Consider the following 57,042-nt stretch of genomic DNA (forward strand, 5'->3'; position numbering starts at 1 on the left):
CTTGGCTGCGATGCATTCCACTTCCACCCGTGCATTGCGGACCAGGTCGGTACCGCCCAGGACGCTTCTGGCCGGGTAGCGGTCAGCCTCGAAGTACTTCACATAGACGCTGTTGAAGCGCCCGAACTCACTGATGTCGGCGAGGAACACCGTGCATTTGGTCACGTCCTGCCAGCCATAGCCGTATGCTTGCAGAATGCGCTGGATGTTATCCATCGCCTGGCGCGACTGGCCTTCCACACCGCCTGCGGCAAGCTCCCCGCTGCCAGGCACGATGCCCAACTGACCCGAAAGGTAAAGCGTGTTGCCCGCCTGCGCAGCCTCGGAAATGGGAAAGCCGTTGCTGCCGGAGTTGAAGAACCGAACCTCGGCCATGGCGCTGGTCGCGCCACTGAGGGCCAACAAGCCGGCCAGCAGGGAAATTCTGATAGTCATGCTCGCTCCTTGATTTGCATACCCCCTGGCGGGGGACCTCGGAAAGAGGTGCCCGGCAGGCTAGGTCGCGGATCAGGCGCGGTAAACCGGCAAACTGTCACCGGGCGCTGCGCTCGGCAACACCCTGTGACCGGAAGCCTCAGTAAAAGCGATAACTGGTGCTGAACATCAGCATGCGCGGGTCGCCGGGGAAGCATTGGGCGCTGCTGGCGCAACTGGCGACGTAGTCCTTGTTGGTCAGGTTGCTGCCGTTGACCGCGAAGCGCCACGGGCCGGTCTTGTAGTCGACCATCATGTCGTAGAGCGTGTAGTCGGGTGAATCGAAGCTGTTGGCCTGGTCGCCGGCCTGCTCACCGATATAACGCACGCCGGCGCCGACACCCAGACCCGGCAATACGCTGGACAGGTCGTAGCGCAGCCAGGCGTTGGCCATGTGCTCGGGCACCTGTACCGGGCGGTTGCCCTGGAAACCGTCGTTGCTCTTGGTGATCTCGGCATCGATGTAGCTGTAGGTGGCGATGAGGTCGAGCTTTTCAGTAAGTCGGCCATGCAGTTCGACCTCGGCGCCGCGATGGCGCTGCTCGCCCACCTGCACGCTGAAGCCACTATTGTTCGGGTCGGTGGTGGTGACGTTCTGGCGCTTGAGGTCGTACAGCGCGAAGGTCACATCGAAGGCCTGGCCCGGCGACTGGTACTTCAGGCCGATCTCGGTCTGCTCGCCGGTTTCCGGCTCGAAGGTCTTGCCATTGGCATCGCTGCCGGTCACCGGCACGAACGACTCGCTGTAGCTGATGTACGGCGACCAGCCACTGTCGAAGGCGTAGAGCAGGCCGACCCGGCCGGTGGTGGCGTTCTCGTCGGTACTGGTGCGCGTACTGCCACGGTGCGACTTGAGTTCCGACTCGTCGTGGCGCAACCCCAGCAGCAGGTTCCAGCCGTCACCGAACTTGATCTGGTCCTGCAGATACAAGCCACCTTGCTGCAGGTGTTCGGTGCCGCTGGTGTTGGCCTGGAAGGTCTTGGCGCCCGGGCTGACGTTGTAGTTCGGGTTGTACAGGTCGATGGCCGCCAGGGTCGAGGTGTGGCGTGTGTCGTCGGTGTGGAAATCGAACCAGTCCAGCCCCACCAGCAGGTCGTGGCTGAATGGCCCGGTGTCGAGCAGCACGTTGAGCTGGTTGTCCATGGTGAACACTTCGCCCTGCACGTCGCGCCACTGCACCTGGCGGTTGTAGTTGCGCTTGTTGGCCGCCAGGGTGGTGGGACTGGAGAAGGCGCCATCGAGGTCATATTCGGTGTAGCGCAGCTTCTGGCGGAAGGTCACGTCGGGGGTGAAACGGTGCTCCAGCTCGTAGCCGAACATCTGCTGCTCGGTGGTGTAGTCATCGATGCCCGGCACGCCGACGAAGCGGTCCCGGTCGATCTTGCCGTTGGGGTTACCCAATACCGTGCCCTCGGCCGGCAGGCCACGAATCGGCACGTAATGGCTCTTCTGGTAGCTGGCCAGCAGGGTCAGACTGGTGTCGTCGTTGATGTCCCAGGTCAGCGACGGCGCAAAGTAGCTGCGGTCGCGGTCGACGTAGTCGACGATGTCATCGCTCGAGGAATACAGCCCCACAAGCCGGTAGCGCAGGCTGCCGTCTTCATTGAGCTTGTCCGAGACGTCTGCGGTGTACTTGCGCTGCCCGTAGTTGCCCAGGCCCATGCCGACCTCGGCGAACGCCTCGTCGGTGGGTCGCTTGCTGACCTGATTGATCAGCCCACCCGGAGCGATCTGCCCATAGAGAATCGACGCCGGCCCCTTGAGCACCTCGATACGCTCGAAGGCGAACGGGTCGCTCTGGATCCACATGTCCGAGTCGGTGCGCATGCCGTCGACGAACTTGTAGGCGCTTTGCACGAAGCCACGCACGATGAAGTCATCCAGCCCGCGACGGCCGCGCTGCCCGGCGTTGACCCCAGCGGTGTAGCGCAGGCTTTCGGCCAGCGACTGGGCATTCTGGTCGCGCAACTGCTCGCTACCGATCACCGAGACCGCCTGCGGCGTCTCGTTCAGCGCGGTGTTGGTCTTGGTCGCGGTCTGCGCACGGTCGGCCTTGTAGCCGGTAAATGGCGCGGTAGCGGACGTCTGCCCCAGGGTGGCCTGCACATTGGTTTCCGGAAGCTCCAGGACCTGGCCGGCCTGCGCGGGAGCATTATCGGCCAGTACTGCTGGGCTGAAGGCCAACAGACCAAGGGCCGTGCCACGCGCAGCCGTGGCGAAAGGGCGGGAGAAATGCCGCATGGTTGGATTCCTGAGTGCAAGGTGGATCGCGAAGGCCGGTATTAAATAGAAATACCTATCACTTGTGAATAATTTTTATATACATCATTCATCCGCTTGAGCCCCTTGCCACTGCCACCCCATCGGGGTGGCGACCCACTCTCCCTCCAGCTCCAGCGCGGCCTTGAAACGCGGGTCGTGCGACACCAAGACCAGCGTTCCGCGGAAGGCCCGCAAGAGCGCCTCCAGGGACTGCAATGACGGCAGGTCGAGGTGGTTGTCCGGTTCATCCAGCAACAGCAACTGGGCAGGACTGTCAGCGTAGAGCGCCAGCGCCAGAGCGGCCTTGACGCGCTCGCCGCCACTCAGTTGCCGGGCTGGCAGCTGAATACGCGACGAGTCCAGCCCCAACTGGGCCAGACGCATGCGCAACACGCCCAGCGTTTCACTGCTATTGACACCGCGCAACTGTTCCAGCACCGATGTATCGGGTGCCAGCAGGCTCAATGACTGGTCCAGCCAGGCGCAGGCCACCGACACTCGGCAGTGGCCTGCCAGCGGCGCCTGCCGCCCGGCCAGCGTGCGCAGCAGGCTGGACTTGCCGCACCCGTTAGGACCACTGAGCGCCAGACGCTGACCGCCGCGCAAGGCCAGGTCGACCCGGCGGGTCGCCGCTGGCACATGAGCCAGCTCGACCCCCACCAGTTCGGCCACCCAGCGCGGCGTCGGCATGGTCAGGGTTGGAACGTGCAAGTGAATGGCCTGCTGATCATCGATGCGTCGCACTGCCTCTCGCAGCTGCGCGGTCAGACGAGCGCTCTCCTCGTCATGCCGCTGGCGCAGGCGTCCGGCTGACTGCTCGCTGCGCTGCTTCTGACCGCCCAGCAGAATCTTCGCCTGATTGGCGTCACGCCCCTGGCGCTGCCCCTGCGCCTGGCGTCGCTGCTGACGCTCACGTTGTTCACGCATTGCGTGCTGACTTTGCCTGAGCGCCTCGCGCTGATGCTGAAAATTGGCTTGAGCACTGCGCTGTTCAGCGGCCTTGCACTGCACATAGTGGCTATAGGAACCGCCATAGCTTTGCAGACCCGTCGGCGACAGCTCGACGATGCGCGGCAGGCTGTCCAGCAGCGCTCGATCATGGCTGACCACCAGCAGCCCACGCGTCCAAGATTGCAGTTGTTCGATCAACGCCTGACGGCTGATCGCATCAAGGTGATTGCTCGGTTCGTCGAGAATCAGCCAGTCCGCTCCCGACAACCAGGCGCCGAGGAGCGCCACGCGCATGGCCTGGCCGCCGCTAAGCGATGGCGTGGCGGTTTCCGGCTGCAGATGACCGAGCCCAATGCCTTGCAAGGCCTGGGTGAGACGCTGGCGCATGTCCCACTGCTCGCCCACGACATCGAAATCCTCGACCGCCACACTGCCGGCCTCGATGCGCTGCAAGGCATCCAGCAGTAGCTTGACGCCGGCAAGCTCGGCCACGTTGGCGGCGCTGAGCTGCTGGGGCAGGTAATGAACGCGACCCACGCGCTGACAGCGCCCCTGGCTGGGTTCGATGAGGCCGGCCAGCATGCGTGCGAGCACGCTCTTGCCGACGCCATTGCGGCCGACCAGCCCCGTGGGCTGAAGGTCGAAGCGGGCGTCGAGGTCGGAAAACAGGGTTCTGCCGTCGGGCAGTACGAAAGAAGCGCCATCGAGCGTCAGGACAGGGTTCGTCATGGGTGACTCCACAGATGCCGGAAAACGCCCCGTAACAGGGGGACGATCAAACGGGCCGTCGCAAGACGGCGGCATCAATGGCGCATCGGACGAACACCTCAGGCAGCAGAGTCAGGCGGCCACCTTAGAAAAGCCTGCAACGACAGGTCAAGTGCCACCGGTCCTCAGGCAGTGCACCGCCAAGCGGTTCTGCGCCTCTTCCCGACATTCGATCCGCACCGGCAGAAACCGCTCGATGACCTGGATATTGCTGCGCAAGTGATCGCTCAGGTGCGTGGTGGTGAAGCTGCCGCCGCCGGCCAGGGCCATGGGCAGCAGCAGCTGGTCGGCCAAGTGCTCGGCCACTGCCGCGTCGCTGGCGAGCCAGCGTCGCACTTGGTCCACCGCCAGGTCGGCGACCTTCTCGGCACGCAGGCTGGCATGGCCCAAGGCGCTGAACAGCTCGGTCAGGTGCTCGCAGCGATACTCCAGCAGCAGGGCATTGCCGGGGCCGGTCTGCGCATCGAGCACCTGACGACGCAGCTCATCAGGGCGCAGCTCCAGATGCCGGGCGGCGCGCTGCAGCTCGCGTTCGGCGACATGTCCGGCGATGCCGGCGGTCAGTGCCCTGGCCCGCCGCGCCAGCAGCGCACCACGTTCAGGCAGGTGCAGGGGTTGCAGCGCGGACGGCTGGATGAACGCCTGCAGCTCGCCACCTCCGGCCGGTACGAAGCCGTGCCGCAGCAGTTGCAGTTCAACCTGCGCGCCCATGCGTTGCAGTTGCGGCAGGAAAGCCCGTTGCAGAAAGTCGGCGGGGGGCGCCAGCGGGTTATGGGTGCCGCCGCTGATGTGCAGCCGGCTCGGCTGCGGTGCGTACAGCAAGGCTGGCAGCAGGGTTTGCAAGACCAGGCTGCAACTGCCAGCGGTGCCGATGCTGAAGCGATAGTCGCCGCCGCGCAGGGCGCCGGGTGCGAAGCTCAGCGCCTGCGAATGCAGGACCGCACCGTCTACCTGTGCAGCGCTGATCTCGGCGGCCGCCAGCACTGCCGTCAGGTGCTGGCGCAACAGCCCCGGCCGGCTGCGCCGGGCGCGGATACCGTCGATACGCAGGGGGCGGCCGGTGATCATCGACAGGCTCAGGGCGCTACGCAGCACCTGACCACCGCCGATGCTGCCGTCCAGTTCGATCAATCCTCGTGTCATGGTGTCCTTCCAGGGTATCGGTGCCTGCCGCTCAGCGACGGATCAGGCGTAGTGCGCCACGGTTTCGCGCAGGTAGCGGTTCAGATGCGCACTGTCTTCATGGGTGCGCGGCAAGCTCGGCACCGCGCGCTCCAGTTCGGCCTGTATGAAGTCGTGCAATACGGGCCGACGCGGACCATAGGTGGCTTCGTCGGCGTTGCGCTTGAGGGTCAGCAGCTCGTCCACCTCGGCCAGCAGCGCCGGGTCGTCGACCGTCTCCAGCAAGCGCGCGAAGGTCATCGGTGGTCGCCCGCGCCCCTGGTCGACCCAGCGCACCGCCAGCAAGGGTCGCAGCACGTAGAAGTACTTCTTGAAGCGCACGCTGTCGCCCTGCAGGTAGCCACGGAAGTTGTTGCGGGCCATGTGCAGGTAATGCGCGCGCGCCGCCGGCGGGCTGTAGAAGCGCTCGGCCAAGGCGCGCAGCGGCTCGACGGCCTGGGTTTCCTGGCGGTACACCAGCGGCGAATCCAGCCACTCCAGCAGGGTCGGGTTGGACTTGCGCAGCAAGCCCAGGGTCTTGCGCAGCTCCCAGCCACTGACATCCAGTTCGTCGTCCAGCGGACGCTCTATGACATCACGGGGCGTGTCGACCTGAACGAACCAGTCGGGCTTTTCCACGTACACGAAGCGCACGTCGTAATCGCTGTCGGTCGAGGCGAAGCCCCAGGCACGGCTGCCCGATTCACAGGCGTACAGCACCTTGACGTTGCGCTCGTGCTCCAGCCGCTCAAGCTCCTGCAGAACCCGCTCGCGCATGCTGCTGCAGAGCGGATGAGTCTCTGTGCAGACCATTTCCTTTCTCCTTGTCTCTTTGATGGGCCAGCGCCAGGCGCCTGCCCTAACCTTTCACGCACACCACCTGACGCAGGGTATGCAGCACTTCCACCAGCTCGCGCTGGGCGTTCATCACCTGGTCGATGTCCTTGTAGGCCATCGGGATCTCGTCGATCACGTCGGCGTCCTTGCGGCACTCCACATGGGCGGTGGCGCGAATCTGGTCTTCCACGCTGAACAGCTTCTTGGCCTTGGTGCGGCTCATGGTCCGCCCCGCGCCGTGGCTGCATGAGCAGAACGCTTCCTCGTTACCCAGGCCGCGGACGATGAAACTCTTGGCGCCCATGGAACCGGGAATGATGCCCAGCTCGCCCTTCTTCGCCGACACTGCACCCTTGCGGGTGATCAGCACGTCCTGGCCGAAGTGGCGCTCCTTCTGCACGTAGTTGTGGTGGCAGTTCACCGCCTCCAGCGCGACCTCGAAGGGTTTGGCGATCACTTGCCGAGTGGCCTGGATCACCGCCTGCATCATCAGCGCACGGTTCTGCCGGGCGAAGTCCTGGGCCCAACCCACGGCCTCGACGTAGTCGTCGAAGTGCTGGCTGCCTTCCTCGAAGTAGGCCAGGTCACGGTCCGGCAGGTTGGCGATGTGCTGGCGCATATCGGCCTGGGCCAGTTCGATGAACAGGTTGCCGATGGCATTGCCGACCCCGCGCGAACCGCTGTGCAACATGAACCAGACCCGGTTGGCCTCGTCCAGGCACACCTCGACGAAGTGGTTACCGCTACCCAGGGTCCCCAGGTGCTGACGGTTGTTGGTGTTCTTCAACCGCGGGTACTTGTCGGTGATGGCGGCAAAGCGTGTCGCCAGGGCCGACCAGGCCTCATCGGCCTGCTGTGGCACATGTTCCCAGGCGCCCTTGTCGCGGCCACCACGCCCGGAGGTACGCCCGTGCGGCACGGCTTTCTCGATGGCGCAGCGCAGGCCGTGCAGGTTGTCCGGCAGGTCGGCGGCGGTCAGCGTGGTGCGCGCGGCGATCATCCCGCAGCCGATGTCCACGCCCACGGCAGCAGGGATGATCGCGCCCACGGTGGGGATCACGCTGCCGATGGTCGAGCCCTTGCCCAGATGCACGTCGGGCATCACCGCCAGGTGCTTGAAGATGAACGGCATCTTCGCCGTATTCATCAGTTGCGCGCGGGCCTCGTTTTCCACGGGCACGCCCTCGGTCCACATCTTGATGGGCTTGCCGTCGGCCACTTCCAGCAGTTGAACGGTGGTTCCTTGCATGACTGTCGTTTCCTCTAATGGCCGCAGGTCCATAGCGCTGCGGCGTCACATCATCGTCGTTATCGGGGTAGCGGATATAGAGCAGCTGCCGTGCCAACAACCGGAAATACAACTCAAAAAAATCATAAGCAATTGATTAATAAGAAATTAATAACGCTCAGAATCGAAGCAACCACATTCGATGACGACACTCGAGCGATTAAAAGATATCTTTGGCTATAAGTTTTTATCCTTAAGGATAGCCATGCATACCAAGCAGACGGTGGCGATCGGTTTCGTCGGCGCCACCCTGGACCGAATGGGCAAAGGCGCCAATCGCTGGAGCCAGTGGCGCCCCAGCATCGGGCTGTGCCAGCAGCCCGACCTGTTGATTCGTCGCCTGGAACTGATCCATGGCATCGATGCCCGGGACGTCAGCCTGGCGCAACGGATCGCGGCGGACATTCGCCAGATCTCGCCGGAAACCGAGGTGCGCCTGCACCCGATGGCGCTGAACAACCCCTGGGATTTCCAGGAGGTGTATGCCGCCCTGCACGACTTCGCGACCGCCTACCCCTTCGATACCGAACACGAGGATTACCTGGTCCACATCACCACCGGTACCCACGTCGCGCAGATCTGCTGGTTCCTGCTCACCGAGGCGCGCTACCTGCCGGCGCGCCTGATCCAGACCTCCCCGGCGCGGCGCCTGAGCCCAGAGCAGCGCCCCATGGGCACGCACTCGATCATCGACCTGGATCTGTCACGCTACGACCACATTGCCTCGCGCTTCGCCGGCCGGCGCCTGGAGGGCCTGGCGTTCCTCAAGTCGGGTATCGCCACACGCAACAGCGCATTCAACCGCTCCATCGAGCAGATCGAACGCGTCGCCCTGCGCTCCACCGCACCGATGCTGCTGATCGGCCCCACCGGCGCGGGCAAGTCGTTCCTGGCCCGGCGTATCTACGAGCTCAAGCGCAGCCGCCACCAGGTGCAGGGACGCTTCGTCGAAGTGAACTGCGCGACCCTGCGTGGCGACGGCGCCATGTCGGCACTGTTCGGGCACATCAGAGGGGCTTTCACCGGCGCCCAGAATGCGCGTGACGGGCTGTTGCGCGCCGCCGATGGCGGCATGCTGTTTCTCGACGAGATCGGTGAGCTGGGCGCCGACGAGCAGGCGATGCTGCTCAAGGCCATCGAAGAAAAGCGCTTCTTCCCCATGGGCTCGGACAAGGAGGTGGCCAGCGATTTCCTGATCATCGCCGGCACCCACCGCGACCTGCGGGAGCGGGTCGCCCAGGGGCTGTTCCGGGAAGACCTGTACGCACGCATCAACCTGTGGACCTTCAACCTGCCGGGGCTCAGCGGTCGGCGCGAAGACATCGAGCCGAACATCGACTTCGAGCTGGAACGCCACGCCCGCGAACAAGGCCCTCTGGTGCGCTTCAACCTCGAAGCGCGACGTCGCTACGTGACCTTCGCCACCTCCGTGCACGCCGCCTGGCTGGGTAACTTTCGCGAACTGTCGGCATCGATCACGCGCATGGCCACCCTGGCCGACAGCGGGCGTATCGACGAAGGCCTGGTTGAAGAAGAGATCCAGCGCCTGAGCTACGCCTGGAGTCTGGCCCCCGAACAGCCGGCGCCCGAGCAGGAGGACTGGCAGGCACTGCTACCCGCCGGGCAGGAGCTGGACCTGTTCGACCGCATGCAGCTCAAGGGGGTGGTCGAGGTGTGCCGACGCGCCGACAGCCTGTCCGACGCCGGCCGCCAGTTGTTCGGCGTATCGCGACGGAACAAGGCCAACCCCAACGACGCCGACCGGCTGCGCAAGTACCTGGCGCGCTTCGGGCTGAGCTGGAAGCAGTTGCGCGACTGAATGACACGGCGCTAGATTGACGATCCTTTCGTCCTTGCGGCGTCCGCCATGCTTCCGACCCTCGACATCCGCCATTACCTGGGCGAACACCCGCGTCATCAGCATGCGTTCACCCAGTTGGTGCTGCCGATCTGCGGGCGCATGGACATCGAGGTGGAAGGCCGCGGCGCGCAGTTGGACAGCCGTACCGCCGCCGTGGTCGCTGCCGGCGCCGCGCATGCGCAAAGCGCCGAGGCGCACAGCCGCTTCCTGATCCTGGACTGCCCGCCGGCATGGCTGCCGGAGCAGAACCTGGCCCCCTTGGCGCGCCAGCTCTTCGTGCCCATCGCGCCGGCGGCCCGCCACCTCATCGAGTTCGCCGACCTGACTGGCAGCCGGGGCCTCCCCCAGCATGCCGGGCAGCTGGCGCCGCTGTTGCTGGCGGCCTTGGGCCAACGACCTGCTGCAATGCCGTGCAGCTTCGAGCGCTTGCTGGCCCGGGTACAGGCCAACCCGCAAGCGCAATGGAGCAACAGCGACATGGCTCGCCTCGCCGGCCTCGGCCTCAGCCAGCTGCACCTGCGTTTTCGCGAGCGGTTCGCCACCTCGCCACAGGCCTGGCTGGCCAGCGTGCGGCTGCAGCGGGCTCGCCAATGGCTGACCGAAAGCGACCTGCCCATCGCTGAAATCGCCCTGCGCAGCGGCTACTCCGACCAGGCCGCCCTGACCCGGGCGATGAGCCGTGTCGAGGGTGTCACTCCGGCCGCGCTACGCCGCAGCCTGGGTAAAGAACTGCGCAGCTACGGACAATAAAAACCTGCGTCGTCCAGGCAGACTGCACGCCTCGACATCTGGAGCTTGATGACATGCAACTGGACCGGGTATTGCTCAAGGGCATCGGCTATGGCGCAGGCGCAGGGCTGTGCTGGGGGGTGATCTTTCTCGGCCCCAAGCTCGCGCCCGGCCTCAGTGGCACGCAGTTCGCCGTGCTGCGCTATCTGAGCTACGGCCTGATCTCCCTGGCCCTGCTGGCTCCGCGCTGGCGCCGGGCCTGCGCAGGACTGCGCCGCGAGGACTGGCTCGCCCTGTTCTGGCTGAGCCTGGTGGGCAACCTGCTGTACTACTCCTTCGTCGGCAGCGCCGTGCAGCACGCCGGTGTCGCCACCACCTCGCTGATCGTCGGCCTGATTCCGGTGCTGGTGACCCTCGCCGGGCGCAAGGATGCCGACGCAGTCCCGCTGCGCCACCTGGCACCGTCACTGATCTGCGCCATCGCCGGCGCCGCGCTGATCAGCCTGCACGCCTTGCGCAATAGCAATGCCGGCCAGGCCCCTGGCGAGATCTTCATCGGCCTGCTGTGCGCGGTCGGTGCGCTGCTGGCCTGGAGCTGGTTCGCAGTGGTCAATGCCCGGCGCCTGGCGAGCATGCGCCAGGTGTCAGCCCAGGACTGGGCGCTGCTGGCCGGCGTGATGACCGGTGGCCAAGCGCTGCTGCTGGCTGGCCCGGCACTGGGCCCGGCGCTGGCGCAACATACCCCGCTCGCCTGGCTGGGTTTTCTGACTGCGGCTTGCGGCGTAGCCCTGCTCGCCTCGCTATTGGGCGGCGCCTTGTGGAACCAGGCCAGCCGCATGCTGCCGCTGGCGCTCAGCGGCCAGGTATTGGTGGTCGAGACGCTGGCAGCACTGCTGCTGGGCTTTCTCTGGGACAGCCGCTGGCCGGACGCACTGGAGTGCCTGGCCATCGCCCTGCTGGTCAGCGGGGTGGTGGCCTGCCTGCGCAGCCACCAGCCCAGACGCCCCTCCCCGCAACGCCTCTGAGGCTGTCGCCAGGCGGGTTAGCCGCTTCACTGCGCCAGCAACAGGCGCTCGGCACGGATCGCCGGCAGGTCGCTGCGGCGCAGGTAGATATGCAGCGGCTCGCTGATGCCCAGACGGTCGTCGATGTTCTGCTCCACCAGCAATTGCAGCCGCTCGCGGTCCAGGCACATCTGCCGGCCCTCGACCGGGGTCCAGACGAATTCACGGGTCGGCACGATGCTCTGCTCGTCGACGTCCATGCCGAAGGCGTCTTCGCTGAAGCGCACGATGTACGCCGCGATCTTGCGGTGAAAGCCCACGAAGCCTTCAAGCCGTTCGGCCGCCTGGCAGATGTCCATGGAGGTGATGCTCATCGGGGTCCTCTCTGGCTGGATCGCGCACCGCCCTGCGGACGGCGCGCTCGCATGGATTAAAGGGCGGCGCGGAAGATGGCTTCGATCTGCGCCTGGTCGGCAGGCCGCGGGTTGGTAAGCCCGCAGGCGTCCTTCAGGGCATTGGCGGCCAGGGTGGGGATATCAGCTTCCTGCACGCCGAGGCTGGCCAGTCCGGCCGGGATGCCGACGTTGGCGGCCAGCTCGGCGATGGCCTGCACCGCTGCCTGGGCACCCGCCTCCGGTGACAGGCCACGGATATCGGCACCCATGGTGTGCGCCACGTCGGTAAGGCGTGCGGCACTGACCGGCGCATTGAAGCGCTGCACATGCGGCAACAGCACCGCGTTGCACACCCCATGGGGCAAATCGTAGAAGCCGCCCAGCTGATGGGCCATGGCATGCACGTAGCCCAGCGAGGCATTGTTGAATGCCATGCCGGCCAGGAACTGCGCGTAGGCCATGTTCTCCCGCGCCTGCAGGTCGTCGCCATGGGCCACCGCCTGCTGCAGATTGCCGGCGATCAGGGCGATGGCCTTGAGCGCACAGGCGTCGGTGATGGGCGTGGCGGCGGTGGACACATAGGCTTCGACGGCATGGGTCAGCGCATCCATGCCGGTGGCGGCGGTCAGCGCAGGCGGCATGCCAGCCATCATCTGCGGGTCGTTGACCGACAGGATGGGGGTGACATTTCGGTCGATGATGGCCATTTTCACGTGCCGCGCTTCGTCGGTGATGATGCAGAAGCGCGTCATCTCGCTGGCGGTGCCGGCGGTGGTGTTGATCGCCATCAGCGGCAGTTGCGGCCGGGTGGAACGGTCGACGCCTTCGTAGTCGCTGATGTGCCCGCCGTTGCTGGCACACAGCGCGATGCCCTTGGCGCAATCGTGAGGCGAGCCGCCGCCCAGCGAGATGACGAAGTCGCACTGTTGCGCCTTGAGCAGGGCCAGGCCCTGCTCGACGTTGGCGATGGTCGGGTTGGGCCGCGCGCCGTCGAAGATCACCGAGTCGATGCCCTGCTCCACCAGCAGGCCGGCGATGCAGCTCGCCACACCGGCCTTGGCCAGGCCGGCATCGGTGACGATCAGGGCCTTGCGCAGCCCGTATTTGCAGAGGCTTTCTATTGCCTGGTCGATACAGCCGCTACCGAGCATGTTCACCGCCGGGATGAAAAAGGTGCTGCTCATACGGGTTCTCCTGACTCGCCTGATTGGACAGGCCAACAGCTTCGGCCCTGGCCGCCGGGCGAGTATTGACCCAGCTCAACGATCGGCCGCACCACCGAACGCCGCCGACCAACTGTACGGTTCATTCCTTGCCCAGCTGTGAAAGACGCCTGCGGCGGATCTATGGCTAGATGCTGGCTTCCCTGAACCAGACGACGATTCGGCACCCGCAATGTCTTCCCGTGAAAATACCGGCATGGCTCTTGGCCTGCTGGGCGTGATCATCTTTAGCCTGACCCTGCCCATGACCCGCGTGGTGGTGCAGGAAATCCACCCCCTGCTCAACGGCCTGGGCCGCGCCCTGGTGGCGGCCGTTCCGGCGGCGCTGCTGCTGGCCTGGCGCCGTGAGGCGTGGCCGAGCCGGGAACAGTTCAAGGGCCTGCTGTTGGTGGTGCTGGGGGTGATCGTCGGCTTTCCGGTGCTGTCGGCCTGGGCCATGCAGAGCCTGCCGGCGTCCCACGGCGCCCTGGTGAACGGCATCCAGCCGCTGTTCGTCGCGCTGTATGCCGCCTGGCTGTCACATGAGCGTCCGTCGCGGGCCTTCTGGGGCTGTGCGGCACTGGGCAGTGCCCTGGTGCTGGGTTATGCACTGTTCAATGGCGCCGGGAGCATTCAGGTCGGCGACCTGTGGATGCTCGGCGCGGTGGCGGTGGGTGGCCTGGGCTATGCCGAAGGCGGGCGCCTGGCGCGGCAGATGGGCGGCTGGCAGGTGATCTGCTGGGCGCTGGTGCTGGCATTTCCCCTGTTGCTCGGCCCGGTGGCCTGGCTGGCCAGCCAGCACCAGGGACCGGTCTCGCCGGGCACTTGGTGGGCATTCGGCTACGTCGCGCTGTTTTCCCAGTTCCTGGGCTTCTTCGCCTGGTACTCCGGGCTGGCCATGGGCGGAATCTCGCGGGTCAGCCAGATCCAGCTGCTGCAGATCTTCATCACCATTGCCCTGTCGGCACTGCTGTTCGGCGAACAGGTCGAGCCGCTGACCTGGCTGTTCGCCGCCGCCGTGGTCGGCACCGTGATGCTGGGTCGCAAGACCCGCGTCACGCCACCGCCAGCCGCGGCCACGCACCTCAGTTGAGCAGGCCGTCGGCGCGCAGCAGGCTTTCCAGGCACTGCTCGCGGATGGCGTAAAAGCGCTTCAGCTCTTCGATACGCGCCAGCAGCGGCGCGGGGTCGAAGGCACCGGCGCGCTTCACCGCAAGAATCATCTTGTTCTTGTTGGTGTGTTCCAGGGAGATGAACTCGAACACCTTGGTCTCGTAACCACAGGCCTCGAGCAGCAGCGCGCGCAGGCTGTCGGTGACCATCTCGGCCTGCTGGCCCAGGTGCAGGCCGTATTGCAGCATCGGTTGCAGCAGCACCGGGCTCTGGATCTGCTGGCGGATCTGCTTGTGGCAGCATGGCGAGCACATGATGATCTGCGCCCCGGAGCGAATGCCGGTATGAATCGCGTAGTCGGTGGCGATGTCGCAGGCATGCAGGGCGATCATCACTTCCAGTTCGCTGGGCGCCACGCTGCGCACGTCACCGCAGCGAAACACCAGGCCTGGGTGCTCCAGACGCGCCGCTGCCGCGTTGCACAGGCTGACCATGTCTTCACGCAGCTCTACGCCGGTGACCTCGCCCTGGGCCTGCAGGGTGTTACGCAGGTAATCGTGGATGGCGAAGGTCAGGTAGCCCTTGCCCGAGCCGAAATCGGCGACCCGCACGGGCTTGTCCAGGCTGATCGGCGAGCTGGCCAGGGCGTGGGAGAACACCTCGATGAACTTGTTGATCTGCTTCCACTTGCGCGACATCGCCGGAATCAGCTCGTGCTGGCGGTTGGTCACGCCCAGGTCGACGAGAAACGGCCGGCTCAGGTCGAGGTAGCGCTTCTTTTCCCGGTCGTGCCCGGCCGGCCGCGCCTCGCGGGCCTGCTGTGGCGCACTGCTGGACAGGCTGGCCTTGCCCTTCTTGCTGAACTCCAGCTGCACCTCGTCGCTGAGCGACAGCAGGTGGGCATTGCGAAAGGCGCCCGGCAGCAGTTGACCAATCAGCGCCACGGCCTCGGCCAGCGGGTGGTTCTTGGTGATGTCGCGGGTCTTGTAGCGATAGACGAACGACAGGCAGGGCTGGCCCTTGAGGGTCACCGGCGTGATGAGGATGCGCTGCAGGTCGGGTTCAACCCCCACATGCCGGGCCAGAACCAGCTTGACCAGGGCGTTCTGCGCCAGGCACTCGTCCAGCAGGGTGAAGAAGCGGGCACGCTGATCCGCAGCTACAGGGGCTGCGGTATCGGGGGAAACTGACATGGGAAACGCCTCGGCCGTCACACGGGTGCAGGAAATCGAGGGCGCATTTTACGCGCAGGGAGGGCAAAACGGCTAACGCCAGGGCACCGCGCGTCCGGCGCCCAGGCAACACGCGCTCAGCTCAGCACCACCAGACGGTTGGACAACTCGCTGTGGCCACGCGTGGCCGGCAGGTGATAGGCCAGCAGTTCGTCGCAGGCACGCAGACAGCCGAGGAAGCCATTGAGGTTCTGGCCGTTGCGCATCTGCTGGGTGAAGACATCGACCATGGCTTTCCAGGTTTCGTCACTCAAACGGCTGGAAATGCCGTAGTCGACGAGAATCTCGACATAGCGCTCAGCCTCGCAGACAAACAGCAGGATGCCGGTGCCGCCGCTGGCCGTGTGCAGGTTCTGCTCGAAGAACTGCCGACGCGCCAGGTTGCCCGCCCGCCAGCGCCGTACCGAAGATGGTACCAGGCGCGCCGTGACCCGCGGAATGCGACACACCAAGGCGATGCCGACAAAGGTGACCAACTGGGCCAACAGCAACTGGTTGGCGCTCAGCCAGCCCGTGCAGTAGTTGAACAGCCCTGGCCCCAGCAGCGCCATGGCCCCGGCCCAGACCAGCGGTACATAGGCGTAGTCGTCGGCCCGTGCAGCCAGCACCGCCACCAGCTCGGCGTCGGTACGCTGTTCGATATGGGCAATCGCTTCGGCGACCTGCCGCTGTTCATCCTCGCTGAGTAAAGCCATGCATCCCTCGTCCAGATTCACTTCTACCAGTTGCCGCAGGCGCCGCCGCCACCGAATCCACGGCCATTGCCGCCCAGATTGCGGCTGCCCGACGGGTCGTGTCTGACCCCGGCACTGCTGCCCTTAAGGCGCATGCGACGGCCCAGGTTGGTCATCGCGCAGGTGGCCATGCCCAGCACCGCGAGGCCCAGCCCCAGCAGCAGCGGCCAGGGCACCCGGTTGACCGGCGTTGCATAGCCGCTGTCGTCCAGCAGCTCTGGCTCGTCCGGCACATGCCCGCCCAAGGCGATGACCATCGCCCGGGCGCCCTGCTCGATGCCGGCCGCGAAGTTGCCTTCGTGGAACTGCGGCGCAATGAGCATATTGATGATCACCGAGGCCTGTGCGTCACCGAGGCGGTCCTGCAGACCGCTGCCGACTTCGAGGCGAACCTTGCGGTTGTCACGCGAGACCACCAGCAGGGCGCCGTTGTTCTTGCCCTTCTGGCCTACACCCCAGGCCTTGGCCAGGCGCGCGGCGTAATCCTCGATGGAAGTGCCCTGCAGGTCGACCAGGGTCACCACCACCAGTTGCTCGCCGGTGGCCTGCTCATGCTCCTGGAACAGCCTCGACAGCCGCGCGGTGGTGGGAATGTCGAGCATCTGCGCCGCATCGACCACCTGGCCAGTCATAGGCGGAAACAAAAGAGCCGGTTCTTCGGCGCGCACACCCTGGCTGCCCAGGCACCACAACAGCACCAGCCCGATGAACCGCTTCACGGCTTCACCTGCCCGACGCCCCGGGCCGCAAGCCCCAGGCGCCGCAGCGGCGGCGTGAAAGACCGGCCCGGACCGTGATCGCAACCCCGTGCATGCATCCTCAAAACTCTCCTCTGGTACTGTATGGCCGCCTATGGAACCCCCGGCCTTAGCCAAAAGGCAAGATCCCCGGCATAATCCGGCGCCAACGCCGGAGTATCGGACGAAAACGCCCGAATGCGCCAGGCATGCGGCAGACGCGCAACGGGCGGCTACCCTGTGCTCTGTCCGAACAATAACGCCAAAGGTTCAAATTCCCTATCTGGCAGCCGGTATTGGACGTACATCGTCGGCAAACGCCTTGAGAAATCATTCATGAATAAGTTGTGCTTAGTAGGTCTGCTGGTCGGTCTGGCCAGTCAAACGACGCTGGCAGCCACCGCCACCAGCGCTCCGCAGCAAACCCCTCTGCAAACCAAGAATGCCTTCATCGACAAGCTGATGAAGCAGATGACCCTGGACGAAAAGATCGGCCAGTTGCGCCTCATCAGCATCAGCCGGGAAATGCCGCAACCGAAGATTCTCGAGGAAATCGCCGCCGGCCGTATCGGCAGCACCTTCAACTCCATCACCCGCGCCGAGAACCGCCCGCTGCAGGAAGCCGCGGTCGCCAAGAGCCGGCTGAAGATCCCGATGTTCTTCGCCTATGACGTGGTCCACGGCCATCGCACCATCTTCCCGATCAGCCTGGGCCTGGCGGCCAGCTGGGACATGGACGCCATCGCCCTGAGCGGGCGCATCTCGGCCAAGGAAGCGGCGGCCGACGGCATCGACATGACCTTCGCGCCGATGGTCGACATTTCCCGCGACCCGCGCTGGGGCCGCAGTTCGGAAGGTTTTGGCGAAGACACCTACCTGGTCTCGCGCATCTCCGAAGTCATGGTGCGTGCCTTCCAGGCGCAGAGCCCGGCCGAGAAGACCAGCCTGATGGCAGCGGTCAAGCACTTCGCCCTGTATGGCGCGGTGGAAGGCGGCCGCGACTACAACAGCGTGGACATGAGCCCGACGCGCATGTACCAGGACTACCTGCCGCCCTACCGCGCAGGTCTGGATGCCGGTGCCGGCGGCGTGATGGTCGCGCTGAACTCGATCAACGGCGTGCCCGCCTCGGCCAACACCTGGCTGATGCACGACCTGCTGCGCAAGGAGTGGGGCTTCAAGGGCGTGACCATCAGCGACCATGGCGCCATCGGCGAGCTGATCAAGCACGGCGTGGCCAAGGACGAGCGCGAAGCCGCCAAGCTGGCGATCAAGGCTGGCGTCGACCTGAGCATGAACGACGAAGCGTATGGCGAACACCTGCCGGAGCTGGTCAAGAGCGGCGAAGTGTCGATGAAGGAAATCGACAACGCCGTACGTGAAGTGCTGGGCGCCAAGTGGGACATGGGCCTGTTCGCCGACCCGTACCGGCGCATCGGGGTGGCCGCCGAAGATCCGGCCGACACCTACTCCGACGACCGCCTGCACCGCGCCGAAGCCCGTGACGTGGCGCGCAAGACCCTGGTACTGCTGAAGAACCAGAACGACACCCTGCCGCTGAAGAAGCAAGGCACCATCGCCGTGATCGGCGGCCTGGCACAGAGCAAGCTGGACATGCTCGGCAGCTGGTCGGCTGCCGGCCGACCGAACCAGTCGGTCACCCTCTACGAAGGCTTGACCAACGCCCTCGGCGACCAGGCCAAGCTGCTGTATGCCCGCGGCGCCAACGTCAGCGACAAGGAAAACGTGCTCACCTACCTCAACTTCATCGAGAAGGAAGTGGAGGTCGACCCACGCCCGGCCCAGGAAATGATCGACGAAGCGGTGAAGACCGCCGAGCAGGCCGACGTGGTGGTGGCCGTGGTCGGCGAGTCGCGTGGCATGTCTCATGAATCGGCGAGCCGCAGCAGCCTGGACATTCCCGGCCGCCAGCGCGACCTGATCAAGGCCCTCAAGGCCACCGGCAAGCCTCTGGTGCTGGTGCTGATGAACGGCCGTCCGCTGGCCCTGGGTGACGAACTGCAGGAAGCCGACGCGGTGCTGGAAACCTGGTTCCCGGGCACCGAAGGCGGTAATGCCGTCGCTGACGTGCTGTTCGGTGACTACAACCCGTCCGGCAAGCTGCCGATGACCTTCCCGCGCTCGATTGGCCAGCTGCCGCAGTACTACGCGCACATGAACACCGGCCGTCCCTATACCCCCGGCAAGCCTGGCAACTACACCTCGCAGTATTTCGAAGAGCCGGTGCAGGGTCCTCTGTTCCCCTTCGGCTATGGCCTGAGCTACACCCACTTCGATGTCTCGGACATCAAGCTGTCCAGTGACAAGCTCGAACGCAAGGGTAAGCTGAGCGCCAGCGTGACCGTGAAGAATACCGGCAAGGTCGCCGGTGCCACCGTGGTGCAGTTGTACCTGCATGACGTGGCCGCCTCGGTGAGCCAGCCGGTGAAGACCCTCAAGGGCTTCCAGAAGGTCGACCTGCAGCCCGGCCAGGAGCAGGTAGTGACCTTCACCCTGACCGAGAACGACCTGAAGTTCTATAACCAGGCGCTCAAGCACGTGGCCGAGGCCGGCGAGTTCCAAGTGATGATCGGCCTGGATTCGGCTGACGTCAAAGAAGCCCGCTTCAACCTGCTTTAACAGGCTCGGCGGCGCCCCGGCGGACTCGCAAGCGCCGCCGGGGCCCGCCAACGAATTCCCGGAGCCACGCGTCCATGACTTTCACGCAACGTACCTGGCGTCTGTTCGTGTATGTCCTGCTCATCGTGGCCGGTGCAGCGCTGTGCGCCGGCCTGGCCATGTACCAGGCCCAGCAGCATGTGCTCAAGGAAGAAGCCCGGCGCGCCAGCCTGCAGCTGTCGCTGTATGCCAACACCCTGCATACCCTGATCGAACGTTACCGCGCCCTGCCAGCGGTACTGGCCCTGGACAATGAGATTCGCGAGGCGCTGCGCGGCCCGCTGACAGCCGAGAACCAGGCGCAGCTCAACCTCAAGCTCGAACGCATCAATACGGCAGCCCACTCCTCGACCCTGGAGCTGCTGGACCACAACGGCCTGGCCATCGGCGCCAGCAACTGGCGCAGCCCGCAGAGCTACGTGGGCAACAACTATGGCTTCCGGCCTTACTTTTCGCAGGCCCGCGCCACAGGCGAGGGTCGTTTCTATGCAGTGGGCGTGACCACCGGTATTCCCGGCTACTTTCTGTCCAGTGCGGTGCTGGACGACGACGGCGAGTTTCTCGGTGCCATGGTGGTGAAACTGGAGTTTCCCAGCCTGGAACGCGAATGGGCCCAGCTCGGCACCGATCTGCTGATGGTCAGCGACAGCAAGGGCGTGGCGTTCCTGGCCAGCCATCCGGCCTGGCGCTACCGCGAACTGGTGCCCATTTCGATGGAAGATCGCGCCGAACTGCTCAGCACCCGGCAGTACGACAAGAAGCCGCTGTCGCCTCTGCGCAGCCGAATCCTGCAAAGCTTCGGCGCCAATAGCCATTTCACCCGCGTGGACGCCCCCGAAGGCAGCACCGACTACCTGTGGCAATCGCTGGAACTGGCCGACGAACACTGGACCCTGCACCTGCTGCGCAAGCCCGAATCGGTGAACGAAGACGTGCGCACCGCCGGCCTGGCAGCGGCCGGCATCTGGCTGACACTGGTGTTTCTCGGCCTGTTCCTGTCGCAACGCTGGCGCCTGGCACGCTTGCGTGAGCGCAGCCGCGACGAGCTGGAACGGCTGGTCCAGGAGCGCACCCGTGACCTGCGTACCGCCCAGGAAGGCCTGGTGCAGTCGACCAAGCTGGCGGCGCTGGGGCAGATGTCCGCCGCCCTGGCCCACGAAATCAACCAGCCGCTCACCGCCCAGCGCATGCAGCTGGCGACCTTGCGCCTGCTGCTCGACCAGGGGCGGATCGTCGATGCGGGCAAGATCCTTGCCCAGCTGGACCAGCAACTGACCCGCATGGCGGCCCTCACCGGACACCTCAAGACCTTCGCCCGCAAGAGCCCGGACGGCCTGCGCGAACGCCTCGACCTCGCCAACGTGGTGGACCAGGCCCTGCTGCTGCTCGACACCCGGCTGCGCGAAGAACAGGTCGAATGCGTGCTGCACCTGGCGCGCCCGGCATGGGTGCGCGGCGACGCGATTCGCCTGGAACAGGTACTCATCAACCTGCTGCACAACGCCCTGGACGCCATGCGTGGCCAACCGCACAAGCGCCTGGAAGTGCGCATCGAGGCGCAGGGCGAGCAGTGGCAGCTGAGTGTCGCCGACAACGGCAGCGGCATCGCCAACGAACACCTGGGCAGCCTGTTCGATCCCTTTTTCACCACCAAGCCGGTGGGTGAAGGCCTGGGCCTGGGGCTGGCGGTGTCCTATGCGATCATCCACAGCCTGGGCGGCCAACTGAGCGCGCGCAACGGCGAGCAAGGCGCCGTGTTCAGTTTCAGCCTCGACAATGACTTTCTGGAGCAAGCACCGTGACGCTCAATTCGGTGACCCTGGTCGATGACGAAGCGGCCATCCGCCAGGCCATCGAACCCTGGCTGAGCCTTTCCGGCTTCGAGGTCAGCCTGTACAGCCGTGGCGAAGACTGCCTGGCACAGTTGCCCGAGCATTACCCAGGGGTGATCCTCAGCGACGTGCGCATGCCCGGCATGAGCGGCCTGGAACTGCTCGACCGCTTGCAGACCCTCGACAGGGACCTGCCGGTGATCATCCTCACCGGCCATGGCGACGTGCCGATGGCCGTCGACGCCATGCGTCAGGGCGCCTACGACTTTCTGGAAAAGCCCTTCGCGCCCCAGGCGCTGCTCGACACCCTGCGCCGCGCCCTGGAAAAGCGCCAGCTGGTGCTGGAGAACCGCCGCCTGCATGAGCAGGCCGACAACCGGGCACAGCTGGAGGCCACGTTGCTGGGCGTGTCGCCCGGCCTGCAGACCCTGCGTCGCCAGGTTCTGGACCTGGCCGCCATGCCGGTCAACGTGCTGATCCGCGGCGAGACCGGCAGCGGCAAGGAGCTGGTCGCCCGCTGCCTGCACGACTTCGGCCCGCGTGCGGCCAAGCCGTTCGTGGCGCTCAATTGCGCGGCGATTCCAGAGCAACTGTTCGAGGCCGAACTGTTCGGCCATGAAAGCGGCGCCTTTACCGGTGCCCAGGGCAAGCGCGTCGGACGCCTGGAATACGCCCAGGGCGGTACGCTGTTTCTCGACGAAATCGAAAGCATGCCCCTGGCCCAGCAGGCCAAGCTGCTGCGCGTGCTGCAAGATCGCCAGTTGCAGCGCCTGGGTTCTAACCAGAGCATCGAAGTGGACGTGCGCATCATTGCCGCGACCAAGCCGGACCTGCTCGACGAAGCCCGGGCGGGGCGCTTCCGGGAAGACCTGGCCTACCGCCTCAACGTCGCGGAATTGCGCCTGCCTGCACTGCGCGAGCGCCGCGAAGACATTCCTCTGCTGTACAACCACTTCCTGCGCGGTGCCGCCGAGCGTCTCGGCCGCCCGGCGACAGAACCCAGCGGCGCCCTGCTGGGTCGCCTGCTAAGCCACGACTGGCCGGGCAACGTGCGCGAACTGGCCAACGCCGCCGAGCGTGAAGTGCTCGGCCTGAGCCCCTCCACTGAAGAGGCCGCCGGGCAGTCCCTCGCCGCACAGCAGGAGGCCTTCGAAGCCCAGTGCCTGCGCACCGCACTGAGCCGCCACAAGGGCGATATCAAGGCCGTGCTCGCCGAGCTGCAACTGCCACGCCGCACCCTCAACGAAAAGATGCAGCGCCACGGCCTGCAGCGCGAAATGTTTCTCTGAGCGAAGGCTGAAGCCGTCGGCCGGCAGCCACTCCCAGCGGGTCGGACGGCTGTCTTTCCGGGTCAGTGCGGGTTGATCGGAAAAGGCATCTGCAGAGACTCGTCCATCGGCAAGAATCCGCTCACGCAAAACCGACCATAAGCGGATTCTTGCCTATTTCAACGCCTTAACCGCTCTATTCCGGGCTTTCCGCGCCTGGCACAGGTCCTGCTATAGATCCAGCACGGCTGCACATGCGGCCCTCTAATAACAATGACTGGACAAGGATCAACATGGCCATTCCAAACTCCCTCCCCGAGTCGGCGGGTGCACCTGCCGCGCAGAAAACCACTGCTTCGCGTCTCAAATCGATCTTCAGCGGCTCGGTCGGCAACATGGTCGAGTGGTACGACTGGTACGTCTACGCCGCCTTCTCGCTGTACTTCGCCCAGGCGTTCTTCCCCAAGGGCGACACCACTGCACAACTGCTCAATACCGCTGCGATCTTCGCCGTGGGCTTTCTGATGCGCCCCATCGGCGGCTGGCTGATGGGCCTGTACGCCGACTACAAAGGCCGCAAGGCTGCACTGATGGCCTCGGTCATCCTGATGTGCTTCGGCTCGTTGGTCATCGCCCTCACCCCCAGCTATGAAACCATCGGTGTCGGCGCGCCGATCCTGCTGGTCATCGCACGCCTGATGCAGGGCCTGTCGGTCGGTGGTGAATACGGCACCTCGGCCACCTACCTCAGCGAAATGGCCACCAAGGAACGCCGCGGCTTCTTCTCCAGCTTCCAGTACGTGACCCTGATTTCCGGCCAGCTCATCGCCCTGGCGGTACTGATCGTGCTGCAGCAGTTCCTCACCAAGGAAGAGCTGTACGCCTGGGGCTGGCGTATCCCGTTCGTGATCGGCGCACTGTGTGCGGTGGTTGCGCTGTACCTGCGCCGTGGCATGGAAGAAACCGAGTCGTTCACCAAGGTGAAGAAGGAAAAATCCAAGGAAAGCCTGATGCGCACCCTGCTGCGTCATCCCAAGGAGCTGGCGACCGTGGTCGGCCTGACCATGGGCGGCACCCTGGCGTTCTACACCTACACCACCTACATGCAGAAGTACCTGGTCAACACCGTGGGCATGAGCATCACCGACTCGACGATGATCTCGGCGGCCACCCTGTTCCTGTTCATGCTGCTGCAACCGGTCATCGGCGGGCTGTCTGACAAGATCGGGCGTCGGCCCATCCTGATCGCCTTCGGAGTGCTGGGCACGCTGTTCACCGTGCCGATCCTCAGCACCCTGCATACCATCCAGACCTGGTGGGGTGCGTTCTTCCTGATCATGGCCGCGCTGGTCATCGTCAGCGGCTATACCTCCATCAACGCCGTGGTCAAGGCAGAGCTGTTCCCTACCGAGATTCGCGCCCTGGGCGTAGGTCTGCCCTACGCACTGACCGTCTCGCTGTTCGGCGGCACCGCTGAATACGTGGCCTTGTGGTTCAAGAGCGTGGGCATGGAGACCGGTTACTACTGGTACGTCACCGGCTGCATCGCTTGCTCGCTGCTGGTGTACGTGTTCATGAAGGACACCCGCAAGCACTCGCGCATCGAAACCGACTGATCTCGCGTCGCGTCGATACACAAGGGCAGTCCACGCCAGTGGCCTGCCCTTTTTCATGGCGAGAAAAAATATCCCTCACCCTCACCGACAGCAGGAAACTGGCCCACCGCCCTATTCAGCGCCCTGTTCCTGACGCATTTAAAATTTGTCAAGAGCTTTTATTACAAGACAATTCAAGAAACGCACCATTACCGTTCATTTTTCCGCACAACGCCCGAAATTCGCGCCATCGCGCCAACTATCATTTTCAGCAATGATCGCTAGCAATCCGATTAACTTCTTAATAAACCAGCGCGGCGTAGCATGAGCTCCATACCGGGAACACAACACACCCGACCCGACTTCCCGAATTGGAGAACTCATCATGAAAAAGAACACCCTGATCGCCGGCCTGACCTTCGCCATCATCGCTACCAGCGCTTTCGCCCTGCCCGTGACCGATGCCGCCAAACAGTCCATCAGCGCCGATTACATCACCGCCGATGGCGCTGACCGCGTAGGTGCCAACCGCCTGACCTCCGACGGTGCCGACCACGTCGGTGCCAACCGCCTGGCCGCTGATGGCGCTGACCGCGTCGGCGCCAACCGCCTGACCTCCGACGGCGCCGACCACGTCGGTGCCAACCGTCTAGCCGCTGATGGTGCTGACCACGTAGGCGCCAACCGCCTGACCTCCGACGGTGCCGACCACGTCGGTGCCAACCGTCTGGCCGCTGATGGTGCTGACCATGTAGGCGCCAACCGCCTGACCTCCGACGGTGCCGACCACGTCGGTGCCAACCGCCTGGCCGCTGACGGCGCAGACCATGTAGGTGCCAACCGCCTGACCTCCGACGGTGCCGATCACGTCGGTGCCAACCGTCTGGCCGCTGATGGTGCTGACCGCGTCGGTGCCAACCGTCTGATCTGATTGCTCTACCGTTCCATCTCCTCCTTGATGCTCCCCCTTCATGCCAGCCAGGGCCGCCTGACTGGCATTTTTTTTGGTCAGAAATCCAGTGTCAGCCCGGCATACAGCGCTCGCCCATCACCCGGCGCGTGCAACGATTGTTGAACGCCGGCGCTGCTGTCGTACCAGACGTACTCGTAATACCGGTTGGTGACATTCTTGACCTGCACATCCACGCTCAGAGTCGGCGTCAGGCGGTAGACGGCACTCAGGTTGAGCAACGTGTAGGCGCCGAACTGCCCGGTGCTGTTGGTACGCTCCAGGTAATAGTCGCTCTGCCCATTGACCCAGCCCGATAATTGCAGCTTCGGCATGGCCTGCCAGCTCGCGCCAACGGCGTATAGATGATGCGGCACATGGTCCATTTCCTGGCCCTTGCTGGCGGGCAGGTTCGGGCTGGGTTCGAGGATCTCCGAGAACTGCCGCGAGTACGACAGCCACAGGCTGGTGCTTTCGGTGGGGTACAGGTTGACCTGGACGTCCCAACCTTTGCGCAGCGTCTGCCCGACGTTCTCGGCATCCCCCACCGCATCGTTGAGCTTGCGCTGCACCTCGTCAGAAGCCTTTTGCTGCCAGTAGGCAATGCGTCCGTCGATCCAGGCCGCCGGGCGGAACTTGATACCGGTTTCCCAACCGTCGTTGATCGACGGCTTGAGGTCACCACTCTGCGTGGCCAGCCGATAGGCCGCCGAGCCGACACCGACCTGGTAGGTTCGTCCCCAGTTGGCATACAGGCTGGCCTGCTCCCAGGGAGACCACACCACGCTGAACTTGGGCTGGCGGATCAGCCCGTAGTCGTTGACCTCGGCGTGCTCTCCCGTCAGCTCGTTGCGGTAGCCGCCGTACAACCTGTCGACCCGGTAGGCGGGAATGATTTTCAGCGATTCCCAGGGCTCGATCACCGCCTGCACGTAAGCACCGTAGACGTTGAGATCGAAGCGCTGGTCGCGGGTCTGCGCCACCTGACTGCGCAACAGGGTGCGATAACGCTCGCTACGGTTTTCCTGGCGCTGCACTTCAGCACCGCCTTCAAGGGCGAAGGCATGCAACCCCTCGACCGGCGGGCGCCAAGTCAGGCTGTTCAGGGCGCCGTACTGGGTTTCGTCGGCGAAGCGCTCCTGCTGGGCACTGGTGCGCCAGTACTGCGTCCAGCGCCGGTCTTCGAAGGTGTTCACATAGGTTTTGCCGGCCCAGCTCAGGTCGTCGCCAAGGCGTACGTCGAGGTGCAGCCCGAGCTGGTTCATCTCCCGCTCACCGGTGTCGGTCGCGTTGCTGGCATAGGACTGTCGCGGACGGTCACGGGCGTCGCTGCGCGCGAGATAGCCTGCTTCGTCAGCGTCGGCACGGTAATGCCTGAGGCTCAGCCCGGCGCGCCAGGCATCGTCATCGGCGGTGTAGAACCACTTGCCAGCCATGCTCAACCGCTCGGCGCCGGCATGGTGTCGATAGCCATCGCTGGCCTGGTAGCTGAGCGCGTAGTTCTGGCTCCATTGACCCGACTGAAGACCTTTTACCAGTTGCAGTTCGCGGGTGGCGAAGCTGCCATAGCGCACGCGCAACTGGCCGTCGTTGCCGCCCTGGCGGGTATTGACCGTCGCATTGCCGGCAATGTTGTGCAGTCCATAGCGGGGGTCGTTGGTGCCGCGCACCACCTCGATGCTGTCGATCTCCAGCGGGAACACCATGTCGATGAACGGCATGTTGCCGTCATTGGTATTGCTGGGGATGCCGTCGATCAGCAGCTTGACGGCATTCACTTCACCTTCGCCATTGAACCCCCGCATGGACAACTTGCCGGAAGTGGTGCCCTGGTTGAATGGCGTCAGCATCACGCCCGGCACCCGATTGAACAACTCCCAACTGTATTGCACCGGCTGAGTCTGCAAGATGTCGGCGCCTACCACATCGACCGAACTGAGCACGTTGCCGGTGGACAACGGGCCGCTCTGCGCCGACTCGCTGCCCGATATGCTGACCGCGCCCAGAGTGATGACCGAATCACCTGGATGGCGGGTTTCGGCGAGCAGCTCGACGGTCGGTACGAAGGCGGCCAGGCCACTGAACAGGAACGGGGGGATTGCCAGGGGCCGAAGGCCCTTGTGCAGAAATGGGTTCATCTACTGCGCTTCCATGAAAAGCCATGAATCAGGCGCACGGCGACGCAGCCCGCAAAGGGCCGGTCAGACCAGTGCCGATGGAGAGAGGCCTGCAGCGTCGAACTCAGGCCAGGGTGTTCAGGGCGACAGGGGAAGCGCGAGGGTTGAGAGAAGTCCACCGCTCACGGGGTGGCGGTTGGGCGAGGCTGCGCAGAACCATGGGCGCAAGGGCCTTGCCCGGCATGCGGGTAAAATCCCAGGCGGCTGGCTGCAGGGCCAGCCCCAGGCCGCCCGACGAACACAGCGGGCAATCGAAACTGAGCAGGGCCGGCTGGGTCGGGTTCAACGGCTGGGCATCGAGGGTGTGCCCATGCTCGCTGTCCAGGGCGCAATAGCCGCCCTGCAGCCCGCTGAGTGCCAAACCACTCATCTGACCGTGATGAATGCCGCACACCAACAGGCTGAACAGGACGCTGGCGTAAAGCGTCCATGCAATCAGCGAGCGTTCACGACGATCAATTTTCATGGCAGCGGACTTTATCACCGGTCAGCAACCCTGGCGGGGCAAATGCTGCGGCCGATTGCCACAGCGACCGTAGGCCAAGCATGATGAGCGTCTCAGCCAACCAGGTTGCAAGGAAACGCCTCATGTCAGACCAGATTTACTCCTACGAGCCCGCCAAGGGTCACGGCCTGCCCCATGATCCCTTCAATGCCATCGTCGGCCCGCGCCCGATTGGCTGGATTTCATCGCAGGATGCCCAAGGCGTGCTGAACCTGGCGCCCTACAGCTTCTTCAATGCCTTCAACTACGTGCCGCCGATCATTGGCTTCAGCAGCGTGGGCCGCAAGGACAGCCTGAACAACATCGAGCAGACCGGCGAGTTCGTCTGGAACCTGGCCACCCGCTCCCTCGCAGAGCCCATGAACCTGAGCTGCGCGGCGGTGGCCGCCGAGGTCGACGAGTTCCAGCTGGCCGGCCTGACGCCGCTGCCTTCCCAGGTGGTCGCGGTGCCACGGGTCAAGGAGACGCCGGTGTCGTTCGAATGCAAGGTCACGCAGATCGTGCAGCTCAAGCGCGCCGACCAGGAACGGGTACCCAGTTGGCTGATTCTCGGTGAGGTGGTGATGGTGCATATCGCCGAGTGGCTGCTCAAAGACGGCATCTACGACACCGCCGCCGCCGAGCCGATCCTGCGCGGTGGCGGCCCGGCGGATTACTTCCAGCTGGGCCCGGAAGCGCTGTTTCGCATGAATCGGCCAAAGATCTGAAGCGTCTCAGCCTTCCTGTGGCCAGACCAGCTCGGCGGCGGCATCGACGTCGAGCAGGCGCTGCAATTCACTCTCGGCAGCGCGGTCGGCTTCATCGGCGGTGCTGAAGGTCTGCCCCGGCAACAGGCCATGAAAACGCGGCGCGCCGCCGCCATCGAGAGCCTTGACGGCGATCGCCGCCTGGTAGCTGCCTGGTGCCGGAATCACTGCCGTCACCGCTTCGAAATGCTGGAAAACCCTGCGTGCCATGGACGCTGCCACCTGTATTGAAATTCGGGACGGCGATTCTACCTGTCTTCGCGGCCAGCACGATCCTGACGATGACCTACACTGCAAGTAACGCTTTCACTACTCCACGGTCGATCCAAGGGGTGCAGCATGAGAGTCACAATAAAAAAATGCCTGGCCGCACTGGGCATCGTCGGTGTCGTCGCCTTGTATGCGGCAGGCGCCTACCGCATCGAACTGGCCCGTATGGCCCCACCCGCCTCCCTGTGTGCCTTTTCCCACTGCTCGCCGACGGACGCCACGTTCACCGCGCTGCGATGACATTCCGTTCACTTCAGCCTGCCGAGGACATCGTTCGAAGGCTATCGGTTAGCACACTATCGGAATAGACTGGCCAGCAAAAAACCGCCAGCCCTTCCGTGACCCGCCCCATGCCGACCAATCCTGCGATCAGCAGCATTCTTTTCGCCTTGATGATGGCGATTTTCCTCAGCGCCCTGGACCAGACCATCGTCGCTGTCTCGCTGCCGGCCATTTCCGCGCAGTTGCACGATGTCGACCTGCTGGCCTGGGTGATCTCCGGCTATATGGTGGCAATGACCGTGGCGGTGCCGGTGTACGGCAAGCTGGGCGACCTGTTCGGGCGTCGGCGCATGATGCTCATCGGCCTGGCACTGTTCACCTTCGCCTCGTTGCTGTGTTGCCTGGCGCAGAGCATGGAACAGCTGGTGATGGCCCGGGTGCTGCAAGGCATCGGTGCGGGCGGCATGGTCTCGGTCAGCCAGGCGATCATCGGCGACATCATCCCGCCCCGCGAGCGGGGTCGCTACCAGGGCTACTTCAGCAGCATGTACGCCCTGGCCAGCGTCGCCGGGCCGGTATTGGGCGGGCTGATGACCGAATACCTGTCATGGCGCTGGGTATTCTTGATCAACCTGCCGTTGGGCCTTGCTGCCTGGGTGCTGGCCTGGCGAACCCTGCACGGCCTGCCCGTGCCGCAGCGCAAGCCGATCATCGACTACCTGGGCACTCTGCTGATGATCGTGGGCCTCAGCGCCCTGCTGCTGGGCATCACCGAAGTCGGCCAGGGCCATGGCCTGGGCGACCGTCTGGTGCAGGTCCATCTGGCCATCGCCGTCGTCGCCCTGAGCCTGTTTCTCATTCAGGAGCGGCGTGCCGTGGAACCGGTACTGCCGTTGCACCTGTTCACCAGCCGCAGCGCCGTACTGTGCTGGATCACCGTGTTCTTCGCCAGCTTCCAGGCGATCTCGCTGACCATGCTGATGCCGCTGCGACACCAGACGCTCACCGGTGCCGGCGCCGACAGCGCGGCATTGCACCTGCTGCCGCTGGCCATGGGCATGCCGCTGGGTGCCTACTTTTCCGGCCGTCACACGGCGCGCAGCGGTCGCTACAAACCGCTGATTCTCGCTGGCGCGGTGCTGATGCCGGTGGCGATTCTCGGTATCGCCTTCACCCCGCCCGAGCAGGCCTGGCTGACCGGGCTGTTCATGCTGCTGACCGGTGTCGCCAGCGGCATGCAGTTCCCCACCTCGCTGGTCGGTAGCCAGAATGCCGTCCAGCCTCGCGATACCGGGGTGGCCACCAGCACCAGCAACCTGTTCCGTTCACTGGGTGGCGCGGTGGGCGTGGCCTTGATGTCGGCCCTGCTGCTGGCCATGCTGCAAGGCACCGGCCTGGGCACGCTGGCACCGGGCAGCCTGGGCGGCGAAGGCCAGACGGGCAACGCCCTGCTCGACAGTCTGCACGCCAGTAGCGGCCCTGCGCTGGAGGCCCTGCGTGGTGAATTGGCCAATACCTTCCGGCACCTGTTGAGTGTCAGCGCCGCCATAGGGCTGCTGAGCGTGGCGGCGGCGCTGGCCATGCCCAATACGCTGTTGCGTGGACGAGACTGAAACGGCCCGGCCTGCCAGGTAAAAGGTGATCGATTCATCCGCTGGACAGGCGCCTTGCGTCATGCTGTTCGGCAGGCGGCGAACGGTGTACGGTTACACGGCTGCGTCGTGCTGGCGCAAGGCTGGGCTATGGCGCAGCATGTCCATGCAGCTCTCGACCAGCGTTTCGGCCTGGTCGTAGAGCGAGAAGCTTTCGGGCACCAGCAGCCACTGGGCGAGAAGCCCGTCGATGTAGGCGTGAAGGCTCACCGCCGCACGCGAGACGTCGAGCGTGGCCGGCAACTGCCCTTTGCGCACCGCGTTGCTCAAGGCAAGACCGATCCTTTCGTTGCACCACACGGCGTTATCCCGACGCTGACGGCGAAAATCGCACATTTCATCGGTGAACTCGCATTTATGGAAAAGGATCTCGTTGATACGCCGGGTTTTCGGGTTCCTGGAAACCTCATGAAACAAATGCACCAGCAGCTTCTTCATGCACCCCAGCGGGTCGGCCTCGTCCTCATTGTGAGTGGCCTGGGACATTTCTTCGAGGGGTTCGTGAAGGCTGTCGAGCATGGCCTGGAACAGCTCGGCCTTGTTGGTGAAGTGCCAATAGATGGCGCCGCGCGTGACCCCAGCCAGGGTCGCGATGTCAGCCAGGGTGGTGCGTGCGACACCGCGAGCGTAGAACGCCTGTTCGGCAGCCTCCAGAATCTGGCTGCGTGTGGCTTGTGCTTCCTCTTTGGTACGACGAACCATGGCAGTAAAACCTCGACATTGATGCGCCAGCCTGTCTAGAGCAGGGTCTGGGAACGGTATCGGCCGTGCGGCTGAGCGAACGGCGACAACGTGATGGCACGCTGTTTACAAACAGCCGTGAATGTAAGTATATTCATTAGCATGCTATGTATCTAGCCGCAAAATTTTTTTACATCTCCACTTTCTTGAGCAATCAAGGTTCCTGACCTCCGAGGATCTTCATGCAATTCAAGCCAGCTGTTCCCGTTCTGGTCACTGCCGTCGCCCTGGCAACCCTGCTCAGCGGTTGTAGCAAGAAGGAAGAAGCGGCACCTGCCGCCCAGACTCCTCAGGTCGGCGTGGTCACCCTCAAAGCCCAGCCCTACACGCTCACCACCGAGCTGCCAGGCCGCACCACGGCCTTTCGGGTCGCCGAAGTGCGGCCGCAGGTCAACGGCATCATCCTCAAGCGGCTGTTCACCGAAGGCGCCGACGTCAAGGCCGGCCAGCAGCTGTATCAGATCGACCCGGCGATGTACGAAGCCACTGCCAACAGCGCACGCGCCAGCCTGCAGTCGGCCAAGTCGCTGGCTGACCGCTACAAGCTGCTGGTCAACGAGCAGGCCGTGAGCCGCCAGGAATACGACCAGGCCATCGCCTCCAGCCGTGAGGCCGAGGCCAGCCTGCAGACCGCCGAGATCAACCTGCGCTACACCAAGGTGCTGGCACCGATCTCCGGACGCATCGGGCGCTCGTCGGTCACCGAAGGCGCCCTGGTCAGCAATGGCCAGACCGAAGCGATGGCCACCATCCAGCAGCTCGACCCGATCTACGTCGACGTGGTGCAGTCTTCGGCCGAAATGCTCAAGCTGCGTTCCGACCTGGAAAGCGGCAAGCTGCAGAAGGTCGGTAACAACGCCGCCAAGGTGAAGCTGACCCTGGAAGACAACAGCGCCTACCCGCAGGAAGGCACCCTGGAGTTCTCGGAAGTCTCGGTCGACCAGGGCACCGGCTCGGTCACCCTGCGCGCCGTGTTCCCCAACCCTGAGCATCGTCTGCTGCCCGGCATGTTCGTCCATGCGCAGTTGCAGGCCGGCACCAACGCCCAGGCCATCCTGGCGCCGCAACAGGGCGTGACCCGCGACCAGAAAGGCACACCGACCGCCCTGGTGGTGAACCAGGACAACAAGGTGGAGATGCGCACGCTGGTGGCCAACCGCACCGTGGGCGACAAATGGCTGATCGAAAAAGGCCTGAACGAAGGCGACCGGGTCATCACCGAGGGTCTGCAGTACGTCAAGCCAGGCGCCACGGTCAAGGTCGCCGAAGCCAGTAACGTCAAGGGCGCCCAACCGGCACCTGCCGCGGCGAGCGACAAGGCCGCCGGCGGTAAAGGGGAATAACCGATGTCGAAATTCTTTATCGAGCGCCCCATCTTCGCCTGGGTGATCGCCCTGGTGATCATGCTGGTGGGCGGCTTGTCGATCCTCAAGCTGCCGATCAACCAATACCCGAGCATCGCCCCGCCGGCCATCGCCATTCAGGTTTCCTACCCCGGTGCTTCGGCGCAGACCGTGCAGGACACCGTGGTGCAGGTCATCGAGCAACAGCTCAACGGTATCGACAGACTGCGCTACGTCAGCTCGGAGAGTAACTCCGACGGCAGCATGACCATTACCGTGACCTTCGAACAGGGCACCAACCCCGACACCGCGCAGGTTCAGGTACAGAACAAGCTGAACCTGGCCACCCCGTTGCTACCGCAAGAGGTCCAGCAGCAGGGTATCCGCGTCACCAAGGCGGTGAAGAACTTCCTGCTGGTGATCGGCCTGGTGTCCGAAGATGGCAGCATGACCAAGGAAGACCTGGCCAACTACATCGTCTCCAACATCCAGGACCCGATTTCGCGGACCTCCGGTGTCGGTGACTTCCAGGTATTCGGTGCCCAGTACGCCATGCGTATCTGGCTCGATCCGGCCAAGCTCAACCAGTACCAGCTGACCCCAGGCGACGTGAAAACCGCAGTCAGTGCACAGAACGTACAGGTCGCTTCCGGCCAGCTTGGCGGCCTGCCCGCCGTGGCCGGCCAGCAGCTCAACGCCACCATCATTGGCAAGACCCGTCTGCGCACCGCCGAGCAGTTCGAGAACATTCTGCTCAAGGTCAATGCCGATGGCTCCCAGGTCCGCTTGAAAGACGTCGCCAAAGTCGGTCTCGGCGCGCAGGACTACAGCGTCGACTCGCAATTCAACGGCAAGCCGGCTTCGGGCATGGCGATCAAGCTGGCGCCCGGCGCCAACGCTCTGGACACCGCCAAGGCGATCCGCGCCACCATCGCCTCGCTGGAGCCCTTCTTCCCGCCTGGGATGAAAGCCGTGCTCCCGTATGACACCACACCGGTGGTCAGCGAATCGATTTCCGGGGTGGTGCATACCCTGGTCGAAGCGATCGTGCTGGTGTTCCTGGTGATGTACCTGTTCCTGCAGAACTTCCGCGCCACCGTGATCACCACACTCACCGTACCGGTGGTGTTGCTCGGCACCTTCGGCATCCTCGCGGCGTTCGGTTTCACCATCAACACCCTGACCATGTTCGGCATGGTGCTGGCCATCGGCTTGCTGGTGGACGACGCCATCGTCGTGGTGGAGAACGTCGAGCGGGTGATGATCGAGGACAAGTTGTCGCCCAAGGAGGCCACGATCCGCTCCATGGGGCAGATCCAGGGCGCCCTGGTGGGTATTGCCCTGGTGCTCTCGGCAGTATTGCTACCCATGGCGTTCTTCGGTGGCTCCACCGGGGTGATCTACAAGCAGTTCTCCATCACCATCGTTTCCGCCATGGCGCTGTCGGTGATCGTGGCGCTGATCTTCACGCCGGCGCTGTGCGCCACCATGCTCAAACCCATCGACCACTCCCACGACCTGGAAAAGCGCGGTTTCTTCGGCTGGTTCAACCGCACCTTCGATCGTGGCGTACGAGGCTACGAACGCGGCGTGGGCGGCATGCTCAAGCACAAGTGGCCAGCCTACCTGGCCTACGTGCTGATCTGCGCCGGCATGGTGTGGATGTTCAACCGTATCCCTGCGGCCTTCCTCCCCGAAGAAGACCAGGGCGTGATGTTCGTCCAGGTACAGACGCCGGCCGGCTCCACCGCCGAACGCACCCAGCAGGTGATGGACACCATGCGTGAGCACCTGCTGACCAAGGAAGCGGACTCGGTACAGTCGGTGTTCACCGTCAACGGCTTCAACTTCGCCGGTCGCGGACAGAACTCCGGTATCGCCTTCGTGCTGCTCAAGCCGTGGGGCGAGCGTCCCGGTGCCGAGAACAGCGTGTTCCAACTGGCCAAGCGTGCCCAGGGCTATTTCTTCAGCCTGCGCGACGCCATGGTGTTTGCCGTGGTGCCGCCGTCGGTACTGGAACTGGGTAACGCCACCGGTTTCGACGTCTACCTGCAGGATCAGGGCGGTGTCGGTCACGAGAAGCTGATGCAGGCGCGTAACCAGTTGCTGGGAGCCGCCTCGCAGAGCAAGATCCTCGCTGGCGTTCGTCCCAACGGCCTGAACGATGAACCGCAATACCAGCTGACCATCGATGACGAGCGCGCCAGCGCCCTGGGCATCACTCTGTCGGACATCAACAGCACCTTGTCGATCGCCTTCGGCAGCAACTACGTCAATGACTTCATCGACCGCGGTCGGGTCAAGAAGGTCTTCCTGCAGGGCAGTGCCGACGCGCGCATGAACCCTGAAGACCTGAAGAAGTGGTACGTGCGCAACAGCAGCGGGCAGATGGTGCCGTTCTCGGCCTTCAGCAGCGGCGAGTGGGTGTTCGGCTCGCCGAAACTGTCGCGCTACAACGGCGTGCCGGCCGAAGAAGTGCTGGGTACCCCGGCGCCTGGCTACAGTACCGGCCAGGCCATGGCGGAGATCGAGCGTCTGGCCAAGGACCTGCCACCGGGCATCGGTATCTCCTGGACCGGCCTGTCGTACGAAGAGCGGCTGTCCGGCTCCCAGGCCCCTGCCCTCTATGCCCTGTCGCTGCTGGTGGTGTTCCTCTGTCTGGCGGCCCTGTATGAAAGCTGGTCGATCCCGATCGCGGTCATGCTGGTCGTGCCACTGGGGGTCATCGGTGCCTTGATGGCGACCAGCCTGCGCGGTCTGTCCAACGACGTGTTCTTCCAGGTCGGCCTGTTGGTGACAGTGGGCCTGGCGGCGAAGAACGCCATCCTCATCGTCGAGTTCGCCAAGGAGCTGCACGAACAGGGCAAGGGGCTGGTGGAAGCCACCATCGAGGCCTGCCGCATGCGTCTGCGCCCGATCATCATGACCTCCATGGCCTTCATCCTCGGCGTGGTGCCGCTGGTGATCGCCTCGGGTGCCGGTTCGGGCAGCCAGCATTCCATCGGTACCGGCGTGATCGGCGGTATGATTACCGCGGTCGTCCTGGCGATCTTCTGGGTGCCACTGTTCTTCGTCTCGGTGTCGACACTGTTCAAGAGCAAACCGAAAAACATCAAACAGCAAGAGGCTGGCCAATGAGCAAGTCCCTGATTTCCCTGGCGGTTACTGCCTTCATCCTCGGCGGCTGCTCGCTGATTCCCGACTATCAGCGTCCGGCCGCTCCGGTGGCGGACCAGTACCCGCAGGGGCCGGCCTACGAACCGGCCCAGGCGGCCAACGTCGCCGCCGCCGAACAGGGCTGGCGGCAGTTCTTCCGTGATCCGGCGCTGCAGCAACTGATCCAGACCGCGCTGGAGAACAACCGTGACCTGCGCGTCGCGGCGCTGAACATCGACGCCTACCGTGCGCAGTACCGCATCCAGCGCGCCGACCTGTTCCCGGCGGTGGCCGCCGAGGGCAGCGGCAGCCGCCAGCGCACACCGGCCAACATGTCCACCACCGGCCGTTCGAGCATCGCCAGCAGCTACTCGGCGACCCTGGGCGTCAGTGCCTACGAGCTGGACCTGTTCGGCCGCGTGCGCAGCCTCAGCGAACAGGCATTGCAAACCTACTTCGCCAGCGAAGAAGCGCGGCGCAGCACACAGATCAGCCTGGTAGCCAGCGTGGCCAACGCCTACCTGACCTGGCAGGCCGACAAGGAACTGCTCAAGCTGACCCAGGAAACCCTCGGCACCTACGAGGAAAGCCTGCGCCTGACCAGCCGCAGCAACGAGGTCGGCGTGGCCTCGGCCCTCGACCTGAGCCAGGCCCGCACCTCGGTGGAAAGCGCCAAGGCGCGCCTGGCGCAGTATCAGCGCCTGGTAGCGCAGGACCAGAACAGCCTGGTACTGCTGCTCGGCACTGGCCTGCCGGCCAACCTGCCGGCGGCACAGCCGCTGGATGCCGACCTGCTGAGCAAGATGCCAGCCGGCATGCCGTCGGACCTGCTGCAGCGCCGCCCGGACATTCTCCAGGCCGAGCACAACCTGATGGCCGCCAACGCCAATATCGGTGCCGCACGGGCCGCGTTCTTCCCGAGCATCAGCCTGACCGCCAGTGCCGGCACCATGAGCCCGGACCTGTCGGGGCTGTTCGACGGCGGTTCGGGCACCTGGTTGTTCAAGCCGACCATCAACCTGCCGATCTTCAACGCCGGCAGCCTGCGCGCCAGCCTGGACTACGCGAAGATCCAGAAAGAGATCAACGTCGCCAACTACGAGAAGGCGATCCAGACCGCGTTCCAGGAAGTCGCCGATGGCCTGGCCGCACGCAAGACCTACCAGGAACAGTTGCAGGCGCAGCGTGACTTCGTCACCGCCAGCCAGGACTACTACCGTCTGGCCGAGCGTCGCTACCGAATCGGTATCGACAGCAACCTGACCTTCCTGGATTCGCAGCGCTCGCTGTTCAGTGCCCAGCAGACGCTGATCACCGACCGCCTGGCGCAGCTGACCAGCGAGGTCAACCTGTACAAGGCCCTGGGTGGCGGCTGGTACGAAAACACCGGCGACAACCAGCCGATCGCCAAGGAAAAGCCTTCCGTGCAGTTGTTCTGATCGCTTTGCCTGAAATGAAAAGACCCGCCTTCGTGGCGGGTCTTTTTTTGCTCCATCGACAGGCTACACCCTGTAGGCGGTGATCAATGATCGTGATGCAGGTAAGCCGGCTGCTTCGGCAGACGCAGGCTGAACAGGAAGGCAATCACCATCATCACCGTGACGTACCAGTAGAAGTTGCTCTCCGCACCCATGCTCTTGAAGTTCAGCGCCACGTATTCGGCCGAACCGCCGAACAGTGCGTTGGCGATGGCGTACGACAGGCCCACACCCAGTGCACGCACCTGCGGCGGAAACATCTCGGCTTTCACCAGGCCACTGATCGAGGTGTAGAAACTCACGATCGCCAGTGCCAGGGTAATCAGCGCGAACGCCATGAACGGGCTCTGCACGCTTTTCAGTGCGGTGAGGATCGGCAAGGTGCACAGCGCCCCAAGAGCCCCGAACAGCAGCATCGAGCTGCGCCGGCCGATACGGTCGGCGAGCATGCCGAACAGCGGCTGCATGCACATGTACACGAACAGCGCACCGGTCATGATGTAGCTGGCGGTCTTCGGCTCCATGCCGCCGGTGTTGACCAGGTACTTCTGCATGTAGGTGGTGAAGGTATAGAAGATCAGCGAGCCGCCGGCGGTGTAGCCCAGCACGGTGATGAACGCGGCCTTGTGATGCTTGAACAGGGCACTGACGCTGCCGGCGTCCTTGTCCTTGCGGGTTTCGGCAGTGGTGGTCTCGTTCAGGCTGCGGCGCAGCAACAGGGCGATGACCGCTGCCAGGGCGCCGATCACGAAGGGAATGCGCCAGCCGTAGGCACGCAGTTCTTCGGTGCTGAGAAACTGCTGCAGGATGACCACGGTCAGCACCGCCAGCAGCTGGCCGCCGATCAGCGTCACATACTGGAACGAGGCGTAGAAGCCACGCTGGCCGCGCAACGCCACCTCGCTCATGTAGGTGGCGGTGGTGCCGTATTCACCACCGACCGACAGCCCCTGCAGCAGGCGCGCCAGCAACAGCAGCGCCGGCGCCCAGGCACCAATGGCGGCATAGGTCGGCAGGCAGGCGATGACCAGCGAGCCGGCGCACATCATGGTCACCGAGATCAGCATCGAGTTCTTGCGCCCGTGCTTGTCTGCCACGCGACCGAACAACCAGCCGCCGATGGGGCGCATCAGAAAGCCTGCGGCGAATACCCCGGCAGTGTTGAGCAACTGCACGGTGGGGTCATCGGAAGGAAAGAAGGCTGGGGCAAAGTAGATGGCGCAGAACGCGTAGATGTAGAAGTCGAACCATTCGACCAGGTTGCCGGACGAAGCGCCGACGATGGCGAAGATTCGCTTGCGACGTTCTTCACCTGAGTAGTGCATGGTGGTGGCCATTGTTGTTATACCCTCCGGGTTGGTTGTGGCGTTTCATCCCTGCGAGGACGAGCGGCCCCAAGAAACAATTGGTCACATCCTAACGGCTATTAGTTCAGAATGGCCAACTGGTCTGGCCAAAAAAGCGCAGGCCTGGGCCTGCCAAGAGGAGGAATCGCTAGGGTCAACCCGCCAGCGACGTGTCCGGCCTGTTCGTGGAAGCCAGTCAGTCGCTGGAGGGTTGATGGGGGATCAGCGTTCGATCGCCAGGGCCAGGCCCTGGCCGACGCCGACGCACATGGTCGCCAGGCCTTTACGGCCACCGGTCTTTTCCAGCTGATGCAGCGCAGTAAGCACCAGGCGCGCACCGCTCATGCCCAGCGGGTGACCCAGGGCGATGGCACCACCATTCGGGTTCACCTGCGGCGCATCGTCGGCCAGGCCCAGTTCGCGCAACACCGCCAGCCCCTGGCTGGCAAAGGCTTCGTTGAGTTCGATGACATCGAAATCGGTCACTGCCAGGCCCAGGCGCTCGACCAGCTTGCGTACCGCTGGCACCGGGCCGATGCCCATCACGCGGGGTTCGACGCCGGCACTGGCCATGCCCAGGATCCGCGCACGCGGGGTCAGGCCATGTTTCTTCACGGCATCGGCCGAAGCCAGGATCAACGCTGCTGCACCATCGTTGACCCCGGAGGCATTGCCCGCCGTCACGGTCTTGTCCGGACCGTTGACCGGCTTGAGCTTGGCCAGCGCTTCCAGTGTCGTTTCGGCGCGAGGGTGTTCGTCCTGGTCGACAATGGTCTCGCCCTTCTTGTGCGCGATGCGCACCGGCACGATTTCCTCGGCAAAAAAGCCCGCAGCCTGGGCAGCGGCGGTGCGCTGCTGGCTGCGCAGGGCGAAAGCGTCCTGATCGGCTCGAGAAACCTTGTAGTCATCCGCCACGTTGTCAGCAGTTTCCGGCATCGAATCGACGCCGTACTGGGCTTTCATCAGCGGGTTGATGAAGCGCCAGCCAATGGTGGTGTCTTCCAGCTTCATGCCACGGGAAAACGCCGCGTCGGCCTTGCCCATCACGAACGGCGCACGCGACATGGATTCCACGCCGCCGGCGATGGCCAATTCCATCTCGCCCGCAGCGATGGCGCGAAACGCCGTGCCGATGGCGTCCATGCCCGAGGCGCACAGGCGGTTCAGCGTCACGCCCGGAATGCTCGGCGGCAGGCCGGCCAGCAGCGCAGCCATGCGCGCCACGTTGCGGTTGTCTTCACCAGCCTGGTTGGCGCAACCGAAGAACACTTCGTCGACCTCTTGCCAGTTCACCGAAGGGTTGCGCTCGATCAGCGCCTTGATCGGCACCGCTGCCAGGTCGTCGGCACGCACGCCGGACAGCCCGCCGCCGAAGCGGCCAATGGGCGTACGGATGGCATCGCAGATGAATACGTCACGCATCAGGCTTCTCCTGCCACTTGGCCATGGGCGGCGGCGGTGCGGGCTTCCAGGTCGCGCAGGGCGGTCAGCTCGGCCTCGCTCGGTTCGGCGGAAACCGCGACGTTCTCGGCAAAGCGCACCGGCCAGCCAGTGGCGGCCACCACCTGCTCACGGGTGACGCCGGGGTGCAGGGTGGTGACGATGAATTCGTTGCTGCCCTCCTCCGGCTCCATCACGCACAGGTCGGTGATGATGCCCACCGGCCCGGCCCCAGGCAGGCCCAGGCGCTTGCGCGAGTCGCCGCCTTCGCCGTGGCCCACCGAGGTGATGAAGTCCAGACGGTCGACGAACGAACGCGGCGACTGCTTGAGGATGATCAGCACCGACTTGGCGGAGCCGGCGATCTCCGGCGCACCACCGGCACCCGGCAGGCGCACCTTGGGCTTGTGGTAGTCACCTACCACGGTGGTGTTGATATTGCCGAAGCGGTCGACCTGCGCGGCCCCCAGGAAGCCCAGGTCGACCCGGCCGCCCTGCAGCCAGTAACGGAAGATCTCGCTGGTCGACACCACGGTGTCGGCGGTCTCGGCCAGCTCGCCGTCGCCGATCGACAGCGGCAGGACGCTGGGCTTGGCACCGATGGGGCCGGACTCGTAGATCAGGACCACGTCCGGGCTGGAGGTCAGGCGCGCCAGGTTGGCGGCCTTGGACGGCAGGCCGATGCCCACGAAGCAGACGGTGCCGTTGTGCAGACGACGCGCAGCGGCGATGGTCATCATTTCACTGGTGGAATAGGTCATTATTTTGCCTCCGCAGCGCTGGCCAGCTTGTTGCGGAATTCATTGAAATCCGCGGTGCCATGGATGTACTCGTCGACCCAGGCCTTGAACGTTTCGCGATCACGGGCGATCGGGTCCCAGTCCTGGTAGAAGCGGTTGTCACGCTCGTAGTAACCGTGGGCGTAGGACGGATGGGCACCGCCAGGCACCACGCATACGGCACTCAGCGCCCAGGTCGGCAGCACGCAGGAGTTCATCGGCGCCTGCAGGTCGTCGACGATTTCTTCGACGGTCACGATGCAACGCTTGGCCGCCAGCGCCGCTTCCTTCTGCGAACCGAGAATGCCCCAGATCAGCACGTTGCCCTTGCGGTCGGCCTTCTGGGCATGGATCACGGTCACGTCGGGGCGTACCGAAGGCACGGCTGCCAACACTTCGCCGGTGAATGGACAGGTGACGGTCTTGATCAGCGGGTTGACCTTCGGCAGGTCGGAACCGGCGTAGGCGCGCAGCACCGCGAAGGGCAGCCCGGAAGCACCGGCCACGTAGGCGTTGGCCAGGTCGGCATGGCTGTGTTCTTCAAGCTCCAGGTCGCGCGGCCATTGTTTCTCCACGGCATCGCGCAGGCGGTGCAGCGAGCCGACACCGGGGTTGCCGCCCCAGGAGAAGACCAGGCGCTTGACGCAGCCGGCGCCGATCAACTGGTCATAGATCAGGTCTGGCGTCATGCGCACCAGGGTCAGGTCACGCTTGCCCTGGCGGATGATTTCGTGCCCAGCGGCAGAAGGAATCAGGTGAGTGAAACCTTCCAGTGCAACGGTGTCGCCATCGTTGACCAGTCGTTTCACCGCATCCTTTAAAGACATGATTTCAGCCATGAGGTGCTCCCGTACCCAAACATCACGTTCAATGATCGGCACGTCGAAGCGCGCCGCGATGAGCGTGAGGTTATGCGGGGGACCGCCTGGCAAACAATCCGATAATCGCTTATCCGTTCGGTAATCGAACGCAATCAGAAAGGCCCGCCAGAGGGCGGGCCTGGACGTTTCAGGTGAAGATCTGCGCGCTCAGTTCGCGACTGGCATCCAGCATGATCGGCAGGAAGCGCTGCTCCAGCTCGCTGCGCGCCACCCGTGCGGCACTGGTGCTGACGTTGAGCGCCGCAAGGACCTGGCCGGAAGCGTCGTAGACCGGCACGGCAATCGAGCGCAGGCCTTGCTCCAGCTCCTGGTCGACGATGCACCAGCCTTGCTGGCGCACCTGCTGCAGGCATTCGTAGAGCGCCTCGGTCGTGCGAATGGTACGGCTGGTCTTGGGTTGCAGGTCGACATGGTCGAGGTATTCGCGCAGCGAGACGTCATCCAGTGCCGCCAGCAGAATGCGCCCCATGGACGTGCAATAGGCCGGCAGGCGGCCGCCTACCGACAGGTCGACGGAAATCAGCCGCTGAGTGGTGGCCGAACGGGCGATGTAGAGAATGTCGTCGCCTTCCAGGGTGGCCATGTTGCAGGCCTCGTGCAGTTGGTCGCTCATGCGGTCCAGGTAGGGCTGCGAAGAAACCGCCAGGGGGGTGGACGACAGGTAGGCATGCCCCAGGGTCAAGACCTTGGGCAGCAGCGAATAGGTACGACCGTCCGTCGTCGCGTAGCCGAGCTTGATGAGGGTGTGCAGGCAACGACGCACCGCTGCGCGAGGAATCTCGGTGCGGTGGCTGATCTGCGCGATGGTCAGATGCCGCTTGCGCTCCTGGAAGGCATGGATCACCGCCAGCCCGCGGGCCAGGGACGTCATGAAATCGGGATCGCCCGTCAGGGCCTGGATGCGCTTGGCTGGCGAGGCGACGATGGGCGGCGCCAGGGAAACAAAAGAATTACGCAGTTCTTCATTCATGGCCACGATCTCGGCAACACCCTTCAGACCTTTCTAATCAACGGTTGCGCAGCTGCGCGGAATGATTCTCGACAGCCCGACCCGTGCGATTATCGAACAAGTGGCCGATAATCGCAATTGACCCCTGACAAATATGCTTATACCTTTATGCCTGCCATGAAGTGGCTTCTTGGAAATCCTGGTCAGGTACCCACTGAGAAGTCCAAGGCAACGGCCTTGTCCACGAAGCAAGGCCGTTTTTATTTCGGCCTCCTCTGACCGACTCGTTGAATGCTCACCTGGCGCATCTTCTTCATGGGCCTGCGCATGCCGATGAAACGCTGCAACTAACGACGCAGCACAAGTTCGATCATGCGGCGTACAGTACTAAGAGAAAACGCCACCTGCGAAGTGTTGACGATCCCAGGGTTCTTGGAGATAGTAGCTTTCACCCGGTTGGAAGTATTCCGTGTCGTGATGTGCCGTTCATGCCCTTACAGGTGCTGAGCGCCTGCTTCGACGAGCACCGCAACGCCCTGTTGCGTTGAACAGGACACGAGACCAGCCCGGCGCGTGCAGTTCATGCGCCTCTTTTTACTTGTCGCTACGACAGATGTTCGTTTCCGGTGCCCGTAGCCGCCAACCGCCTCGTGCGGCCCGCCGTTCGCAGTTCCCGGCCAGTCCCCAGGGTGCATTTGTCTCCCTGTCATGGACAGCCGCATTCGCGAGCGCCCGCCCCCTGCGCAGCCTGGCGTCAACACCGGAGTTCATTCGACTTGATCAGGTAACACCGTGACTAAAGATGAACTGCGCGCCGAACTCGAGCGCCAGGAACAGCGCTTCAAGGAAGTGTACGGCGGCGAAATCACCACGTATGCCGCGCAGCCCGAACCGGAGCGCAAGCCCTGGCGCAAGCGGGCGACCGTTCAGGACCAGGCGTTCAAGCAGGAACTGCAACGCATGGAAAAAGAGCTGAAGGAAGAACACGACGACGTTGCCGGCCCCACGCCGAACGTATTCTGAACATTCCTGCCAGCTCGCGGCGTCGGGATTTACCCCTGTCCATGACGCAGATCTGATCGATACCGGCCAGCGGTCGGTACGTCGAAGTGTATTTTTTCTGTCATAATCGCGCCCCCTTCAGAACGGGCCAGAAAACTTACATGATCGATTTATTCAGCGGACTTGATGCCTGGGTATTGGTGAGCCTGCTACTCGCCCTCGCATTCGTCCTGTCGTTCGAGTTCATCAACGGCTTCCATGACACGGCCAACGCGGTGGCCACGGTGATCTACACCAAGGCCATGCCGCCGCACCTGGCGGTGTTCGCCTCTGGCATCTTCAACTTCCTGGGGGTACTGCTCGGCGGTGTAGGTGTGGCCTACGCGATCGTGCACCTGCTGCCGGTAGAACTGCTGATCAACGTCAACACCGGCCATGGCCTGGCCATGGTGTTCTCGCTGCTCACCGCCGCCATCGCCTGGAACCTGGGCACCTGGTACTTCGGTATTCCGGCTTCCAGCTCCCACACCCTGATCGGTTCGATCCTCGGGGTAGGCCTGGCCAACGCGTTGATCAATGGCATTCCGGTGGGCGAAGGCGTCAACTGGCAGAAAGCCATAGACATCGGCGCCTCGCTGGTGTTCTCGCCCCTGGCAGGTTTCATCGCGGCCGGTCTGCTGCTGGTCGCGCTGAAATGGTGGCGCCCGCAGTCGAAGATGCACAAGACCCCCGAACAGCGCCGCAAGGTGGACGACAAGAAGCACCCACCGTTCTGGAATCGTCTGGTCCTGGTGATCTCCGCCATGGCGGTAAGCTTCGTGCACGGCTCCAACGACGGCCAGAAAGGCATCGGCCTGATCATGCTGGTGCTGATCGGTATCGTGCCGGCGCAGTTCGTTCTCGACCTGAGCAGCACCACCTACCAGATCGAGCGTACCCGTGACGCGACCCTGCACCTGAGCCAGTTCTACCAGCGCAACCACGACACCCTGGGCGAGTTCCTGGCCCTGGGCAAGGCCGACAAGAGCGACCTGCCGTCTCATGCCGCCTGCGACCCGAAACAGACCGAGCCGACCATCGACGCACTGCTAGGCAAGCTGCAGGGCGTGACCGACTATCGCGCGCTCAGTTCTGAAGACCGTGTCGAAGTACGCCGCTACCTGCTGTGCCTGGACGACAGCGCACGCAAGGTCAGCAAACTGCCAGACCTCGCCGCCCGTGAAAAATCCGACCTGGCCAAGCTGCGCAAGGACCTGACCGCCACCACCGAATACGCGCCTTTCTGGGTCATCATTGCGGTGGCCCTGGCGCTGGGCATCGGCACCATGGTTGGCTGGAAGCGCGTGGTGCTGACCATCGGCGAGAAGATCGGCCGCCAGGGCATGACCTATGCCCAGGGCATGTCGGCGCAGATCACCACCGCCACCGCCATCGGCCTGGCCAACGTGTTCAGCCTGCCGGTCTCGACCACCCATATCCTGTCGTCCGGCGTGGCCGGCACCATGGTCGCCAACCGCAGCGGCCTGCAGGCCGGGACCATCCGCACCATCCTGCTGGCCTGGGTGCTGACCCTGCCCGCCACTGTCGCGCTCTCCGCCTGCCTGTTCTGGCTGGCCTCCATGGCGCTGTCCTGATGCGATCGCCCCCAGGCGCAGGCCTGGGGGCATTGCCGCTTCAACGACGCTTCCTGCCGCCCAGCAACGACCCCATCAGTCCACGCACCAACTCCCTCCCCAATTGATTGGCGGCCTGCCGCATGGCGTTCTTCATCGCCTGCCCGGCCAGCCCGCCCAGCAGATCAGCGGCCTTGTCACTGAATCGCCCCTGCCGCTCAACCTTCTCGGCCGGCGCCCGTTCGACCTCGGGCGCAGCGACGGCACGCGCAACCAGGCGTTCATAGGCCGATTCACGGTCGATGGCCTGATCGTAACGCCCTGCCAAGGGTGAGCCGGCGATACACATTCGGCGCTCGGCGTCGCTCAAAGGACCGATGCGCGACTGCGGCGGTGCGATCATGACGCGCTGCACCTGCGCCGGCGTGCCCTTGTCCTGCAAGGTGCCCACCAGCGCTTCGCCAATGCCCAGCTCAGTCAACACCGTACGGGTATCGAACGCCGGGTTGGGCCGAAAGCCTTCGGCTACCGCACGCAAGGCCTTCTGTTCTCGCGCGGTGAAGGCCCGCAGGCCATGCTGGATACGCAGCCCCAGCTGGGCCAGCACCGCATCGGGAAGGTCGCCGGGCGACTGGGTCACGAAGTACACCCCTACCCCCTTGGAACGGATCAGCCGCACCACCTGCTCCAGGCGCTCCTGCAAGGCTTTCGGCGTGCCACTGAACAACAGGTGCGCCTCGTCGAAGAACAGCGCCAACAGCGGCTGCTCGGCATCGCCGCGCTCGGGCAACTGTTCGAACAGCTCGGCCAGCAACCAGAGCAGAAAGGTGGCATAGACCTTGGGGGCTTCATGCACCAGGCGCCGCGCATCGAGCAAATGAATGCGCCCGCGGCCGTCAGCGTCGGCTTGCAACAGGTCCTGCAATTGCAGCGCGGGCTCACCGAACAGGGCTTCGGCGCCTTGTTGCTCAAGACCGGCAAGGCGTCGTAACAGGGCCTGTACGGAAGCGGCGGTCATCAACGCCGCATCCTCTCCGAGCAGCTCCGGATACTCGCGCAGGTGGCCGAGCAAAGCCTTGAGATCCTTCAGGTCCAGCAACAACAGCCCTTCACGATCAGCCACCTTGAAGGCGGCATACAACGTTGACTGCTGGCTGTCGCTCAGTTCCAGCAGGTTGCCCAGCAGCAGCGGCCCCACTTCGCTCAGGGTGGTGCGCAGCGGATGACCGGTGCGTGCGTCGATGTCCCAGAGCAGCACCGGATAGGCCCGTGGTCGATGACCCAGCCACGGCATGCTGGCAATGCGCTCGGCGACCTTGCCCTGTGGCTGGCCGGCCGCGCCCAGGCCGCAGAGGTCGCCCTTTATATCAGCGGCGAAGACCGCGACGCCCGCGTCGCTGAAGGCCTCGGCCAGATGCTGCAGGGTGACGGTCTTGCCGGTCCCGGTGGCGCCGGCGATGAGGCCATGGCGGTTGGCCAGTCCAATGGCCTGGCCGACCGGCTGGCCGCCCGGATCCGCGCCCAGGATGATCTGATTGACATGCTGCATGCGTTCAACCTCCCATACCCCACGGGGAATATCGGCAGCCGTTAAGCGGCGCATCACGATGGCAATGCCCTTAAGCATAGTGGGCAGGGCGGCGGGCACCACCCGACGGGCCGTCAGCGGGCAGCCAGAACAACTATTCTTGTCGAAGGTCAGCAAGAGAGGCCCACCCTCAGGAGCGCCGATTGTGCATATCGCCGACATGACCATGTTCTACGCCCCGGCCAGTGGCGGCGTGCGTACCTACCTGGATGCCAAGCATCGGCGTCTGCAGGGTCACCCCGGCGTGCGGCACAGCCTGCTGATTCCCGGCCCGCGCTCCAGCCACAACGATGGCGTGCATGAGGTGCCGGCACCGCCCCTGCCGTTCGGCAACGGCTATCGCTTTCCGCTGCGCGTCAGCCCCTGGCGCGAAACGCTCAAGCGCCTTGGCCCCGACCTCATCGAAGTCGGCGACCCTTACCTCACCGCCTGGGCAGCCCTGGATGCGCGTCGGCAACTGGATGTACCGGTGATCGGTTTCTATCACTCCGACCTGCCGCTGCTGATCGCCAACCGCATGGGGCAATGGATGGGGATCAGCGCGCAGGCCTACATAAGCCGCCTGTATGGCAACTTCGACCGCATCCTGGCGCCCAGCCAGGCGATGGCCGGCAAGCTAATCGCTATGGGTCTGGCGCAGGTCCACGTACAACCCCTGGGGGTCGACCTGCAAGCCTTTCATCCAGGAAACCGCGACCCGTCGCTGCGACAACGCCTTGGCCTGGCGGCGGACTGCCATCTGCTGATATTTGCCGGGCGCGGCTCACGGGAGAAGAACCTGGGCACCCTGCTGCACTGCATGAAACGGCTGGGGCCGCGTTACCACCTTCTGCTGGTCGGCTCGCATATGCCCCTCCAGGTGCCGGACAACGTCACGGTGATCAACCGCTTCTGCGCCGCGAGCGAAGTCGCCGGGCTGTTGGCCAGTGCCGATGCCCTGGTACATGCTGGCGACCAGGAAACCTTCGGCCTGGTGGTCCTTGAAGCCATGGCCAGCGGTATTCCGGTGGTGGCGGTGAATGCCGGAGCCTTTGCCGAGATCGTCACCAGCGGTTGCGGCCTGCTGTGCGAACCCCGCCAGCCCAGGGCGATGGCCGCCGCCGTGCGTGAACTGTTCAGCCACGACGCGCAGGCCATGGGGCGCTACGCCCGACAACGGGTAGAGAGCCACTACAACTGGGACCGCGTGGTCAGTGGCCTGCTCGAACACTACCGTGCGGTACTCGGCAGCCACCGGCCGGTACGTGCCAATGGCTGAACGGCCACCGGCGCGTGCACCGGCAGTCTTGCTGGTGCTGCATGACGTCGCGCCCTGTAGCTGGCAGGCCTACCTGCCGCTGCTGCAAGCGCTCGACGAGCGCGGCTCCATCCCGCTGACCTGGCTGGTGGTGCCGGATTTTCACAGGCAGTGCCCGCTCGACAGCGATCCGGCCCTGCTGCGCCTGCTCGACCGGCGCCTCGCCTTGGGCGACGAACTGGTGCTGCATGGCCGGTACCATTGTGATGATGGCCCGGCACCGCGCACGCCGGTGGATTACCTGCGCCGGCGAATCTACACCCACGAAGGTGAATTCCAGCCCCTCAGCCAGGCGCAGGCCCTGACGCATCTGGACGCCGGTATCGAGCTGTTCCGCCAGCACGCCTGGCCCTTGTTCGGTTTCGTGGCACCCGGCTGGCTGATGGGCGTCGGCACCCGGCAAGCCTTGCGGCAGCGGCCCTTGCAGTACACCAGCGACCGTCGGCACTTCTACCGCTTGCCGACGTTCACGCCCGAGCCGGCGCCAAGCCTGGTGTGGAGCGCTCGCAGCGCATGGCGGCGCGGTGCATCGCGGGTATGGTGTGAGTGGCAGCAGCGGCAGTGGCGCCAGGCCCCGGTGATTCGCCTGGGTCTGCATCCGGTGGACATGCAGCATGCCTCGGCCAGGCAATACTGGCTGAAGGTGCTCGACCAATTGCTGGCCGAGGGGCGACAAGCGTTGACCAAGCGCGACTGGCTGTTCGCTCAGGCCGACTCGTCTTGCTCGGTGCTGTCTTCGCTGCCGCTAGCCTGCAACTGACGCCAGAGTTCGGCGGCACCGCTGAATTCGGTACCGTCCTGCGCCGACAGGGCCTCGGGATCGTAGCGACTCAGGCAGCCCTCGCCGATCACCGGTGGAGGGCTGGCGGTGGCCTTGTCCAGTGGATCACTCATCATCTGCCCTGCCCTGGAGAAAGGAAGGCCGACCTCGCAACACCGAGCCGGCCTGGAACGGCGATCAGTCGAAGATTACCGTCTTGTTGTCATGGACCATCACCCGGTCTTCCAGGTGGGCACGCAGGCCGCGGGCCAGAACCAGTTTTTCCACGTCACGACCCAGGCGCACCAGCGTCTCGATGTTTTCCCGGTGGCTGATGCGCACCACGTCCTGTTCGATGATAGGCCCTGCATCGAGTTCTTCGGTGACATAGTGACAGGTGGCGCCGATCAGCTTCACGCCGCGCATGGCCGCCTGGTGGTAAGGCTTGGCGCCCACGAACGACGGCAGGAAGCTGTGGTGAATGTTGATGACCTTGTTGGCGTACTCTTGGCACAACTGCGGCGGCAGGATCTGCATGTAGCGCGCCAGCACCACCACATCGGCCTGATGCTCACCGACCAGACGCGACACTTCGGCGAAGGCCGGCGCCTTGTCAGCCGGGTCGACCGGTACGTGGAAGTACGGAATGCCATGCCATTCGACCATGCTGCGCAGGTCCTGGTGGTTGGAAATCACACAGGCGATCTCGCAATCCAGCTCTTCACTGTGCCAGCGGTGCAGCAGGTCGGCCAGGCAGTGCGATTCCCGGCTGGCCATCAGCACGACCCGTTTCTTCTGGGCCGAGTCGGTGATATGCCAGTCCATGGAGAATTCTTCGGCAATCGGAGCGAAAGCCTCGCGCAAACCTTGAAGATCCAGCGGCAGGCTGTCAGCCCGAATCTCATGACGCATGAAGAACCAGCCACTGAGATTGTCGGAATGGTGGCTCGATTCTGTAATCCAGCCATTGTAGGACGCCAGAAAGTTACTGACCTTGGCAACGATGCCAACCCGGTCCGGGCAGGCACTCACCAGGCGAAAGGTGCGCATGAACGAAACTCCAGACTACAAAAAAGGCCGCCATTCTAGCGGCTGCGCGGCAAATCTGCATGTTCGCCGTGGCCTCGACCGATGACTTGAACGGGCCGAAAAACGGCATGATCGATTTCATCTTGCCAGCACCCGACAGATGGCCGCTTATTTTTCATTAAAGACGGACGTTTATTACGGACTTTTCATGCACTGAAAAGGGGACATTTCTACTACCTGAAACCGCATAAAAAGGCTAGAAGCAAAAAACCACGCACCCTTTTAAGACGCCCACTCCCAGTTGAACTGCGGCCTGCCGGGGTGCTGAAGCAGTGAAAACAGGTCAGCATTGCAACAACATCTTTAGCGACAGCCGCACGCACGCTCTAGTTCCAGAACTGTGTAGGAAAGCTGCATCTTTCCTGAACAACTCATACGCGATGCTTATTTAATGTTTACTTGCTCAATGGCTCTGACTATTATTGCCTCACTGTCCCCTGAACCCTTTCACAACTCTTTCACAACATAGGTACTGCCCATGTCTCTGATCAACGAATACCGCGCCACTGAAGAAGCCATCAAAGAGCTGCAGGCTCGTCTGAAGAACCTGTCCCAAGATGACAAACTGCAGGCCGAGCTGGAATTCGAAGGCAAGCTGCGGACGCTGATGGGTGAGTACCAGAAGTCCCTGCGCGACATCATTTCCCTGCTGGACCCAGACGCCAAAGTTAACAAAGCGCCACGCAGCGCCGCCGTTAAAACCACGGGCACCAAGCGCGCCCGCAAGGTCAAGCAATACAAGAACCCGCACAACGGCGAAGTCATCGAAACCAAAGGTGGCAACCACAAGACCCTGAAAGAGTGGAAAGCCAAGTGGGGCAGCGACGAAGTTGAAAGCTGGGCCACGCTGCTGGGCTGATTACCCGATTTGATGCATCAAACGCCAGCTGTTGCTGGCGTTTTTCATTTCCGCAGGGCAACGTCTGACCGGCCAAGCGGCAGTCGCGTACGTAATCGCACGTCTGCGCCCGCCCTGGCATGTTTACTCGTGCGCCACGCTTGCCGCCCCGGAACAACTCATCACGGGTCTAGATACCCAGTCGGGTGCGCAGTCCCTGCACATAATCTTGCCACTCGCTCAATATCTTCAATTGCTCGGTTTTCGAGTTCAGCGACAATTCGACCAGCGCCTGGGTAAAACTTTGCAACGTGTTCGGCGCCCCGTATTCCGCGCGGGTCAGGCGCAAGCGACAGAAATTCAGCCAGCGTTGTTGTTCTTCCCCGCTCAAGGTCTCGGAAAAGTTACGTGCGCGGTAGCGAAACAAGAGTTCCGGCAGCCGTGCGTCATCAAAAGGCCATATGGGTTGTGCCAGTTGCGAAGGCTCGGCGCCACGCACTTGTTCGCACAAACGTCGATCCCGCTCCCCGATAAAACCGTCGTACAACTGCTGCTCGGGGTCCTGCGACGCCTCGAAATCTTCTTGTTCATATAGCGCCTGCAAGCGCGCCTGCCAAAGTTCGGGATTCTGCGTCAGGGCAGCGGCACGCTCGCGCATTATCGACATGTCCAGTTGCAGACGTTCACGGTCCTCTTCACGCAGAACATTGAGCGGCGCAATGACCGGGCAACGATTTATATGCAGCAGTTTCAACGGCACCGGCGACTCGCCGTCGGCCAATTCTTCACGACGCTTGTAAAGCCGCTGGCGCAACGACTCTGCGTCGAGTTCCAGCAAGGGCGAATGATCCAGGTGCAGGTCGCAGACGATCAGCGCATTACGGTTGCGCGGATGCCAGGCCAGCGGCAGGACCACCCCCAGATAATGCCGGGCGGCAGAGAAGCGCCCGGAGATATGCACCAGCGGCTGCAAGAGGCGGATCTGCTCCTGAACCTTCTGCTTGCTGCGCAGGGCGAACAGATAATCGTAGAGCTTCGGTTGCCGTTCGCGGATCAGTTTCGCCAGGGCGATGGTGGCGCGTACGTCGGACAGCGCATCGTGAGCCTGCCCGTGCTCGATGCCATTGGCCTGGGTCAGGCGTTCGAGCTTGAGGGTGACTCGCCCGTCCTCCTCCGGCCAGACCACCCCTTCGGGGCGCAAGGCATAGGCGGCACGCACCACGTCGATGAGATCCCAGCGGCTGTTACCACCCTGCCACTCGCGGGCATAGGGGTCGAAGAAGTTGCGATACAGGCTGTAGCGGGTCATCTCGTCGTCGAACCGCAAGGTGTTGTAACCCGCGCCGCAGGTACCTGGTGCGGCCAGCTCGGCATGCACGCGGGCCATGAAGTCGGCCTCGCACAGGCCCTTCTCGGCCAGGCGCTGGGGCGTGATGCCGGTCACCAGGCACGCCGCCGGATGCGGCAGGATGTCATCGGCAGGCTGACAGTACAGATTGACCGGCGCCGCGATTTCATTGAGGTCGCCGTCGGTACGGATGCCGGCCATCTGCAAGGGGCGATCACTGCGTGGATTGATGCCGGTGGTTTCGTAGTCGTACCAGAAGATGCTGGGCTTCACGAGGGGGATCCTGAACTGAATACCGACGCAGTTTAGAGCCAGCGCCGCGCAAATGGCCAATCTGCACCCGTCCTGCTGGCCACAGCGACTTATCCTGCACATACAGTCCAGGCGTCCGATTGTCCAAAGCAAAGGTTCGGGTTACCGTCGCCGCTCATGCCCGCCCGCAAACGCCTCCCCTGCCGGAACTGGCGTAGGCCTGGCGTTGTCAGGCAAGATGCCGCCATTGCGGTCGCAAACGACGGTCCTTCCCACCCACCGCCCCAGGCCCAAGACCCCAATGCTTCCAGCTTCGCCAAGGCAGGCACCACCACTGGACACCCGGCTCGGCATCGAGACCCCGGAAGGCATAGAGCTGCTCCTGCGCCCGGCCGGGCTGGTGCCGCGTGCACTGGCCTTCGCCATCGACCTGGGCCTGCGCGGGGTGCTGCTCGCGGCGGGCTACCTGCTGCTCAGCGGCCTCGGACACCTCGGCACGGGCCTGGCAGCCATCGGCTTCTTCCTGGTCAACTGGTGGTACGCCGTGCTGTTCGAGGTACTCAACCAGGGCCGCACGCCCGGCAAGCAACTGCTCGGCCTGCGCGTCGTACAGGACGACGGCACCCCGATCGGCTGGGCCGGTTCGCTGATCCGCAACCTGCTGCGCCTGGTCGACATGCTGCCGTTCGGCTACGCCGCCGGTGCCATCGCCTGCCTCAATCATCCGCAGTTCAAGCGCCTGGGCGACCTGGCGGCCGGCACCCTGGTGGTCTATCGCGAACAGCCCGCCCAGCGCCCCGAACTGCCGGCAGCCAGCGCCGAGCCTGCGCCGTTCGCGCTACACATGGCCGAACAGCTGGCCATCCTGGAACTGGCCGAGCGCCAGGCCGAACTCTCAGCACAACGCGCCCGGGAACTGGCCGCCCTGCTCGCCGAGCCCTTGCGTGTCGCCCCCGAACAGGCGCTGGCCCGGGTCAATGGCATCGCTCACCATCTACGGGGCGACGCGCCATGAAACAGAACCTGTTCGAAGCCCGTCACCAGGCGCAATGGCAGGGTTTCGCCGAACATTTGCAAGCGCTGGAGAAAGGCACGCGCGACGCGGCGGCCGGTGAAGGCTTCGGCCACGAGTACCGGCGTATCTGCCAGCACCTGGCGTTGGCGCGGGAACGCGGCTACAGCCGGCATCTGGTGGAATCGCTCCAGCAACTGGCCATGCGTGGCCACCAGCAGTTCTATCGACACCACAACCAGTCGGCGAGCGGGCTGCTGGGCTTCGTGGTGGCCGGTTTTCCACGCCGGGTAAGGAGCGAATGGCGGTTCGTGGCACTGGCCGGGCTGCTGTTCATCGCTGGCCTGCTGGGCATGGGCCTGTTGGTGTACTGCGTTCCCGAGCTGGTCTACAGCGTCATGAGCGTCGAGCAGGTGACCGACATGCAGGCCATGTACAAGCCCGACGTCAGCCGCCTCGGGCGGTTGGCCGAGCGGGCGTCCAGCGAAGACTGGATGATGTTCGGCTACTACATCATGAACAACATCGGCATCGCCTTCCAGACCTTCGCCAGCGGCCTGTTGCTGGGCCTGGGCAGCCTGTTCTTCCTGCTCTACAACGGCCTGTTGATCGGCGCCGTCGCCGCCCACCTGACCGACATCGGCTCGGGCCAGACCTTCTGGCCCTTCGTCATCGGCCATGGTGCCTTCGAGCTGACCGCCATCGTCCTGGCCGGGGCTGCCGGGCTGAAACTGGGCTGGGCACTGCTGGCGCCCGGCCGCCTGTCACGCGGCGCGGCATTGCGTGTGGCCGCCGGGCACAGCGTGCAACTGATGGGCGGTGTCATTCTCATGTTGCTGGTCGCGGCCTTCATCGAGGCCTACTGGTCTTCGATGACCTGGCCGGCACCGTGGATCAAATACCTGGCCGGTGGCCTGTCCTGGACCCTGGTAGCCGCCTGGCTGCTGCTCTCTGGCAGAGACCGTCATGCAACTCAATGACGCCGGTATCGAGATCCGCCCGCGCCCGGCCTGGGAAGCCCTCGACCTCGGCGTACTGCTGGCGCGCGAACACCGCCGCCTGCTGATGCTCTCCTGGGCTCTTGTCACCCTGCCGCTGCTGGCCCTGATGACCGCATTGCTATGGGATTACCCCGGTGCGGTGATGCTGCTGTTCTGGTGGCTGAAACCGCTGTACGAGCGCCTGCCGCTGCTGATCCTGTCACGCGCCCTGTTCGGTGCCACCCCGACGCTGAAGCAGGCCCTGCGCGCCTGGCCCGGAACGCTCAGGCAGCAATGGCTACCCAGCCTGTTCTGGCGTCGCCTGAGCCTGATACGCAGCTTCACCCTGCCGGTGCAGCAGCTCGAAGGTCTGGCTGGCGAGGCCCGGGCCCGGCGCCTGAGCGTTTTGTGCCAGGCCGACCTGAACGCCGCACGCTGCCTGACGCTGGTCGGCGCGCACCTGGAAACGGTCCTGTACACCGGGGCGCTCCTGCTGGTCTGGTCCTTCATTCCAAGGCAACTGGACCTGGACTGGAAATGGCTGCTGTGGATGGGTAGCGACGAGCAATGGCTGTGGGCCGATCATCTGATGAACCTGCTCTACGCCCTAGTACTGATCGTCTGGGAGCCCATCTACGTTGCCTGCGGCTTCACGCTGTACCTCAACCGCCGTACCTGCCTCGAAGCCTGGGACATCGAACTGGTGTTCCGCCGTCTGCGCCAGCGGCTGGCCAGTACCGCCAGTCTGCTGCTGCTCGGCGGCGCACTGCTGCTGGCGCAGTGGCCGGGCAATGCCTGGGCCACCACCGAACTGCCCGTACAAAGCCCGCGCCTGACCCATCAACCGCTGAACAGCGAACAGTCACGCCAGGCCATCGGCGAATTGCTGGACAAACCACCGTTCAAGAACCCGGAAACCATCACTGGCTGGCGCTTTCCGGAAACCGGGCAGCCCCCGCCCAGCGAGCCATCCGCTCGATCATTCGGCTGGTGGCGACAGCTGGCGGAGGCCGCCGGCCTCTTCGCCCGCCTGCTGGAAATCCTGCTGTGGGTGCTGGCCATTGGCCTGATGGTGCTCCTGGCCTGGCGCTACCGGCACTGGCTGCGCCTGTTCGCTCGCCCTGTCGAACGACAAGCTCCCGCAGCGACAGCGCCACCCCAGCAGCTGTTCGGCCTGCAGATCAGTGCCGCCAGCCTGCCGGCGGATATCCTCGGCAGCGTCCAGACGCTGTGGCCCCATGCCCCCCGCGAAGCCCTGAGCCTGCTCTACCGGGCCATGCTCAGCCGCCTGATCAGCGACTATCGCCTGCCGCTGCGCGAAGCCGACACCGAAGGCCTGGTGCTCGAACGCATCGCCGCGCACAACGATCCCGCCCTCGATGAATTCAGCCGCAACCTCACCCGGCACTGGCAGAACCTCGCCTACGGCCATCGCCTGCCCAGCGATGAAACGCTGCAGCACCTGTGCGCAGGCTGGCGCCGTCTGTTCGAACCCGGAGCGCCGGCATGAACGCGCGCCGGGGCCTGGCGGCGCTGCTGGTCGCGCTGGTGCTGCTGGGCACGGCGCTGCTCGCCTGGCAGCTGGAGCCCTACGAAGAGACCGTCGACCGAGGTCCATCGCCTGAAGCCCGCGCCAACCCCTACCTGGCGGCGCAACGCTTCCTTGAACAGCGGCACATCAACGTGCGCGCGGCAGACTCCTGGACCGAGCTGCCCGTAGCGGCCGATACGCGCCAGACCCTGCTGCTGTTCGACGAGCGCTCAGGCATGACACCTCAGCAGGCCGATGCCTTGCTGGCCTGGGCCGAGCACGGTGGCCACCTGGTGTTCGTCGCCGAGCAACTGTGGAACGAACACCTGGGACGCAGCGGCGACCTGCTGCTGGATCGCCTGCACATTCACCAGTACCGCACGGCCGACCTGCCGCCGGCGAACACCCAAGCGCCGAATAGCCCGTTGCCAGTGCCGATGGCCAGGCCGAGCCCGAAGCGCGAGCGTGGCCCACAGCTGACGCGCTTGTACCTGGAGAACGAAGACTCGCCGGCCTACATGAGCTTCGATCCGGCCTACCACCTCGAAGACCCCGAGGATCACGCCCAGTACTGGGCCAACAGCGCCAACGCCACGCACATGCTGCAACTGCAGCACGGCCAGGGCCTGGTCACCATCGTCACCGACGCCGAACTGTGGAAGAACAACGCCATCGACCGCTACGACAACGCCTGGCTGCTCTGGTATCTGACCCAGGACAGCACGGTGACCCTGGTCGCCCGCGCCCGCCACGACAACCTGCTGACCCTCCTGGTCAGGTACTTCCCGCTGGCTCTGACCACTCTGGCGGTGCTGCTGGTGCTGGCGCTGTGGCGTGCAGCCATGCGTGAGGGCCCATTGCAGACGCTGCCTGCAAGCGGGCGCCGGCAACTGACCGAGCATTTGCGCGCGGCCGCCGATTTCCTGCTGCGCCAGAATGGCCAGCAGGTGCTGCTCAGGCACTTGCAGCGCGACG

At 64.2% G+C, this 57,042-nt stretch carries 48 protein-coding genes (2 of these 48 cut by a window edge); 24 read left to right on the forward strand and 24 right to left on the reverse strand.

Translation table 11 applies throughout. The annotated features are described in order from the left end of the window. The 6 genes from QZ497_RS10075 to QZ497_RS10100 all read right to left on the reverse strand — a co-directional run. A protein-coding gene (locus QZ497_RS10075) for a RidA family protein (protein WP_295473813.1) crosses the window boundary here: on the reverse strand, positions 1–435 show its 5' portion. Its footprint begins 6 nt before the window's first position; the window shows 435 of its 441 coding nt (coding positions 1–435); it begins with the start codon at positions 433–435; its stop codon lies beyond the left edge, outside the window. A gap of 139 nt (positions 436–574) precedes the next feature. After that, positions 575–2,716: a TonB-dependent siderophore receptor gene (locus QZ497_RS10080; protein WP_295473816.1), complete on the reverse strand. Its 2,142-nt coding sequence runs from the start codon at positions 2,714–2,716 to the stop codon at positions 575–577. Positions 2,717–2,800: 84 nt separating this feature from the next. Beyond that, positions 2,801–4,417, reverse strand: coding sequence for an ABC-F family ATP-binding cassette domain-containing protein (locus tag QZ497_RS10085; RefSeq protein WP_295473819.1), 1,617 nt, complete (start codon positions 4,415–4,417; stop codon positions 2,801–2,803). 147 nt (positions 4,418–4,564) lie between these two features. Next, positions 4,565–5,599, reverse strand: a complete 1,035-nt coding sequence (gene rtcA, locus QZ497_RS10090) for an RNA 3'-terminal phosphate cyclase (protein ID WP_295473821.1) — start codon at positions 5,597–5,599, stop codon at positions 4,565–4,567. 42 nt (positions 5,600–5,641) lie between these two features. After that, positions 5,642–6,430, reverse strand: coding sequence for a nucleotidyltransferase domain-containing protein (locus QZ497_RS10095; RefSeq protein ID WP_295473824.1), 789 nt, complete (start codon positions 6,428–6,430; stop codon positions 5,642–5,644). Positions 6,431–6,476: 46 nt separating this feature from the next. Next, the gene (locus QZ497_RS10100; RefSeq protein ID WP_295473827.1) at positions 6,477–7,703 is read right to left on the reverse strand and encodes an RtcB family protein; all 1,227 of its coding nucleotides are present in this window, start codon (positions 7,701–7,703) and stop codon (positions 6,477–6,479) included. Positions 7,704–7,947: 244 nt separating this feature from the next. On the opposite strand from QZ497_RS10100, the gene rtcR reads away from it, so the two are divergent. Genes rtcR through QZ497_RS10115 form a run of 3 tightly spaced genes read left to right on the forward strand, consistent with a single transcriptional unit; the run spans position 7,948 to position 11,357 of the window. Beyond that, positions 7,948–9,561, forward strand: a complete 1,614-nt coding sequence (gene rtcR, locus QZ497_RS10105; RefSeq protein ID WP_295473830.1) for an RNA repair transcriptional activator RtcR — start codon at positions 7,948–7,950, stop codon at positions 9,559–9,561. 48 nt (positions 9,562–9,609) lie between these two features. Continuing rightward, entirely contained in the window at positions 9,610–10,353 is a 744-nt protein-coding gene (locus tag QZ497_RS10110) for an AraC family transcriptional regulator (protein WP_295473833.1), read from the forward strand. Between the two features lie 53 nt (positions 10,354–10,406). After that, positions 10,407–11,357 (forward strand): DMT family transporter, encoded by a 951-nt coding sequence (locus QZ497_RS10115; protein ID WP_295473836.1) that lies wholly within the window; start codon positions 10,407–10,409, stop codon positions 11,355–11,357. Between the two features lie 26 nt (positions 11,358–11,383). Here QZ497_RS10115 and QZ497_RS10120 read toward each other — a convergent pair whose 3' ends face one another. Beyond that, positions 11,384–11,710: a DUF2025 family protein gene (locus QZ497_RS10120; RefSeq protein ID WP_295473838.1), complete on the reverse strand. Its 327-nt coding sequence runs from the start codon at positions 11,708–11,710 to the stop codon at positions 11,384–11,386. A 56-nt stretch (positions 11,711–11,766) separates the two neighbouring features. After that, entirely contained in the window at positions 11,767–12,915 is a 1,149-nt protein-coding gene (gene yiaY / locus QZ497_RS10125) for an L-threonine dehydrogenase (RefSeq protein WP_295473841.1), read from the reverse strand. Positions 12,916–13,126: 211 nt separating this feature from the next. Between yiaY and QZ497_RS10130 the strand changes: the two genes are divergently transcribed. After that, entirely contained in the window at positions 13,127–14,026 is a 900-nt protein-coding gene (locus QZ497_RS10130) for a DMT family transporter (protein ID WP_295473844.1), read from the forward strand. On the opposite strand, the gene QZ497_RS10135 is transcribed toward QZ497_RS10130, so the two are convergent. From QZ497_RS10135 to QZ497_RS10145, 3 genes are all read right to left on the reverse strand, one after another. Beyond that, positions 14,019–15,239, reverse strand: coding sequence for an SAM-dependent methyltransferase (locus QZ497_RS10135; RefSeq protein ID WP_295473847.1), 1,221 nt, complete (start codon positions 15,237–15,239; stop codon positions 14,019–14,021). The two genes, QZ497_RS10130 and QZ497_RS10135, sit on opposite strands and share 8 nt — an antisense overlap. Positions 15,240–15,355: 116 nt before the next feature. Beyond that, positions 15,356–15,973, reverse strand: a complete 618-nt coding sequence (locus QZ497_RS10140) for a TPM domain-containing protein (protein ID WP_295473849.1) — start codon at positions 15,971–15,973, stop codon at positions 15,356–15,358. Positions 15,974–15,996: 23 nt separating this feature from the next. Beyond that, positions 15,997–16,644 carry a YgcG family protein gene (locus QZ497_RS10145; protein WP_295474305.1) on the reverse strand — a complete coding sequence of 216 codons (648 nt, stop codon included), beginning with the start codon at positions 16,642–16,644 and terminating at the stop codon, positions 15,997–15,999. Between the two features lie 441 nt (positions 16,645–17,085). Between QZ497_RS10145 and bglX the strand changes: the two genes are divergently transcribed. From bglX to QZ497_RS10170, 5 genes are all read left to right on the forward strand, one after another. Beyond that, positions 17,086–19,389 (forward strand): beta-glucosidase BglX, encoded by a 2,304-nt coding sequence (bglX, locus tag QZ497_RS10150; protein ID WP_295473852.1) that lies wholly within the window; start codon positions 17,086–17,088, stop codon positions 19,387–19,389. A gap of 74 nt (positions 19,390–19,463) precedes the next feature. Then, positions 19,464–21,230, forward strand: coding sequence for an ATP-binding protein (locus QZ497_RS10155; protein ID WP_295473854.1), 1,767 nt, complete (start codon positions 19,464–19,466; stop codon positions 21,228–21,230). Next, a complete protein-coding gene (locus tag QZ497_RS10160) occupies positions 21,227–22,549 on the forward strand; it encodes a sigma-54 dependent transcriptional regulator (RefSeq protein ID WP_295473856.1) in 1,323 nt (440 codons plus the stop codon). Before QZ497_RS10155 ends, QZ497_RS10160 begins: the two co-directional genes overlap by 4 nt. A gap of 272 nt (positions 22,550–22,821) precedes the next feature. Further along, on the forward strand, positions 22,822–24,144 hold the full coding sequence (locus QZ497_RS10165) for an MFS transporter (RefSeq protein WP_295473859.1): 1,323 nt from the start codon (positions 22,822–22,824) through the stop codon (positions 24,142–24,144). 364 nt (positions 24,145–24,508) lie between these two features. Next, on the forward strand, positions 24,509–25,054 hold the full coding sequence (locus tag QZ497_RS10170; RefSeq protein ID WP_295473862.1) for a phage infection protein: 546 nt from the start codon (positions 24,509–24,511) through the stop codon (positions 25,052–25,054). A gap of 77 nt (positions 25,055–25,131) precedes the next feature. Here QZ497_RS10170 and QZ497_RS10175 read toward each other — a convergent pair whose 3' ends face one another. Next, the gene (locus QZ497_RS10175; protein WP_295473864.1) at positions 25,132–27,210 is read right to left on the reverse strand and encodes a TonB-dependent receptor; all 2,079 of its coding nucleotides are present in this window, start codon (positions 27,208–27,210) and stop codon (positions 25,132–25,134) included. Positions 27,211–27,313: 103 nt separating this feature from the next. Next, positions 27,314–27,715: a DUF2946 domain-containing protein gene (locus QZ497_RS10180; RefSeq protein WP_295473868.1), complete on the reverse strand. Its 402-nt coding sequence runs from the start codon at positions 27,713–27,715 to the stop codon at positions 27,314–27,316. Between the two features lie 122 nt (positions 27,716–27,837). Between QZ497_RS10180 and QZ497_RS10185 the strand changes: the two genes are divergently transcribed. Beyond that, a complete protein-coding gene (locus QZ497_RS10185; protein WP_295473871.1) occupies positions 27,838–28,461 on the forward strand; it encodes a flavin reductase family protein in 624 nt (207 codons plus the stop codon). Positions 28,462–28,467: 6 nt separating this feature from the next. Here QZ497_RS10185 and QZ497_RS10190 read toward each other — a convergent pair whose 3' ends face one another. Then, positions 28,468–28,710 carry a hypothetical protein gene (locus QZ497_RS10190; protein ID WP_295473874.1) on the reverse strand — a complete coding sequence of 81 codons (243 nt, stop codon included), beginning with the start codon at positions 28,708–28,710 and terminating at the stop codon, positions 28,468–28,470. Positions 28,711–28,839: 129 nt separating this feature from the next. On the opposite strand from QZ497_RS10190, the gene QZ497_RS10195 reads away from it, so the two are divergent. Both QZ497_RS10195 and QZ497_RS10200 read left to right on the forward strand, forming a co-directional pair. Beyond that, positions 28,840–29,010: a hypothetical protein gene (locus QZ497_RS10195; RefSeq protein WP_295473877.1), complete on the forward strand. Its 171-nt coding sequence runs from the start codon at positions 28,840–28,842 to the stop codon at positions 29,008–29,010. A gap of 110 nt (positions 29,011–29,120) precedes the next feature. Beyond that, positions 29,121–30,605: an MDR family MFS transporter gene (locus tag QZ497_RS10200; protein WP_295473880.1), complete on the forward strand. Its 1,485-nt coding sequence runs from the start codon at positions 29,121–29,123 to the stop codon at positions 30,603–30,605. A gap of 93 nt (positions 30,606–30,698) precedes the next feature. On the opposite strand, the gene QZ497_RS10205 is transcribed toward QZ497_RS10200, so the two are convergent. Further along, positions 30,699–31,346, reverse strand: a complete 648-nt coding sequence (locus QZ497_RS10205; protein ID WP_295473883.1) for a TetR family transcriptional regulator — start codon at positions 31,344–31,346, stop codon at positions 30,699–30,701. Between the two features lie 221 nt (positions 31,347–31,567). On the opposite strand from QZ497_RS10205, the gene QZ497_RS10210 reads away from it, so the two are divergent. Genes QZ497_RS10210 through QZ497_RS10220 form a run of 3 tightly spaced genes read left to right on the forward strand, consistent with a single transcriptional unit; the run spans position 31,568 to position 37,323 of the window. Beyond that, positions 31,568–32,728, forward strand: coding sequence for an efflux RND transporter periplasmic adaptor subunit (locus QZ497_RS10210; protein WP_295473885.1), 1,161 nt, complete (start codon positions 31,568–31,570; stop codon positions 32,726–32,728). A 3-nt stretch (positions 32,729–32,731) separates the two neighbouring features. Further along, complete coding sequence (locus QZ497_RS10215) at positions 32,732–35,866, forward strand: efflux RND transporter permease subunit (RefSeq protein ID WP_295473888.1); 3,135 nt, start codon at positions 32,732–32,734, stop codon at positions 35,864–35,866. After that, entirely contained in the window at positions 35,863–37,323 is a 1,461-nt protein-coding gene (locus QZ497_RS10220; protein ID WP_295473891.1) for an AdeC/AdeK/OprM family multidrug efflux complex outer membrane factor, read from the forward strand. Before QZ497_RS10215 ends, QZ497_RS10220 begins: the two co-directional genes overlap by 4 nt. Before the next feature lie 83 nt (positions 37,324–37,406). On the opposite strand, the gene QZ497_RS10225 is transcribed toward QZ497_RS10220, so the two are convergent. From QZ497_RS10225 to pcaR, 5 genes are all read right to left on the reverse strand, one after another. Further along, positions 37,407–38,699 (reverse strand): MFS family transporter, encoded by a 1,293-nt coding sequence (locus QZ497_RS10225; protein WP_295473893.1) that lies wholly within the window; start codon positions 38,697–38,699, stop codon positions 37,407–37,409. Between the two features lie 231 nt (positions 38,700–38,930). Further along, positions 38,931–40,133: a 3-oxoadipyl-CoA thiolase gene (gene pcaF / locus QZ497_RS10230; RefSeq protein WP_295474307.1), complete on the reverse strand. Its 1,203-nt coding sequence runs from the start codon at positions 40,131–40,133 to the stop codon at positions 38,931–38,933. Further along, positions 40,130–40,912: a CoA-transferase subunit beta gene (locus tag QZ497_RS10235; protein ID WP_295474309.1), complete on the reverse strand. Its 783-nt coding sequence runs from the start codon at positions 40,910–40,912 to the stop codon at positions 40,130–40,132. Before QZ497_RS10235 ends, pcaF begins: the two co-directional genes overlap by 4 nt. Continuing rightward, positions 40,909–41,766, reverse strand: coding sequence for a CoA transferase subunit A (locus tag QZ497_RS10240; RefSeq protein ID WP_295473896.1), 858 nt, complete (start codon positions 41,764–41,766; stop codon positions 40,909–40,911). The genes QZ497_RS10235 and QZ497_RS10240 overlap by 4 nt, the downstream gene beginning before the upstream one ends. A gap of 169 nt (positions 41,767–41,935) precedes the next feature. After that, positions 41,936–42,778, reverse strand: a complete 843-nt coding sequence (gene pcaR, locus QZ497_RS10245) for a pca regulon transcriptional regulator PcaR (RefSeq protein WP_295473899.1) — start codon at positions 42,776–42,778, stop codon at positions 41,936–41,938. 771 nt (positions 42,779–43,549) lie between these two features. Between pcaR and QZ497_RS10250 the strand changes: the two genes are divergently transcribed. After that, entirely contained in the window at positions 43,550–43,780 is a 231-nt protein-coding gene (locus QZ497_RS10250; protein ID WP_295473901.1) for a hypothetical protein, read from the forward strand. A gap of 140 nt (positions 43,781–43,920) precedes the next feature. Beyond that, a complete protein-coding gene (locus tag QZ497_RS10255) occupies positions 43,921–45,393 on the forward strand; it encodes an inorganic phosphate transporter (RefSeq protein ID WP_295473903.1) in 1,473 nt (490 codons plus the stop codon). 40 nt (positions 45,394–45,433) lie between these two features. Here the strand turns inward: QZ497_RS10255 and QZ497_RS10260 are convergent, their stop codons facing one another. Beyond that, positions 45,434–46,921: a helicase HerA-like domain-containing protein gene (locus QZ497_RS10260; RefSeq protein WP_295473905.1), complete on the reverse strand. Its 1,488-nt coding sequence runs from the start codon at positions 46,919–46,921 to the stop codon at positions 45,434–45,436. A 199-nt stretch (positions 46,922–47,120) separates the two neighbouring features. Between QZ497_RS10260 and QZ497_RS10265 the strand changes: the two genes are divergently transcribed. Continuing rightward, the gene (locus tag QZ497_RS10265) at positions 47,121–48,218 is read left to right on the forward strand and encodes a glycosyltransferase family 1 protein (RefSeq protein ID WP_295474312.1); all 1,098 of its coding nucleotides are present in this window, start codon (positions 47,121–47,123) and stop codon (positions 48,216–48,218) included. After that, positions 48,211–49,017 (forward strand): polysaccharide deacetylase family protein, encoded by an 807-nt coding sequence (locus QZ497_RS10270; protein WP_295473908.1) that lies wholly within the window; start codon positions 48,211–48,213, stop codon positions 49,015–49,017. Before QZ497_RS10265 ends, QZ497_RS10270 begins: the two co-directional genes overlap by 8 nt. On the opposite strand, the gene QZ497_RS10275 is transcribed toward QZ497_RS10270, so the two are convergent. Further along, positions 48,963–49,151: a hypothetical protein gene (locus tag QZ497_RS10275; protein ID WP_295473911.1), complete on the reverse strand. Its 189-nt coding sequence runs from the start codon at positions 49,149–49,151 to the stop codon at positions 48,963–48,965. The two genes, QZ497_RS10270 and QZ497_RS10275, sit on opposite strands and share 55 nt — an antisense overlap. A gap of 64 nt (positions 49,152–49,215) precedes the next feature. After that, complete coding sequence (gene purU / locus QZ497_RS10280; protein WP_295473914.1) at positions 49,216–50,067, reverse strand: formyltetrahydrofolate deformylase; 852 nt, start codon at positions 50,065–50,067, stop codon at positions 49,216–49,218. Positions 50,068–50,584: 517 nt separating this feature from the next. Here purU and mvaT point away from each other — a divergent pair. After that, positions 50,585–50,965 carry a histone-like nucleoid-structuring protein MvaT gene (mvaT, locus tag QZ497_RS10285; protein WP_295473916.1) on the forward strand — a complete coding sequence of 127 codons (381 nt, stop codon included), beginning with the start codon at positions 50,585–50,587 and terminating at the stop codon, positions 50,963–50,965. 169 nt (positions 50,966–51,134) lie between these two features. Here the strand turns inward: mvaT and sbcB are convergent, their stop codons facing one another. Beyond that, positions 51,135–52,565, reverse strand: a complete 1,431-nt coding sequence (sbcB, locus tag QZ497_RS10290) for an exodeoxyribonuclease I (RefSeq protein ID WP_295473920.1) — start codon at positions 52,563–52,565, stop codon at positions 51,135–51,137. A gap of 280 nt (positions 52,566–52,845) precedes the next feature. Between sbcB and QZ497_RS10295 the strand changes: the two genes are divergently transcribed. The 4 genes in view from QZ497_RS10295 to QZ497_RS10310 are tightly spaced (each overlapping or abutting the next) and all read left to right on the forward strand, a layout consistent with a single transcriptional unit that may run on beyond the window. Beyond that, on the forward strand, positions 52,846–53,559 hold the full coding sequence (locus QZ497_RS10295; protein WP_295473923.1) for an RDD family protein: 714 nt from the start codon (positions 52,846–52,848) through the stop codon (positions 53,557–53,559). Beyond that, a complete protein-coding gene (locus tag QZ497_RS10300; RefSeq protein WP_295473926.1) occupies positions 53,556–54,536 on the forward strand; it encodes a stage II sporulation protein M in 981 nt (326 codons plus the stop codon). Before QZ497_RS10295 ends, QZ497_RS10300 begins: the two co-directional genes overlap by 4 nt. Further along, positions 54,523–56,046, forward strand: a complete 1,524-nt coding sequence (locus QZ497_RS10305) for a DUF4129 domain-containing protein (protein ID WP_295473928.1) — start codon at positions 54,523–54,525, stop codon at positions 56,044–56,046. Before QZ497_RS10300 ends, QZ497_RS10305 begins: the two co-directional genes overlap by 14 nt. Continuing rightward, positions 56,043–57,042 carry the 5' portion of a DUF4350 domain-containing protein gene (locus QZ497_RS10310; RefSeq protein ID WP_295473931.1) on the forward strand. Its footprint extends 200 nt past the window's final position, so 1,000 of the gene's 1,200 nt are visible here — the first part of the coding sequence; the start codon lies at positions 56,043–56,045; its stop codon lies beyond the right edge, outside the window. The genes QZ497_RS10305 and QZ497_RS10310 overlap by 4 nt, the downstream gene beginning before the upstream one ends.

It is taken from the genome of uncultured Pseudomonas sp., from assembly GCF_913777995.1.
Taxonomy (GTDB): domain Bacteria; phylum Pseudomonadota; class Gammaproteobacteria; order Pseudomonadales; family Pseudomonadaceae; genus Aquipseudomonas.

Bases quoted from the DNA above. Each gene is read 5' to 3' on its own strand.
- QZ497_RS10085 (WP_295473819.1), bottom strand. From the start codon at position 4,417: ATGACGAACCCTGTCCTGACGCTCGATGGCGCTTCTTTCGTACTGCCC.
- pcaR (WP_295473899.1), bottom strand. From the start codon at position 42,778: ATGAATGAAGAACTGCGTAATTCTTTTGTTTCCCTGGCGCCGCCCATC.
- purU (WP_295473914.1), bottom strand. From the start codon at position 50,067: ATGCGCACCTTTCGCCTGGTGAGTGCCTGCCCGGACCGGGTTGGCATC.
- QZ497_RS10155 (WP_295473854.1), top strand. From the start codon at position 19,464: ATGACTTTCACGCAACGTACCTGGCGTCTGTTCGTGTATGTCCTGCTC.
- QZ497_RS10275 (WP_295473911.1), bottom strand. From the start codon at position 49,151: ATGAGTGATCCACTGGACAAGGCCACCGCCAGCCCTCCACCGGTGATC.
- QZ497_RS10200 (WP_295473880.1), top strand. From the start codon at position 29,121: ATGCCGACCAATCCTGCGATCAGCAGCATTCTTTTCGCCTTGATGATG.
- QZ497_RS10305 (WP_295473928.1), top strand. From the start codon at position 54,523: ATGCAACTCAATGACGCCGGTATCGAGATCCGCCCGCGCCCGGCCTGG.
- QZ497_RS10095 (WP_295473824.1), bottom strand. From the start codon at position 6,430: ATGGTCTGCACAGAGACTCATCCGCTCTGCAGCAGCATGCGCGAGCGG.
- QZ497_RS10110 (WP_295473833.1), top strand. From the start codon at position 9,610: ATGCTTCCGACCCTCGACATCCGCCATTACCTGGGCGAACACCCGCGT.
- QZ497_RS10080 (WP_295473816.1), bottom strand. From the start codon at position 2,716: ATGCGGCATTTCTCCCGCCCTTTCGCCACGGCTGCGCGTGGCACGGCC.
- QZ497_RS10130 (WP_295473844.1), top strand. From the start codon at position 13,127: ATGTCTTCCCGTGAAAATACCGGCATGGCTCTTGGCCTGCTGGGCGTG.
- rtcR (WP_295473830.1), top strand. From the start codon at position 7,948: ATGCATACCAAGCAGACGGTGGCGATCGGTTTCGTCGGCGCCACCCTG.
- QZ497_RS10195 (WP_295473877.1), top strand. From the start codon at position 28,840: ATGAGAGTCACAATAAAAAAATGCCTGGCCGCACTGGGCATCGTCGGT.
- QZ497_RS10295 (WP_295473923.1), top strand. From the start codon at position 52,846: ATGCTTCCAGCTTCGCCAAGGCAGGCACCACCACTGGACACCCGGCTC.
- QZ497_RS10165 (WP_295473859.1), top strand. From the start codon at position 22,822: ATGGCCATTCCAAACTCCCTCCCCGAGTCGGCGGGTGCACCTGCCGCG.
- QZ497_RS10300 (WP_295473926.1), top strand. From the start codon at position 53,556: ATGAAACAGAACCTGTTCGAAGCCCGTCACCAGGCGCAATGGCAGGGT.
- QZ497_RS10265 (WP_295474312.1), top strand. From the start codon at position 47,121: ATGACCATGTTCTACGCCCCGGCCAGTGGCGGCGTGCGTACCTACCTG.
- QZ497_RS10115 (WP_295473836.1), top strand. From the start codon at position 10,407: ATGCAACTGGACCGGGTATTGCTCAAGGGCATCGGCTATGGCGCAGGC.
- QZ497_RS10180 (WP_295473868.1), bottom strand. From the start codon at position 27,715: ATGAAAATTGATCGTCGTGAACGCTCGCTGATTGCATGGACGCTTTAC.
- QZ497_RS10135 (WP_295473847.1), bottom strand. From the start codon at position 15,239: ATGTCAGTTTCCCCCGATACCGCAGCCCCTGTAGCTGCGGATCAGCGT.
- rtcA (WP_295473821.1), bottom strand. From the start codon at position 5,599: ATGACACGAGGATTGATCGAACTGGACGGCAGCATCGGCGGTGGTCAG.
- QZ497_RS10185 (WP_295473871.1), top strand. From the start codon at position 27,838: ATGTCAGACCAGATTTACTCCTACGAGCCCGCCAAGGGTCACGGCCTG.
- bglX (WP_295473852.1), top strand. From the start codon at position 17,086: ATGAATAAGTTGTGCTTAGTAGGTCTGCTGGTCGGTCTGGCCAGTCAA.
- QZ497_RS10100 (WP_295473827.1), bottom strand. From the start codon at position 7,703: ATGCAAGGAACCACCGTTCAACTGCTGGAAGTGGCCGACGGCAAGCCC.
- QZ497_RS10215 (WP_295473888.1), top strand. From the start codon at position 32,732: ATGTCGAAATTCTTTATCGAGCGCCCCATCTTCGCCTGGGTGATCGCC.
- QZ497_RS10270 (WP_295473908.1), top strand. From the start codon at position 48,211: ATGGCTGAACGGCCACCGGCGCGTGCACCGGCAGTCTTGCTGGTGCTG.
- QZ497_RS10225 (WP_295473893.1), bottom strand. From the start codon at position 38,699: ATGGCCACCACCATGCACTACTCAGGTGAAGAACGTCGCAAGCGAATC.
- QZ497_RS10170 (WP_295473862.1), top strand. From the start codon at position 24,509: ATGAAAAAGAACACCCTGATCGCCGGCCTGACCTTCGCCATCATCGCT.
- QZ497_RS10175 (WP_295473864.1), bottom strand. From the start codon at position 27,210: ATGAACCCATTTCTGCACAAGGGCCTTCGGCCCCTGGCAATCCCCCCG.
- yiaY (WP_295473841.1), bottom strand. From the start codon at position 12,915: ATGAGCAGCACCTTTTTCATCCCGGCGGTGAACATGCTCGGTAGCGGC.
- QZ497_RS10205 (WP_295473883.1), bottom strand. From the start codon at position 31,346: ATGGTTCGTCGTACCAAAGAGGAAGCACAAGCCACACGCAGCCAGATT.
- QZ497_RS10255 (WP_295473903.1), top strand. From the start codon at position 43,921: ATGATCGATTTATTCAGCGGACTTGATGCCTGGGTATTGGTGAGCCTG.
- QZ497_RS10220 (WP_295473891.1), top strand. From the start codon at position 35,863: ATGAGCAAGTCCCTGATTTCCCTGGCGGTTACTGCCTTCATCCTCGGC.
- QZ497_RS10140 (WP_295473849.1), bottom strand. From the start codon at position 15,973: ATGGCTTTACTCAGCGAGGATGAACAGCGGCAGGTCGCCGAAGCGATT.
- QZ497_RS10145 (WP_295474305.1), bottom strand. From the start codon at position 16,644: ATGACTGGCCAGGTGGTCGATGCGGCGCAGATGCTCGACATTCCCACC.
- QZ497_RS10210 (WP_295473885.1), top strand. From the start codon at position 31,568: ATGCAATTCAAGCCAGCTGTTCCCGTTCTGGTCACTGCCGTCGCCCTG.
- QZ497_RS10190 (WP_295473874.1), bottom strand. From the start codon at position 28,710: ATGGCACGCAGGGTTTTCCAGCATTTCGAAGCGGTGACGGCAGTGATT.
- QZ497_RS10120 (WP_295473838.1), bottom strand. From the start codon at position 11,710: ATGAGCATCACCTCCATGGACATCTGCCAGGCGGCCGAACGGCTTGAA.
- QZ497_RS10240 (WP_295473896.1), bottom strand. From the start codon at position 41,766: ATGGCTGAAATCATGTCTTTAAAGGATGCGGTGAAACGACTGGTCAAC.
- QZ497_RS10260 (WP_295473905.1), bottom strand. From the start codon at position 46,921: ATGCAGCATGTCAATCAGATCATCCTGGGCGCGGATCCGGGCGGCCAG.
- mvaT (WP_295473916.1), top strand. From the start codon at position 50,585: ATGTCTCTGATCAACGAATACCGCGCCACTGAAGAAGCCATCAAAGAG.